56 protein-coding genes (2 of these 56 running past the window's edge) are annotated in these 55,479 nt (G+C 68.9%); 12 read left to right on the top strand and 44 right to left on the bottom strand.

From position 1 onward, the window contains the following. The 5 genes from purH to sucC form a co-directional block, all read right to left on the bottom strand. On the bottom strand, nucleotides 1-1,401 hold the 5' portion of the coding sequence (gene purH, locus ELQ92_RS06460; RefSeq protein WP_128498187.1) for a bifunctional phosphoribosylaminoimidazolecarboxamide formyltransferase/IMP cyclohydrolase. The gene continues 201 nt to the left of window position 1, outside the view; 1,401 of the gene's 1,602 nt are visible here — the first part of the coding sequence; it begins with the start codon at nucleotides 1,399-1,401; the stop codon falls past the left edge of the window. A gap of 14 nt (nucleotides 1,402-1,415) precedes the next feature. Further along, nucleotides 1,416-1,997, bottom strand: a complete 582-nt coding sequence (gene purN / locus ELQ92_RS06455; RefSeq protein WP_128498186.1) for a phosphoribosylglycinamide formyltransferase — start codon at nucleotides 1,995-1,997, stop codon at nucleotides 1,416-1,418. A 40-nt stretch (nucleotides 1,998-2,037) separates the two neighbouring features. Then, nucleotides 2,038-3,267 carry a cell division protein PerM gene (locus tag ELQ92_RS06450; protein ID WP_128498185.1) on the bottom strand — a complete coding sequence of 410 codons (1,230 nt, stop codon included), beginning with the start codon at nucleotides 3,265-3,267 and terminating at the stop codon, nucleotides 2,038-2,040. 141 nt (nucleotides 3,268-3,408) lie between these two features. After that, entirely contained in the window at nucleotides 3,409-4,296 is an 888-nt protein-coding gene (sucD, locus tag ELQ92_RS06445; RefSeq protein WP_128498184.1) for a succinate--CoA ligase subunit alpha, read from the bottom strand. Between the two features lie 33 nt (nucleotides 4,297-4,329). Then, nucleotides 4,330-5,493, bottom strand: coding sequence for an ADP-forming succinate--CoA ligase subunit beta (gene sucC, locus ELQ92_RS06440; protein WP_128498183.1), 1,164 nt, complete (start codon nucleotides 5,491-5,493; stop codon nucleotides 4,330-4,332). Between the two features lie 170 nt (nucleotides 5,494-5,663). On the opposite strand from sucC, the gene ELQ92_RS06435 reads away from it, so the two are divergent. Beyond that, complete coding sequence (locus ELQ92_RS06435; protein WP_128498182.1) at nucleotides 5,664-6,455, top strand: oxygenase MpaB family protein; 792 nt, start codon at nucleotides 5,664-5,666, stop codon at nucleotides 6,453-6,455. 44 nt (nucleotides 6,456-6,499) lie between these two features. Here ELQ92_RS06435 and ELQ92_RS06430 read toward each other — a convergent pair whose 3' ends face one another. Together ELQ92_RS06430 and ELQ92_RS06425 are read right to left on the bottom strand one after the other, a co-directional pair. Beyond that, nucleotides 6,500-8,956 (bottom strand): ATP-dependent helicase, encoded by a 2,457-nt coding sequence (locus tag ELQ92_RS06430; protein WP_128498181.1) that lies wholly within the window; start codon nucleotides 8,954-8,956, stop codon nucleotides 6,500-6,502. A 61-nt stretch (nucleotides 8,957-9,017) separates the two neighbouring features. Then, entirely contained in the window at nucleotides 9,018-10,049 is a 1,032-nt protein-coding gene (locus tag ELQ92_RS06425; protein ID WP_128498180.1) for a glycerophosphodiester phosphodiesterase family protein, read from the bottom strand. 197 nt (nucleotides 10,050-10,246) lie between these two features. Between ELQ92_RS06425 and ELQ92_RS06420 the strand changes: the two genes are divergently transcribed. Further along, nucleotides 10,247-11,050 (top strand): Bax inhibitor-1/YccA family protein, encoded by an 804-nt coding sequence (locus ELQ92_RS06420; protein ID WP_128498179.1) that lies wholly within the window; start codon nucleotides 10,247-10,249, stop codon nucleotides 11,048-11,050. A gap of 107 nt (nucleotides 11,051-11,157) precedes the next feature. Here the strand turns inward: ELQ92_RS06420 and guaA are convergent, their stop codons facing one another. Genes guaA through ELQ92_RS06395 form a run of 5 tightly spaced genes read right to left on the bottom strand, consistent with a single transcriptional unit; the run spans nucleotide 11,158 to nucleotide 15,956 of the window. Continuing rightward, nucleotides 11,158-12,744 carry a glutamine-hydrolyzing GMP synthase gene (gene guaA, locus ELQ92_RS06415; RefSeq protein WP_128498178.1) on the bottom strand — a complete coding sequence of 529 codons (1,587 nt, stop codon included), beginning with the start codon at nucleotides 12,742-12,744 and terminating at the stop codon, nucleotides 11,158-11,160. Continuing rightward, a complete protein-coding gene (locus tag ELQ92_RS06410; RefSeq protein ID WP_128498177.1) occupies nucleotides 12,741-13,184 on the bottom strand; it encodes a DUF3817 domain-containing protein in 444 nt (147 codons plus the stop codon). Before ELQ92_RS06410 ends, guaA begins: the two co-directional genes overlap by 4 nt. Nucleotides 13,185-13,219: 35 nt before the next feature. After that, nucleotides 13,220-14,068, bottom strand: a complete 849-nt coding sequence (locus tag ELQ92_RS06405) for an SURF1 family protein (protein ID WP_128498176.1) — start codon at nucleotides 14,066-14,068, stop codon at nucleotides 13,220-13,222. Further along, a complete protein-coding gene (locus tag ELQ92_RS06400) occupies nucleotides 14,061-15,425 on the bottom strand; it encodes a cation:proton antiporter (protein WP_128498175.1) in 1,365 nt (454 codons plus the stop codon). The genes ELQ92_RS06405 and ELQ92_RS06400 overlap by 8 nt, the downstream gene beginning before the upstream one ends. A 3-nt stretch (nucleotides 15,426-15,428) precedes the next feature. Next, nucleotides 15,429-15,956 (bottom strand): cation:proton antiporter regulatory subunit, encoded by a 528-nt coding sequence (locus ELQ92_RS06395; protein WP_128498174.1) that lies wholly within the window; start codon nucleotides 15,954-15,956, stop codon nucleotides 15,429-15,431. Between the two features lie 269 nt (nucleotides 15,957-16,225). Between ELQ92_RS06395 and ELQ92_RS06390 the strand changes: the two genes are divergently transcribed. Then, entirely contained in the window at nucleotides 16,226-17,173 is a 948-nt protein-coding gene (locus tag ELQ92_RS06390) for a hypothetical protein (RefSeq protein WP_128498173.1), read from the top strand. 34 nt (nucleotides 17,174-17,207) lie between these two features. On the opposite strand, the gene ELQ92_RS06385 is transcribed toward ELQ92_RS06390, so the two are convergent. The 3 genes from ELQ92_RS06385 to guaB form a co-directional block, all read right to left on the bottom strand. Continuing rightward, nucleotides 17,208-18,938 carry a glycerol-3-phosphate dehydrogenase/oxidase gene (locus ELQ92_RS06385; protein WP_128498172.1) on the bottom strand — a complete coding sequence of 577 codons (1,731 nt, stop codon included), beginning with the start codon at nucleotides 18,936-18,938 and terminating at the stop codon, nucleotides 17,208-17,210. Between the two features lie 49 nt (nucleotides 18,939-18,987). Further along, nucleotides 18,988-20,106 (bottom strand): GuaB3 family IMP dehydrogenase-related protein, encoded by a 1,119-nt coding sequence (locus ELQ92_RS06380; protein ID WP_128498529.1) that lies wholly within the window; start codon nucleotides 20,104-20,106, stop codon nucleotides 18,988-18,990. Between the two features lie 109 nt (nucleotides 20,107-20,215). Further along, on the bottom strand, nucleotides 20,216-21,715 hold the full coding sequence (gene guaB, locus ELQ92_RS06375; protein ID WP_128498171.1) for an IMP dehydrogenase: 1,500 nt from the start codon (nucleotides 21,713-21,715) through the stop codon (nucleotides 20,216-20,218). A 280-nt stretch (nucleotides 21,716-21,995) separates the two neighbouring features. On the opposite strand from guaB, the gene ELQ92_RS06370 reads away from it, so the two are divergent. From ELQ92_RS06370 to ELQ92_RS06355, 4 genes are read left to right on the top strand one after another with little or no spacing between them, the layout of a single operon-like run. Beyond that, on the top strand, nucleotides 21,996-23,276 hold the full coding sequence (locus tag ELQ92_RS06370; protein ID WP_243694905.1) for a branched-chain amino acid ABC transporter permease: 1,281 nt from the start codon (nucleotides 21,996-21,998) through the stop codon (nucleotides 23,274-23,276). 10 nt (nucleotides 23,277-23,286) lie between these two features. Further along, nucleotides 23,287-24,267 (top strand): branched-chain amino acid ABC transporter permease, encoded by a 981-nt coding sequence (locus ELQ92_RS06365; protein ID WP_128498169.1) that lies wholly within the window; start codon nucleotides 23,287-23,289, stop codon nucleotides 24,265-24,267. Between the two features lie 34 nt (nucleotides 24,268-24,301). Further along, entirely contained in the window at nucleotides 24,302-25,222 is a 921-nt protein-coding gene (locus tag ELQ92_RS06360; RefSeq protein WP_128498528.1) for an ABC transporter ATP-binding protein, read from the top strand. Then, nucleotides 25,219-25,998, top strand: coding sequence for an ABC transporter ATP-binding protein (locus ELQ92_RS06355; protein WP_128498168.1), 780 nt, complete (start codon nucleotides 25,219-25,221; stop codon nucleotides 25,996-25,998). The genes ELQ92_RS06360 and ELQ92_RS06355 overlap by 4 nt, the downstream gene beginning before the upstream one ends. 295 nt (nucleotides 25,999-26,293) lie before the next feature. On the opposite strand, the gene ELQ92_RS06350 is transcribed toward ELQ92_RS06355, so the two are convergent. The 3 genes from ELQ92_RS06350 to groES all read right to left on the bottom strand — a co-directional run bounded on the left by ELQ92_RS06350 (nucleotide 26,294) and on the right by groES (nucleotide 29,219). Next, nucleotides 26,294-27,646: an ABC transporter substrate-binding protein gene (locus tag ELQ92_RS06350; protein ID WP_128498167.1), complete on the bottom strand. Its 1,353-nt coding sequence runs from the start codon at nucleotides 27,644-27,646 to the stop codon at nucleotides 26,294-26,296. A gap of 177 nt (nucleotides 27,647-27,823) precedes the next feature. Beyond that, nucleotides 27,824-28,729: an EamA family transporter RarD gene (rarD, locus tag ELQ92_RS06345; protein ID WP_128498527.1), complete on the bottom strand. Its 906-nt coding sequence runs from the start codon at nucleotides 28,727-28,729 to the stop codon at nucleotides 27,824-27,826. 193 nt (nucleotides 28,730-28,922) lie between these two features. After that, nucleotides 28,923-29,219 (bottom strand): co-chaperone GroES, encoded by a 297-nt coding sequence (gene groES / locus ELQ92_RS06340; RefSeq protein WP_128495409.1) that lies wholly within the window; start codon nucleotides 29,217-29,219, stop codon nucleotides 28,923-28,925. 133 nt (nucleotides 29,220-29,352) lie between these two features. Here groES and ELQ92_RS06335 point away from each other — a divergent pair, with 133 nt between their 5' ends. Next, nucleotides 29,353-30,537 (top strand): class I SAM-dependent methyltransferase, encoded by a 1,185-nt coding sequence (locus ELQ92_RS06335; RefSeq protein ID WP_128498166.1) that lies wholly within the window; start codon nucleotides 29,353-29,355, stop codon nucleotides 30,535-30,537. 35 nt (nucleotides 30,538-30,572) lie between these two features. On the opposite strand, the gene ELQ92_RS06330 is transcribed toward ELQ92_RS06335, so the two are convergent. The 8 genes from ELQ92_RS06330 to glmS form a co-directional block, all read right to left on the bottom strand. Further along, nucleotides 30,573-30,992 carry a hypothetical protein gene (locus tag ELQ92_RS06330; protein WP_128498165.1) on the bottom strand — a complete coding sequence of 140 codons (420 nt, stop codon included), beginning with the start codon at nucleotides 30,990-30,992 and terminating at the stop codon, nucleotides 30,573-30,575. 61 nt (nucleotides 30,993-31,053) lie between these two features. Next, complete coding sequence (gene tsaD, locus ELQ92_RS06325; RefSeq protein ID WP_128498164.1) at nucleotides 31,054-32,112, bottom strand: tRNA (adenosine(37)-N6)-threonylcarbamoyltransferase complex transferase subunit TsaD; 1,059 nt, start codon at nucleotides 32,110-32,112, stop codon at nucleotides 31,054-31,056. After that, complete coding sequence (gene rimI / locus ELQ92_RS06320) at nucleotides 32,109-32,603, bottom strand: ribosomal protein S18-alanine N-acetyltransferase (RefSeq protein WP_243694904.1); 495 nt, start codon at nucleotides 32,601-32,603, stop codon at nucleotides 32,109-32,111. The genes tsaD and rimI overlap by 4 nt, the downstream gene beginning before the upstream one ends. After that, nucleotides 32,600-33,214 carry a tRNA (adenosine(37)-N6)-threonylcarbamoyltransferase complex dimerization subunit type 1 TsaB gene (gene tsaB, locus ELQ92_RS06315; RefSeq protein WP_128498162.1) on the bottom strand — a complete coding sequence of 205 codons (615 nt, stop codon included), beginning with the start codon at nucleotides 33,212-33,214 and terminating at the stop codon, nucleotides 32,600-32,602. Before tsaB ends, rimI begins: the two co-directional genes overlap by 4 nt. 10 nt (nucleotides 33,215-33,224) lie before the next feature. Then, complete coding sequence (gene tsaE, locus ELQ92_RS06310) at nucleotides 33,225-33,722, bottom strand: tRNA (adenosine(37)-N6)-threonylcarbamoyltransferase complex ATPase subunit type 1 TsaE (RefSeq protein WP_128498161.1); 498 nt, start codon at nucleotides 33,720-33,722, stop codon at nucleotides 33,225-33,227. Beyond that, nucleotides 33,719-34,834, bottom strand: coding sequence for an alanine racemase (gene alr, locus ELQ92_RS06305; RefSeq protein WP_128498160.1), 1,116 nt, complete (start codon nucleotides 34,832-34,834; stop codon nucleotides 33,719-33,721). Before alr ends, tsaE begins: the two co-directional genes overlap by 4 nt. After that, complete coding sequence (locus ELQ92_RS06300; protein ID WP_128498159.1) at nucleotides 34,831-35,193, bottom strand: holo-ACP synthase; 363 nt, start codon at nucleotides 35,191-35,193, stop codon at nucleotides 34,831-34,833. The genes alr and ELQ92_RS06300 overlap by 4 nt, the downstream gene beginning before the upstream one ends. A 24-nt stretch (nucleotides 35,194-35,217) precedes the next feature. Beyond that, on the bottom strand, nucleotides 35,218-37,068 hold the full coding sequence (gene glmS / locus ELQ92_RS06295; protein ID WP_128498158.1) for a glutamine--fructose-6-phosphate transaminase (isomerizing): 1,851 nt from the start codon (nucleotides 37,066-37,068) through the stop codon (nucleotides 35,218-35,220). Nucleotides 37,069-37,101: 33 nt separating this feature from the next. Here glmS and coaA point away from each other — a divergent pair, with 33 nt between their 5' ends. Further along, complete coding sequence (gene coaA / locus ELQ92_RS06290) at nucleotides 37,102-38,049, top strand: type I pantothenate kinase (RefSeq protein ID WP_128498157.1); 948 nt, start codon at nucleotides 37,102-37,104, stop codon at nucleotides 38,047-38,049. A 26-nt stretch (nucleotides 38,050-38,075) separates the two neighbouring features. Here the strand turns inward: coaA and ELQ92_RS06285 are convergent, their stop codons facing one another. The 6 genes from ELQ92_RS06285 to ELQ92_RS16705 form a co-directional block, all read right to left on the bottom strand. Next, a complete protein-coding gene (locus ELQ92_RS06285) occupies nucleotides 38,076-39,650 on the bottom strand; it encodes a serine hydrolase (protein WP_128498156.1) in 1,575 nt (524 codons plus the stop codon). Between the two features lie 137 nt (nucleotides 39,651-39,787). After that, nucleotides 39,788-41,152 carry a phosphoglucosamine mutase gene (gene glmM, locus ELQ92_RS06280; protein WP_128498155.1) on the bottom strand — a complete coding sequence of 455 codons (1,365 nt, stop codon included), beginning with the start codon at nucleotides 41,150-41,152 and terminating at the stop codon, nucleotides 39,788-39,790. Between the two features lie 23 nt (nucleotides 41,153-41,175). Continuing rightward, a complete protein-coding gene (rpsI, locus tag ELQ92_RS06275) occupies nucleotides 41,176-41,661 on the bottom strand; it encodes a 30S ribosomal protein S9 (protein WP_128498154.1) in 486 nt (161 codons plus the stop codon). A 32-nt stretch (nucleotides 41,662-41,693) separates the two neighbouring features. Beyond that, nucleotides 41,694-42,140 (bottom strand): 50S ribosomal protein L13, encoded by a 447-nt coding sequence (rplM, locus tag ELQ92_RS06270; protein ID WP_128495423.1) that lies wholly within the window; start codon nucleotides 42,138-42,140, stop codon nucleotides 41,694-41,696. A 133-nt stretch (nucleotides 42,141-42,273) separates the two neighbouring features. Beyond that, complete coding sequence (locus ELQ92_RS06265) at nucleotides 42,274-43,182, bottom strand: tRNA pseudouridine synthase A (RefSeq protein WP_128498153.1); 909 nt, start codon at nucleotides 43,180-43,182, stop codon at nucleotides 42,274-42,276. A 10-nt stretch (nucleotides 43,183-43,192) separates the two neighbouring features. Next, nucleotides 43,193-43,315 carry a hypothetical protein gene (locus ELQ92_RS16705; RefSeq protein WP_279432155.1) on the bottom strand — a complete coding sequence of 41 codons (123 nt, stop codon included), beginning with the start codon at nucleotides 43,313-43,315 and terminating at the stop codon, nucleotides 43,193-43,195. A gap of 191 nt (nucleotides 43,316-43,506) precedes the next feature. On the opposite strand from ELQ92_RS16705, the gene ELQ92_RS06260 reads away from it, so the two are divergent. Further along, nucleotides 43,507-43,998, top strand: coding sequence for a hypothetical protein (locus ELQ92_RS06260; RefSeq protein WP_128498152.1), 492 nt, complete (start codon nucleotides 43,507-43,509; stop codon nucleotides 43,996-43,998). After that, on the top strand, nucleotides 43,995-46,031 hold the full coding sequence (gene mdoH, locus ELQ92_RS06255) for a glucans biosynthesis glucosyltransferase MdoH (RefSeq protein WP_128498151.1): 2,037 nt from the start codon (nucleotides 43,995-43,997) through the stop codon (nucleotides 46,029-46,031). The genes ELQ92_RS06260 and mdoH overlap by 4 nt, the downstream gene beginning before the upstream one ends. Nucleotides 46,032-46,143: 112 nt before the next feature. On the opposite strand, the gene rplQ is transcribed toward mdoH, so the two are convergent. The 12 genes from rplQ to ELQ92_RS06195 all read right to left on the bottom strand — a co-directional run bounded on the left by rplQ (nucleotide 46,144) and on the right by ELQ92_RS06195 (nucleotide 55,043). Then, a complete protein-coding gene (gene rplQ, locus ELQ92_RS06250; RefSeq protein ID WP_128498150.1) occupies nucleotides 46,144-46,710 on the bottom strand; it encodes a 50S ribosomal protein L17 in 567 nt (188 codons plus the stop codon). Nucleotides 46,711-46,750: 40 nt separating this feature from the next. Next, a complete protein-coding gene (locus tag ELQ92_RS06245) occupies nucleotides 46,751-47,740 on the bottom strand; it encodes a DNA-directed RNA polymerase subunit alpha (RefSeq protein WP_128495428.1) in 990 nt (329 codons plus the stop codon). A 119-nt stretch (nucleotides 47,741-47,859) separates the two neighbouring features. Then, a complete protein-coding gene (gene rpsK / locus ELQ92_RS06240) occupies nucleotides 47,860-48,258 on the bottom strand; it encodes a 30S ribosomal protein S11 (RefSeq protein ID WP_128495429.1) in 399 nt (132 codons plus the stop codon). A gap of 34 nt (nucleotides 48,259-48,292) precedes the next feature. Next, complete coding sequence (gene rpsM / locus ELQ92_RS06235; RefSeq protein WP_128495430.1) at nucleotides 48,293-48,667, bottom strand: 30S ribosomal protein S13; 375 nt, start codon at nucleotides 48,665-48,667, stop codon at nucleotides 48,293-48,295. A gap of 182 nt (nucleotides 48,668-48,849) precedes the next feature. Next, on the bottom strand, nucleotides 48,850-48,963 hold the full coding sequence (gene rpmJ, locus ELQ92_RS06230; protein WP_018191946.1) for a 50S ribosomal protein L36: 114 nt from the start codon (nucleotides 48,961-48,963) through the stop codon (nucleotides 48,850-48,852). A gap of 65 nt (nucleotides 48,964-49,028) precedes the next feature. Further along, nucleotides 49,029-49,250 carry a translation initiation factor IF-1 gene (gene infA, locus ELQ92_RS06225; RefSeq protein WP_106561966.1) on the bottom strand — a complete coding sequence of 74 codons (222 nt, stop codon included), beginning with the start codon at nucleotides 49,248-49,250 and terminating at the stop codon, nucleotides 49,029-49,031. Between the two features lie 238 nt (nucleotides 49,251-49,488). After that, nucleotides 49,489-50,622 (bottom strand): mannitol-1-phosphate 5-dehydrogenase, encoded by a 1,134-nt coding sequence (locus tag ELQ92_RS06220; RefSeq protein ID WP_128498149.1) that lies wholly within the window; start codon nucleotides 50,620-50,622, stop codon nucleotides 49,489-49,491. Further along, a complete protein-coding gene (locus ELQ92_RS06215) occupies nucleotides 50,619-51,059 on the bottom strand; it encodes a PTS mannitol transporter subunit IIA (protein ID WP_128498148.1) in 441 nt (146 codons plus the stop codon). The genes ELQ92_RS06220 and ELQ92_RS06215 overlap by 4 nt, the downstream gene beginning before the upstream one ends. Next, nucleotides 51,056-52,657: a PTS mannitol transporter subunit IIBC gene (locus tag ELQ92_RS06210; RefSeq protein WP_128498147.1), complete on the bottom strand. Its 1,602-nt coding sequence runs from the start codon at nucleotides 52,655-52,657 to the stop codon at nucleotides 51,056-51,058. Before ELQ92_RS06210 ends, ELQ92_RS06215 begins: the two co-directional genes overlap by 4 nt. 3 nt (nucleotides 52,658-52,660) lie before the next feature. Then, the gene (ptsP, locus tag ELQ92_RS06205; RefSeq protein WP_128498146.1) at nucleotides 52,661-54,328 is read right to left on the bottom strand and encodes a phosphoenolpyruvate--protein phosphotransferase; all 1,668 of its coding nucleotides are present in this window, start codon (nucleotides 54,326-54,328) and stop codon (nucleotides 52,661-52,663) included. 45 nt (nucleotides 54,329-54,373) lie between these two features. Continuing rightward, on the bottom strand, nucleotides 54,374-54,643 hold the full coding sequence (locus tag ELQ92_RS06200) for an HPr family phosphocarrier protein (RefSeq protein ID WP_128495435.1): 270 nt from the start codon (nucleotides 54,641-54,643) through the stop codon (nucleotides 54,374-54,376). 82 nt (nucleotides 54,644-54,725) lie between these two features. Next, a complete protein-coding gene (locus ELQ92_RS06195) occupies nucleotides 54,726-55,043 on the bottom strand; it encodes a PTS sugar transporter subunit IIB (RefSeq protein WP_128498145.1) in 318 nt (105 codons plus the stop codon). Between the two features lie 220 nt (nucleotides 55,044-55,263). Between ELQ92_RS06195 and ELQ92_RS06190 the strand changes: the two genes are divergently transcribed. Continuing rightward, nucleotides 55,264-55,479: the beginning of a BglG family transcription antiterminator gene (locus ELQ92_RS06190; RefSeq protein ID WP_128498144.1), read on the top strand. 1,713 nt of this gene lie beyond the right edge of the window; 216 of the gene's 1,929 nt are visible here — the first part of the coding sequence; it begins with the start codon at nucleotides 55,264-55,266; the stop codon falls past the right edge of the window.

The raw sequence follows: 55,479 nt of genomic DNA, 5'->3' as shown, positions 1-55,479 counted from the left end.
GCGGGACACGGCGAGGTGGCAGGAGTCGACCCGGTTCACCTGCCCCATCCCGACGCCGACGGACGCGCCGCCCGACGCGAGCAGGATCGCGTTCGACTTCACGGAGCGGCAGGCCTTCCAGGCGAAGGCCAGGTCGGCGAGCGTGTCCGCGTCGGCCGCATCGCCGGAGACGAGCTCCCAGCCAGACGTCAGCGCCTCGAGGTCGGCCTCGGAGAAGCGATCGGCCTCCTGCACGAGCATGCCGCCGGAGATCTGCTTCGACTCGAGCGGTTCGAGTTCGAAGGACTCGGGGAGCTGCAGGATACGCAGGTTCTTCTTCGTCCGGAGGACGTCGAGGGCGGCCTCGTCGAACGCCGGCGCGACGATGACCTCCGTGAAGATCTCCTTCACGGTCTCGGCCATCCCGAGTGTCACCGTCCGGTTCGCCGCGATCACACCACCGAAGGCGGACACGGGGTCGCACTCGTGCGCACGACGGTGCGCCGACGCGATGGCGTCGGGCGCCTTGGGGTTGGCCACGGCGATCCCGCATGGATTCGCGTGCTTGATGATCGCGACGGCGGGCTCGGCGAAGTCGAAGGCGGCCCGCACGGCCGCGTCGGCGTCGACGTAGTTGTTGTAGCTCATCTCCTTGCCGTGCAACTGCGTCGCCTGAGCGATGCCCTGGCCGCCGGAGCGCAGGTAGATGGCGGCCTCCTGGTGGGAGTTCTCGCCGTAGCGCAGCACGTTGCCGAGTTCGGCCTGGATCGTGAGCGACGCGCCGAAGCCCTCGGAAGCGTCGGTGAACCATCCGGCCACCGCGGTGTCGTAGGCGGCGGTGTGGGCGAAGGCCCTCGCCGCGAGTTCACGCCGCTCCGCGAGCGTCGTGCCCTTGCGTTCGCGGATCGAGGCGATGAGGTCCGAGTAGGCGTCGGGTGACACGACGATCGCGACGTTCGGGTGGTTCTTCGCGGCGGCCCGCACCATCGCCGGTCCCCCGATGTCGATCTGCTCGACGATGTCGTCGCTCGGCGCGCCGCTGGCGACCGTCTCCGTGAACGGGTACAGGTTCACGACGACGAGCTCGAAGGGCTCGATCGAGAGCTCCGCGAGCTGCTCCTCGTGCGACTCGAGGCGCAGATCGGCGAGGAGGCCCGCGTGCACGCTCGGGTGCAGCGTCTTCACGCGACCGTCGAGCGACTCGGGGAAGCCCGTGACGGTCGCGACGTCGGTCACGGAGTGACCCGCTTCGCGGATCGTCGCGGCGGTCGAGCCCGTCGAGACGATCTCGACGCCGGCATCGGCGAGCGCCTGTGCGAGGTCGAGCAGCCCCGTCTTGTCGCTCACGGAGATGAGTGCACGCTTCACCTCGACGAAGTCGCGGTCGCGGTAGAGGCTCGAGTCGTGGCGGGGGCCGGCCATGCTGGTGCTCCTTGTTAGAGGGCCTCGAGGTCGAGGCCGTTGGCGATGTCGATGACCGTCTGCACGAGCAGGCGCCGTTCGACGGGTTTGATGCGTTCGTGGAGGGCGCTCTCGTCGTCACTCGGGAGGACCGGCACCCGCTCCTGCACGATGATCGGGCCGTCGTCGACGCCGTCGGCGACGACGATGATCGAGGCGCCGCTCTCGGGGGCACCGGCGGCGATCGCGTCGCGGACGGCGTGCGCACCCGGGAACTCGGGGAGATAAGCGGGGTGCGTGTTGATGAGCCGCGGAGACAGCGCGGACACGACCCGGTGCGGCAGGAGCCTCATGAGTCCCGAGAGCACCACGAGGTCGGGCTGCCACTCCCGGACCCGCTCGAGCAGCGCATCGCCCCACTCGTCCCGGCTGCCGAAGTCCGCATACGGCACGGTGAAGGTCGGGACGCCGAACTCCTCGGCGTGGGCGAGTCCGTCGGCATCACGATCCGCGCCGACCGCGACGATGCGCGCCGGGAAGCCCTCGTCGGCTTGCGCCTCGAGAAGGGCACGGAGGTTTGACCCACCTCCGGAGATGAGGACAACGAGCGACAGCACCCCGCAATCCTAGCGGGGTGACCGAGGCGCCCTGCCCCGCTCAGTCCTCGGCGGCACCGTACCGGCCCGACGCCATGCCGACGAGCGCGGCGATTCCCGTCGTCGCGAGAGTCGCGAGGGCCACCCCGAGCGGCGCGGGCCCGACCTCCTGGAGCCGCTCGGGGCCGATGGCGCCCGCCGATGCGAACGCGAGCAGTCCCATGAGCACACTCGCGACGAGGGCGATACCGACGGCCGTCAGGGCGAGGGACCCGACGAGGCCGCGTGTTCCCACCGCGCGCACGACGGCGGGCCTCACGGCGGCGGCGCCGAGGAACCCCACGAGGACGGGGATGATCAACCCGAGGAAGCCGAGCGGCAGGTCGCCCGTCGGGATCGCTCCGAGAACGGGGATCCCGGGAACCGGGCCCAAGAGCGTCGCCGCGGGAGAGACACTCGTTCCGACTCCGATCGCGAAACCCGGGCCGAGGAGCCACGACGCACACCACACGACGAGATTCGGCAGATAGGCGAGTTGGGCGATCGTCACCGCGATGCCGCCGGTGACGCCGACGCCGGAGCTCTCGTAGAGTCCCACGATCGTGCCGAACGAGGCGACGAGGACGATCGCGACGGTGACCGCCGCGACTCCGACGATGCCGGCGGCCACGATCGCGCCGCCCCGCAGGGAGGCCGCGATGATCCCGCGGCCGCGTGCACCGAGTCGGTCGGTGAGATGCTCGACCGCCGCCGCCGCACGTCCGCCCAGTGGCTCGTCGCCGCGGCGCAGTCGAGCGCCGATGAGCCCGACGCCGAGCCCGACGAGGTAGACGAGGGCCGGCGAGCCGATGCCCCCGAGGAGCGACGGGCTGACGACGTCCTGTCGGGCGGTCGCGGTCACGATCGCCGAGAGGACGAGGACCGTGGCGGTCGCCGCGACGACGCCGGTGATCCAGAGTCCGGAGTCGGCCGCTCGACCGCCGGTCCGGGCACCCAGCAGCACGGTGACGAGGCCGACGCCGAGCGGGGCGAGCGAGACGGTGAACGGCTCCCCCGCCTCGAGGACTCCGAGTCGGGCCACCGTCACCGGGTCGAGAGCGACCGTGAGGTCCGCTCCGTGACCGAGCAGCCAGACGTCGACGGCCGCGCGCCAGAAGACCGACCAATCGAGGGCGAAGCCGTACTGGACTGCCCAAAGTAGCGTCAGCGGGACGAGGGCGATCGCGATCCCGATCGCGACGACGATGAACGCCTCGAGGGCGGCGAGCAGCGCGACGGTCGTACGATTCATAGCTCGGCGAGCCTACCCGGAGATGCCGCGCCGGACGGTCCGCCGCCCCGACGAGTAAGACCGTCTCGCCTCAGCCGGCGACGAGCGACGCCCCCGACCGGAGGAATCCGGTCGGGGGCGCCGACGACTGCTGGTCCGGGATCAGAGCCCGGCGACGATCTCCCGCATGAGCGAGGCCGCCTCGGACGGCGTCTTGCCGACCTTGACTCCAGCGGCTTCGAGAGCCTCCTTCTTGGCCTGCGCGGTGCCGGCCGAGCCCGAGACGATGGCGCCGGCGTGGCCCATGGTCTTGCCCTCCGGCGCGGTGAAGCCCGCGACGTAGCCGACGACCGGCTTCGTGACGTTCGCCTTGATGAAGTCGGCGGCGCGCTCCTCGGCGTCTCCGCCGATCTCGCCGATCATGACGATGGCCTTCGTCTCGGGATCCGCCTCGAACGCGGCGAGCGCGTCGATGTGCGTCGTGCCGATGATGGGGTCGCCACCGATTCCGATCGCCGTCGAGAAACCGATCTCGCGCAGCTCGTACATCATCTGGTACGTGAGCGTCCCCGACTTCGAGACGAGCCCGATGGGGCCCTTCCCCGCGATCGTCGCGGGCGTGATGCCCACGAGCGACTCGCCGGGCGTGATGATGCCGGGGCAGTTCGGGCCGATGATGCGCGTCGTGTTGCCCTTGCTCTGCGCGTACGCCCACAGCTCGGCCGAGTCCCCCACGGGGATGCCCTCGGTGATGATGACGAGCAGCGGGATGCCGGCGTCGATGGCCTCGATGGCCGCGTCCTTCGCGAACGCCGGGGGGACGAACGCGATCGACACGTCGGCGCCCGTCTGCTCCATGGCCTCGACGACGGTGCCGAAGACCGGGAGGTCGACGTCGCCGTGGCTCACGGTGGTGCCGGCCTTGCGCGCATTCACGCCGCCGACGATCTGGGTCCCGGCCTTGAGCATGAGGGCGGTGTGCTTGGTGCCTTCGCCGCCCGTGATGCCCTGGACGATGACCTTGGAGTCCTTGTTGAGGAAGATCGACATGTTCTTCTGATTCCTTCTGTGGTGGTCGTCCGGTTACGCGTTGGCCAGTTCGGCGGCCTTGTCGGCGCCTTCGTCCATCGTGGCGGCGAGCGTCACGAGCGGGTGGTTCGCCTCGCGCAGGATGCGGCGGCCCTCCTCGACGTTGTTGCCGTCGAGGCGGACGACGAGGGGCTTGGTCGCTCCGTCCCCGATGATCTCGAGCGCCTTCACGATGCCGTTCGCGACGGCATCACACGCGGTGATCCCGCCGAAGACGTTGACGAAGACGCTCTTGACCTGTTCGTCGCCGAGGATGACGTCGAGACCGGCGGCCATGACCTCGGCCGACGCTCCGCCGCCGATGTCGAGGAAGTTCGCGGGCTTGACCCCGCCGTGCGCCTCACCGGCGTAGGCGACGACGTCGAGCGTCGACATGACGAGTCCGGCGCCGTTGCCGATGATGCCGACCTGGCCGTCGAGCTTGACGTAGTTGAGATCGTTCTCCTTGGCCTTGAGCTCGAGGGGGTCCTCCGCGGCCGTGTCCTTCAGCTCGTCGTGCTCGGGGTGACGGAACGCGGCGTTCTCGTCGAGCGAGACCTTCCCGTCGAGCGCGATGATGTCGCCGTCCTCGGTCAGGACGAGCGGGTTCACCTCGACGAGGGTCGCGTCCTCGCCCGTGTACACGGCGTAGAGCCTCACGAAGACGTCCGCGACCTTGTCGACGAGTTCCGCCGGGAAGTTCGCGGCGACCGCGATCTCCCGGGCCTTCGACTCGTCGATGCCCGTGATCGGGTCGACCTGGATCCGTGCGAGCGCCTCGGGCTTCTCGACGGCGAGTTGCTCGATCTCCATACCGCCCTCGACGCTCGTGAGCGACAGGTAGGAGCGGTTGGCCCGGTCGAGCAGCACGGAGAAGTAGAACTCCTGCGCGATGCGCGCGCCCGCCGCGACCATGACGGTGCGGACGGTGTGGCCCTTGATGTCGAGGCCGAGGATGGCCTTCGCGGCCTCTTCGGCCTCGTCCGGGTTCTTCACGACCTTGACTCCGCCGGCCTTGCCTCGACCGCCGACCTTGACCTGCGCCTTGACGACGACGACGCCTCCGAGCTTCTCGGCCGCGGCGCGCACCTCCTCGGGTGTCGTCGCGACGATGCCCGGGAGTACCGGCACCTCGTACTTCTCGAAAAGATCTCGGGCCTGGTACTCGTAGAGGTCCACGTGATGTTCCTATCCGCGTCGATGCAATTGTGGTCGTGACCGTGCGGCAGTCCCTCGCACCGGGTCGCGATCCGGGGAAAAAGCCGCGTCCCACTCTACTCCGCCGGAACGAGCGCTCCCGTCGGAGCGCTCGAGGGTTGCGCACACCCTCCCGTCCGTATCGTTGAGGGATGAGGCGCGTGGCGGGGATCAGGGACATCGCGGCGGAGGCCATCATCGTGGCCGCCGGCGGACGCGCGATCCTCCTGCAACTGGCCGAGCCCGCCGTCGCCCGCGGTGTCGCGCGTCACAGTGACTTCGTCGCCGCGCCGCTCCGACGCCTCGCCGGCACGCTCGACTACATCTACCTCGTCGTCTACGGGACCACCGAGGAGCGCGACGCCGCGCGCCGCCACGTCGAGAAAGCACACGCGCCGGTCCGCTCGAGCGAGGGCGAACCGCTCCCGTACGCGGCCGACGATCCGGGGCTGCAGCTCTGGGTGGCCGCGACGCTCTACGACTCGGCGATGGTGATGCACGACCTCGTGCTGCGCCCGCTCGATCCCGACGAGGCGGAACGCGTCTACCGGGAGTACGCGGTGCTCGGCACCGCCCTCGGCATGCCGGGAGAACTGTGGCCGGCCACGAGGGCCGAGTTTCGCGCCTGGTGGGACGAGCGCCTGGCCGCGCTGACCGTGAGCGACGAGGCCCGCCGCGTCGCCCACGACCTCCTGCATCCGCGGGCCCCCGGCGCCCCCTTCTGGCTGCGCGGCGTCATGCCGCTCGCGCGCCTCGTGACGGCGGGCCTCCTCGACGACCGCCTCCGCTCGGCCTTCGACCTTCCGTGGGGCCCGATCCGGCGGCGACTCTTCCGCGCGGTGCTCACGATCGCTCGAGTGGCGTGGCCGATGCTTCCGACCGGGCTGCGTCACGCTCCGGCAGTCGCCTCCCTCCGGCGCCGTCGTTCACGGTGCGCCGCCTGACCGGTCTCACCGCACGCCGCGGCCGTGATTCGAGGCGCGAGGGATCAGAGCTTCTCGATGGGAGCGATCTTGATGAGGAGCTTCTTCTGGCCGGCGGCGTCGAACGCGACGTGCGCGACGCGCTTCGTGCCCTCGCCCGTCACCGCGAGCACACGCCCCTCTCCGAAATCGGTGTGCCGGATCCGGTCGCCCGCCGCGAGTTCCAGATCGCCGTTGTCCCTCACCGTGCCCGTGACGGCGTTCGGCCACACCTTCTTCTCCGCCCGGGGAAGCGCGAAGCCGCCGTCGCGGTCGTTGTTCGGACCCTTCCAGCCCCGCGGCCCGTTCAGGGCCCCCTGCCCGTAGCCTCCACGGGAGCGCGCCGCCCCGGGCGACTGGCGCCACTCGATGAGCTCGTCCGGGACCTCCTGAAGGAAGCGGCTCGGCATCGCGACCGCGGTCTCGCCGAACTGCGCGCGCGACATCGCGAGCGAGATGTGCAGCTTCTTCCGAGCGCGCGTGATGCCGACGTAGAACAGCCGGCGCTCTTCCGCGGGACCGCCGGGCTCGTTCGCCGACATCTTGTGCGGGAGCAGCTCCTCCTCGACACCGGTGAGGAAGACCGCGTCGAACTCGAGTCCCTTCGCCGTGTGCAGCGTCATGAGCGACACCGTTCCCGACGAGTCGTCGAGTTCGTCCGCCGCCGCCACGAGCGACACCTCGGTGAGGAAGTCGATGAGGGTCCCGTCGGGGTTGTTCCGCTCGTACTCCTTCGTCACGGCGACGAGCTCCTCGATGTTCTCGGCGCGCGCCTCGTCTTGCGGGTCACGGCTCATCCGGAGGGCATCGACGAGGCCGCTCTTCGTGACGAGCAGCGTGAGGACGTCGCTCACCTTGCCCTCGGCGGCGAGCGCCGACGCCTCGTCGAGGAGGTCGCTCAGGGTGCGGATCGCTCCCGCGACCTTCGGTCCGAATCCGAGCGTGCCGGACTCGCGGAGGGCCTCCCGCAGCGACGTCTCCGCGTTGTCGGCGAAGCTCTGCAGCTGGGTCTCGGTCGCGGGACCGATGCCGCGCTTCGGTGTGTTGAGGATGCGGCGGATGGCGAGGGCGTCCGCCGGGTTCACGACGGCCGTGAGGTACGCCATCGCGTCCTTGATCTCGGCGCGCTCATAGAACTTCGTGCCGCCCATCACGCGATACGGCAGCGCCGAGCGGATGAAGATCTCCTCGAGCGCTCGCGTCTGCGCGTTCGTGCGGTAGAACACCGCCATCTGGCTGTACGGCATGCCCTCGCGGTGCAGCTTCTCGATCTCGTCGGCGACGAACTGCGCCTCGTCGTGCCCGGAATATCCGGTGTAGCCGACGATCTTGTCCCCGTCGCCGACGGACGTCCACAGCTTCTTGTCCTTCCGATCGAAGTTGTGGGAGATGACGGCGTTGGCCGCCGACAGGATGTTCTGGGTCGATCGGTAGTTCTGCTCGAGGAGGATCACCGTCGCCCCGGGGAAGTCGCGCTCGAACTCGACGATGTTGCGGATGTCGGCGCCGCGGAAGGCGTAGATCGACTGGTCCGAGTCGCCGACGACCGTGAGGGAGGCCCCCTCGATGCTCCCGTCGCCGGTGCGGACGGGCGTGTCGAAACCCGCGCGCGCGACGACATCCGCGGGTACCGGGCGCGTGAGCTCGCGAATGAGGGAGTACTGCGCGTGGTTCGTGTCCTGGTACTCGTCGACGAGCACGTGGCGGAACCGTCTCTGATAGAGCGCGGCGATGTGCGGGAACGCCCGGAAGAGGAACACCGTCTGGCTGATGAGGTCGTCGAAGTCGAATGCGTTCGCCGACGTGAGCTCTCGGGTGTAGCGCCGGAAGATCTCGAGGAACGCGACCTCGTTGGGGTCGTTCACGTTCATGTTGCGCGCGAAGGAGTCGACGTCGCCGAGTTCGTTCTTGAGCTTCGAGATGCGCGCCCCGGCATTGCCGGGCGTGAAGCCGAGCACGTCGGCGTCGAGCTCCTTGATGATGCGCTTCAGAAGCACTCGGGTGTCGGCGGAGTCGTAGATGGTGAACCCGGCCTTGAACCCGAAGTTCTCCGCCTCCCGCCGGAGGATGCGTACACACGCCGAGTGGAACGTCGAGATCCACATGCCGTCGGCCGCTCGTCCGACGAGGTGGCCGACGCGCTCGCGCATCTCGGCGGCCGCCTTGTTCGTGAACGTGATCGCGAGGATCTGGCTGGGGAACGCCTCGCCGGATCGGAGGAGCCCCGCGATGCGCCGCGTGAGAACGCTCGTCTTTCCGGAACCCGCGCCGGCCACGATGAGCAGGGCCGGGCCGCGGTACTCGACGGCCTCGCGCTGCTGAGGGTTCAGGCCGTCGAGGAGAGGATCGCCGCCGTCTCCGCCGTAGCCGCCGCCGACCTGGAGCGGTGTCGACGGATCGACGATCAGCGGCGTCGACGATTCGCGCCCTCGCTCAGAGTCGCGGGAGGAAGGGGTCTGGGCGGGAGAGGAGCTGCTCGACATGTCGATTCCAGTCTACCGGCGGGGTCCGACACTCCCCCCGTCCCGTGCACGCCCCGTCATGTCAGGGGCGACGACCCGCGAGCGCGTCGCGAGCGGCGACGCCGAGGTCCGGATGGTCGAGGAAGACGCCGTCGATCCCCGTGCGCAGCACGAGCTCGAACTCCGACTGCCAGTCACCGAACGCGTCGGCCGTGCCGCGCCGGAAGTTCGCGGCCAGGAAGCGGTTCTCGGGGCGGAGCGTCCAGGAGTACGCCCGGAGGCCACGAGCGTGCAGTCGCGACACGAGGTCCGTCGTGCCGTTGGCGATCCCGTCGTCGTCGAGCGCGAGGACGAGAGCCTTGTCGGCGCTGACCCCGTCCACGAGGCCGGCGAGGGCGTCGAGGCCGGCGTCCGTCAGCTCGTCGGCGTAGCTCCTCGCGGTGGCGCCGTCGCGCGCGACGAGATCGGCCGCGGCCCCGGAGCGCTCGACCAGGTAGACGTACTCGGCGGACAGGCCCCGGCCGGCGAGCCGCGAGAGCACCGTCTTCTCGAAGCTCTCCACGATGAGTTCGGGACGGGCGCCCCATCCGAGGCGCCTCAACTCGGCATCGACGAGTTCGTCGAGGGGAAGGCCCACGCCGTCGAAGTACGTGGCGTGCTTGAGTTCGACGGTCATCCCGAGTTCCCGGCTCTGCGAGTCGGAGGCCTCGTCGACGATCTCCACGAGGTCACGCAGCCGGAGGATCCCCTGCCGCCCGTCGAAGGAGGCCGACGACGGCCGGACACCGGGGATGCGCTCTCGCACGGTGAGCGTGCCGAGCTCCTCCCATGTGAAGTCCTCCGTGAACCATCCCGTGAGCTCCGCGTCGTCGACCCTCTTGGTCGTGCGCAGATGGGCGAACTCCGGGCGCTCGGCGACGTCGGTCGTACCGGAGATCTCATTCTCATGCCGCAAGACGAGCTCGCCATCCTTCGTCGCGACGACATCCGGCTCGACGGAGTCGGCACCGAGCGCGAAGGCGAGTTCGTAGCTCGACCTGCTGTGCTCCGGGCGGTACCCGGGAGCACCGCGGTGGCCGATGACGAGGGGGTTCTCTCGAGGGGCTGCCGGCATGCTCCCCACACTAACGAGTCACCCTCGCGAGGCCGCGTGCGAACCGGTAGCCCGCCTCCGCTCGAACCCCGTCGAGGCCCGGAATGGCGCGGGAATCGGAAGCGGTCTCCCAGCGTTGTGGGATAGCGTGGACGCATCGCTCCCGCACAGGAAGCGCCGCATCCCAGCCGCACCGACTGAGAGTAGGACCTACAGCAATGGCTTCCAACAACCCCGCCTTTAGAAACAACGCGTTCCAGGGGGGTCAGGCTGCGACGCTGAACCACGCGCAGCAAGGCCTCAGCGCCGAGGAACTCGTCCAGATGTACAACCGCCCGGCGGCCGGCTCCACGCAGACCGACCGGATGACGGTCGAGGACACCATCGCCAAGACGGGCATCTCGTTCGGTGTTCTCCTCGTCACCGCCGTCGTCGGCTGGATCTTCCCGGCACTCGCGATCCCCGCGGCGATCGTGGGCTTCGTGCTCGCCCTCGTCAACATCTTCAAGCGCGAGCCGTCACCCGCGCTCATCCTGTCGTACGCGGGCGCCCAGGGCCTCTTCGTCGGCGGTATCTCGAGCATCTTCGAGCTGCAGTGGCCCGGCATCGTGAGCCAGGCCGTCATCGCGACCCTCGTCGTCGTCGGTGTGACCCTGGCGCTCTTCGCGAGCGGCAAGATCCGCGCCTCGAAGCGGGCGACGAAGATCTTCCTCATCGCGATGGTGGGCTACGCCGTCTTCTCGCTCGTCAACGTGGGTCTCGTCATGTTCGGCGCGATCGACAGCCCCTTCGGTCTCCGCAGCGAGGTCGAGATCATGGGCATCCCGCTCGGTCTCATCCTCGGAGTCTTCGTGGTCCTCATGGCCGCGTACTCGCTCGTGCTCGACTTCGACATGATCCAGCAGGGCGTGCGCAACCGCGCTCCCCGCAAGTACGGCTGGACCGGCGCCTTCGGCATCATGGTCACTGTCATCTGGCTCTACATGGAGCTGCTGCGCATGTTCGCGATCGCTCGCGACTGACGCGTCGTCACCGCACACACGAAGGGCCGGGAGATCCTCTCCCGGCCCTTCGTGTTGTGCTCCCGCGCTCCGTGTCCGGCACAGCCCGAATCAGGCGCGGGGCGGGATCACTCCCACTCGATCGTTCCCGGGGGCTTCGACGTGACGTCGAGCACGACGCGGTTGACGCCGTCGACCTCGTTCGTGATGCGGTTCGAGATGCGCGCGAGCACGTCGTACGGCAGTCGCGTCCAGTCGGCGGTCATCGCGTCTTCGGACGAGACGGGACGCAGCACGATCGGGTGGCCGTAGGTGCGACCGTCGCCCTGGACGCCGACCGAGCGGACGTCGGCGAGCAGGACGACCGGGCACTGCCAGATCTCGGTGTCGAGTCCCGCGGCCGTGAGTTCGGCGCGGACGATGGCGTCCGCCTCCCGAAGCAGGTCGAGGCGCTCCTGCGTCACCTCGCCGACGATGCGGATGCCGAGTCCCGGGCCTGGGAAGGGCTGACGGCCGACGATGACCTCCGGCAGGCCGAGCTCGCGCCCGATCGCGCGCACCTCGTCCTTGAAGAGGGTGCGCAGCGGCTCGACGAGCTCGAACTGCAGGTCCTCGGGAAGGCCGCCGACGTTGTGGTGGCTCTTGATGTTGGCCGTCCCCGCGCCCCCGCCGGACTCGACGACGTCGGGGTACAGCGTCCCCTGCACGAGAAAGCCGATCGGGTCGCCGTCCTCCTCGACGGACTCGGCGATGAGGTCGGCTTGCGCCTTCTCGAACGTGCGGATGAACTCCCGCCCGATGATCTTGCGCTTCTGCTCCGGGTCGCTCACTCCCGCGAGCGCCGAGAGGAACTGTTCGCGCGCGTCGATCGTCACGAGGCGAACGCCCGTCGACGCGACGAAGTCCTCCTCCACCTGGCGACGCTCGTCGCGGCGCAGAAGGCCGTGGTCGACGAACACGCACACGAGTTGGTCGCCCACGGCCTCGTGCACGAGCGCCGCGGCGACGGCGGAGTCGACGCCGCCGGACAGGCCGCAGAGGACCTTGCCCGTGCCGACCTGGGCACGGATCCGCTCGACCTGATCGGCGATCACGTTGCCGGGGTTCCAGTCGGGGTCGATCCCGGCACCCCGGTGCAGGAAGTTCTCGATGACGCGCTGCCCGTACGCCGAGTGCTTCACCTCGGGGTGCCACTGCACGCCGTAGAGGCGGCGTTCGTCGTTCGCGAAGGCAGCGACGGGGGTCGAGGCGGTCGATGCGAGGACGGTGAAGCCGTCCGGCGCGGCGGCCACGGAGTCGCCATGGCTCATCCACACCGTCTGGTCGACAGGCTGGTCGTGGAGGAGCGTGCCCCCCTCGATCGCGACGTTCGCGTCGGTCGAGCCGTACTCCCGAGCGCCCGTGCGGGCGACGGTCCCGCCGAGGGCCGTGGCCATGACCTGGAAGCCGTAGCAGATGCCGAGCGTCGGCACGCCGAGGTCGAAGACCGCGGGGTCGAGCGACGGGGCACCGTCCTCGTACACGCTCGACGGGCCGCCGGACAGGACGATTCCGACGGGGTTCCGCTCGGCGATCTCCTCCGCGGAGATCGAGTGCGGCACGATCTCGGAGTAGACGCCGGCCTCGCGCACTCGGCGCGCGATGAGCTGGGCGTACTGAGCGCCGAAATCGACGACGAGAACGGGCCGCGGGCCCTCGGGAAGGTGGTCGGTCATGCTGTCGTGGCCTCCACTGACGGGGTCGACGCCGCGGATCGGCGTTCGAGGTACGAGGTGACCTCGCGCCCGATCCGGGCCTCGAGGAAGAAGGAGAGCAGCGGGACGATGCCGCCCGCGGCGATGAGCAGGAACTTCCAGAACGGCCAGCGCATGAGCGACCAGAGCCGGAAATCGCTGAAGAGGTAGACCACGTAGAACCAACCGTGGGCGATGAGGATGCCGGTCGACAGGTTGACGGCGACGGCCGTCTCCCGGGGGACGAAAGCGAGGAAGCCGTAGGGTCCGGCGAGTTCGAGCTCGTAGCCGAGGCCGTACTTGACGATCATCTCGAGGCACAGGAGCAGGAGCATGACGCCCGTGATGATCGACGCGACCGTGTAGAAGCGAAGCGCGCCGCGGACGCGCGGCAGATCGCTTTCGCGTGGTTCGAGGGGCATGCTGCCAGTTTAGTCGCCCCCGACCGCGAGGCCCGTCACGAGGAGGACTCAGCGAGCGTCGACTCGGCGAGCACCTTCTCCTCGGCCTCGCGCTCCCACGCGTCGCGGCCGAGGCGGTACCAGAAGTAGACGGCGAAGCCCGCGAAGACGACCCACTCGAGGGCGTAGAACACGTTCAGCCAGTTGAGCGTCGTCTGCGCCTCGGGTCGTGGGGAGAAGATCGACTCGAGTCCGTTCGGGGCAGCCGCAGAGATGAGATTCACGCCGTAGATGTCGGGAGAGGCGGTCTCGCGCCAGATGTTGACGAGAGCCGCTTCCGACAGCGTCGTCATCGTGAAGGGATCCGCGGCGTCCTCATCGGGCAGCTCCGGCGCCTCCGAGTCGACGATGCGCCCCGTGAGGGTGACGACGCCCGTCGGCGCGCCGCCCGCGTTCCATTCCTCGGTGACTCGCCTCGCCGTCCCCTCCTCGGCGCTCCAGCCGAGAGCGACGGCGAGAGAGGGACCGTCGGCGTCCGCACCCGTCGCGAGGTGGCCTGCGACCCACCAGCCCGTGCGTCCGTCGTTCACTCGGTCGGAGATCACGAGGAAGTCGCCCGGCACCCACTGGCCGGTGGCGTCGACGAGCCGACCGACGTCGTCGGTGCGGATCGGCTCGCCGGGTCGCACGACGTCCTCGACCGGAGTCGGGCTCTCGTCGACGCCGATGGACAACCCGGGATCGTTCGAGTCCACCGCGCGGGAGAGCTGCCACTGCCCGAGGGCCGCGAAGGCCGCGGCGATGACGAGCGCGAGCGCGAGGAGAGCAAGCCACCGCGGGCGCACGAGCGTCCGCCACAGGGGCGCCTCCGGGACGACCCGGTCGTCCGTCGCCGCGTCAACCATTCGCGTGCCCGTCCCGTTCTCGCCCGTCGCGATCGTCGAGGTCTCCCGCCATGGCCGCTTCGACGAGGGCGATGTCCTCCGCCGACATCGCGTCTCCTCGAGGTGTCCGTCGAGCAGGCTCCCCCGCTCCGAGGAGCGACGCGCGACGACGCCGACGACGCCGACGACGCGACGGGAGCAGCAACTCCCCGATGCGCTCGGACTGCGCTGCGAGCATGGGACCGCCGATCGACAGGATCAGGACATAGAGCCCCGCGAACGGCTGGATGCGTTCGTCCAGTCCCGCCGAGAGCGAGAGCGTCGCGAGGATGAGCGCGAACTCTCCCCGGTTCTGAAGGATGACCGTCGTGTTGATGCCCTCCTGCGCCCCGAGACCGTTGAGTCTCGCGACCACCTGTCCCGCGATGATGTTGAGCACGACGGTCATGAGCACCGCGCCGAGGACGGGGACGAGGACGCCGCCGAACGCCGAGGCGTCGAGGGCGAGTCCGAAGTTGAGGAAGAAGAATGCGCCGAAGACGTCACGCAGCGGCACGGCGATCGTCTCGATCCGGTTGCGGAAACGCGTGGCACCGAGGACGAGACCGATGAGGAATGCACCGATGGCGTCGGTCACGCCGAGGAGCTCGCCGATGCCTCCGAAGAGGACGGCGAGCCCGAAGAACAGGATCGTGAACAGCTCGTCGTCCTTCGTGCGCATGAGCCGCGAGACGATCCGCCCGCCGAAGCGGGCGAGCGCGAACATCACGACGATGAAGGTGAAGGACAGCGCGAGGCGTCCGACGACCGGCCAGAGTTCGGTCTCGCCCGAGAGCACGACACCGACGATGGCGAGGTAGATCGCGATGAACACGTCCTCGACGACGGTGATGCCGAGGATCATGGGCGTCTCGCGATTCGTGAGGCGGCCGAGCTCGATGAGGAGCTTCGTCACGATGGCGCTCGAGGACGTGGCGGTGATGCCCGCGATGATGAGCGCCTCCGGAGTTCCCCACCCGACGAGGAAACCGAACCCCAGGCCGACCGCCATGTTGACGAGGATGTACGTCCCGCCGGAGACGAGCAGCTTGCCGGCGTTTCCGAAGAACTCGTCCTGATCGAATTCGAGCCCGAGGTTGAACAGCAGGAGGACGAGCCCCATGACCGCGATGAGGCCGATGTAGTCGCCGTCGAGGTCGAGGGGGAACCACCCGGTGTAGGGGGACGCGAGCAGACCGACGAGCATGTAGACGGGGATGGCCGGGAGGCCGATGAGCTTCCCGAGTCGACCGAGCCCCCAGGCGAGGACGAACAGGAGCCCGACGACGACCATGTCGGCGCCGAAGTGCGATCCCTCGACGGCGGCGGCAAGCGGCATGCGCTAGTTCCCGGGCGACACGTCGACGGGGGCCTTCTTCGCCTCTCCCGTGCGGAAGAACGAGAACGCCTTCGCCACCTTCTCGGGACTGCCGGCCACGACGAGGATGTCGCCGGGGAAGACACGGAAGTCCGCCGCGGGTGCCGGGTTCGTCGACTCGCCGCGGACGACCGCGACGACCGTCAGGCCGATGATGCCGTGCTCAGCGGGATCGCCGAGGGGCTGCCCCGCGATGTGGTCCTCGTAGTCGACCGTGAACCAGTCGATCGAGAGCCCCGGGAGCTGATCGAGCGCCGTCAGCGACTCGGTGATCCGCGTTCCGCCGAGGAGTTCGGCGAGGGTGTGCGCCTCGTCCTCCGAGAGCCGGAGCGATACCTTCGTGGCGTCGGAGCCGTCCTCATCGTCCGAGAAGGTGATGAGGTCGCTGTGACCGGAACGATGGGCGATGACTCCGACCTTGCCGCCGTCGTCGGTGATGAAGGAGTGCAGGACACCGACACCGGGGAGCTTGACCCTCCGAACGTCGACCATCGCACCACTCCTTCTCTCGAGTGAGTCCAGCCTACCCGCCCGCCGCCGCCGCCCGTCCGCCGCGCCGCCTCACGCCGTACGCCGCGCGCGAACTCCCCCACAGAGCTACACCCGCACGAGGGCGCCACATACAACGAGCGCCCTCACTACCAAGGAGGTGCCCTCGCAGCGAATGCGAACCCGTCGTTCACACCGTCACCGGCACGCCATCCACACCCATCTCCGCCGACTCATGACACGCCGGCGACGAGCACCGCCATCCTCCCGGCATGCCATCACTCTTCGAATCACCGCACATCCCCTTCGAGCTGTCCTCCTCACGACGCACGGGTGGCCGCGCGCGGCCGACCGACACGAGACTCGACCTGCAGCGCGTACGTCGCGGCGTGTACATTCCGACGAGCGACTGGGCAGCGATGGGTCATGATGAGCGCTATCGCGCCTTCATACACGCGACTCTCGCCTGCTCTCCCACGACACCGACTCTCAGCCACTACTCGGCGGCCGCGATGAGACGCCTCCCGATCGTGGGCGGTTGGCCCGAGACCGTCCACACCGTCGTCTCCGAACGTGGCGGCGGGCGATCGAGCGGCGTCTACACGCGCCACCGCACATCCCACCCGCCGGAGGTCGACGTGATCGACGGTGTCCGCTGCACGAGTCTCGAGCGGACGATCGTCGACGTCGCGCGGACCGGTTCCCGCGCATCCGCACTGTCCATGGCGGATCACGCCGTGCGACTCGGCCACACGACCACCGACCGCCTGCTCGAGGAGGATCGTCGACTCGGAACCGGTCGCGGTTCGCACCAGTCGCGGGCACTGCTCGCTATCGTCGCCCCCGACGCCGCGAACGGCGGAGAATCGTTCGTCCGCCTGCTCCTTCACGATGCCGGGTTCGTCGCTCCGACCCTTCAACATCGCATCGACGACAGCGACGGACTCGTCGGGTACGTCGACTTCGCCTGGTTGGACGCCGGGATCGTCCTCGAGTTCGACGGCTTCCGGAAATATGCGACTCTCGAGTACACCGGTGGCAGCCCTGAGGACGTGGTCTGGCGCGAGAAGCGCCGCGAGGACCGCCTCAGAGCCGTGGGGCTCCGCGTCGTGCGCGCGACCTGGGACGATCTCACCGGGCCCGCTCCTCGGCTCCTCGACCTCGTCAGTCGCGCAGGAGCTCCCCGACGGCGCCTGGGCGGCAACGAGGGCGCCCGGTAGACCTGGCGCCCTCGTGCGGGTGTAGCTCTTTGGGTTATTCGGTGACGGAGGCGATGTCCGGGGCCTCGAGGCGGACGCGATCCGCTGCGGCATCGTCCGGCTGCTCCTGCGAGAGGCGCTCGGCGGCGACGCGCTTGAGGTAGTTCTGCACTTCGCTCTCCGTGCGCTCCTCGTCCCAGCCGAGCACCTCGGCCATGAGGCCCGCCGCCACGGGTGCCGCGGAGACGCCTCGGTCCCACGCCTCGATCGAGATACGCGTCCGTCGAGCCAGCACGTCCTCGAGGTGGAGCGCACCCTCGTGCGAGGCCGCGTAGACGACCTCCGCCTGGATGTAGTCGTCGGCGCCCGGCAGCGGCTCCGCGAGCTCCGGCCGCGACCTCACGAGGTCGAGCAGTTCGTCGGTCAGCACGCCGTAGCGGTTGAGGAGGTGCTCGATACGGACCTTGTGCACGCCGAATGCCCGCGCGATCTTGCCGCGCTTGTTCCACGCTGCCTGGTAACCCTCGGCTCCGAGGAGCGCGATGTCCTGCGTCGTCGACGGCGGGATCTTCCCGTCCAGGGCGTCGGCGGCAGCGTCGATCGCGTCCTTCGCCATGACCCGGTAGGTCGTCCACTTCCCGCCGGCGACGACGACGAGCCCCGGGACCGAGTGCGTCACGATGTGCTCACGCGAGAGCTTCGAGGTCTGATCGCTCTCACCGGCGAGCAGAGGCCGCAGCCCCGCGTACACACCCTCGACGTCCTCCCTCGTGAGCGGGACGGCGAGCACCTGGTTGACGTGCTCGAGGATGTAGTCGATGTCCGCCGCCGTCGCTGCCGGGTGCGCCTTGTCGAGGTTCCAGTCGGTGTCCGTCGTCCCGATGATCCAATGGCGACCCCACGGGATGACGAAGAGCACGCTCTTCTCCGTGCGCAGGATCATCCCCATCGTGGACTGGAAGCGATCCCGCGGCACGAGCAAGTGCACACCCTTCGACGCACGCACCTTGAACTGGCCGCGCTCGCCGACCATCGCCTGGGTGTCATCCGTCCACACGCCGGTCGCGTTCACGACCTGCTTCGCCCGGATCTCGAAGCGCTCCCCCGACTGCAGATCGTGCGCCTCGACTCCGACGACGCGCTGGCCGACCTTCACGAAACCCTCCACTCGCACGCGGCTCGCGACGTGCGCGCCGTAGAACGATGCCGTGCGGGCGAGCGAGGACACGTAGCGGGCGTCGTCCACCTGGGCGTCGTAATACGTGAGCCCCCCGGTGAAGGCATTCGCGGCGAGCGACGGGATCGAGCGCTGGATCTGGCGCTTCGTCAGGTGGCGGTGGTGCGGGACACCGGGCGGGCGGCCGCCGGAGTAGCTGAAGATGTCGTAAAGGAACATGCCGGCACCGATGTAGAAGCGCTCCCACACGGGCTTCGTGAGCGGGTAGAGGAAGCGCACGGGCTTGACGAGGTGGGGTGCGATCCGCTGCAGGAGGAGACCGCGCTCGATGAGCGCTTCGCGCACGAGACCGAAGTCCAGTTGCTCGAGGTAACGGATTCCGCCGTGGACGAGCTTCGACGACCGGCTCGACGTGCCGCTGGCCCAGTCCCGGGCCTCGAGGAGCCCCGTCGAGAGACCGCGCGTGACGGCGTCGAGCGCGGCACCCGTGCCCACGATCCCGCCACCGACGACGAGAATGTCGAGCTCTTTGGACTTCAGAGCCTCGATCGCCGCGGCTCGCTCCTCCGGACCGATCTTGTTGGACCGGGATACAGAATTCTGGGCCATCATCGCCTCCAGGCGTGCTCGTCGGGAGCCTCTCGGCTCCATTTCGACGCTACTGCACGGGGTAGGGGGCGACAACCACCTCCACGCGCTGGAACTCTTTGAGATCGCTGTACCCGGTGGTGGCCATCGAGCGGCGGAGCGCGCCCACCAGGTTGGCGCTCCCCTCGGCCGTCGTCGCGGGTCCGTAGAGCACCTCTTCGAGCGAACCGACCTGCTCGACGGGCACGCGTCGCCCGCGCGGCAGCTGGGAGTGATACGCCTCGGTCCCCCAGTGGAACCCTCCGCCGGGCGCGTCGGTCGCGCGAGCCAGCGTCGTGCCGAGCATGACGGCGTCGGCTCCACACGCGATCGCCTTGACGATGTCTCCGGCCGAACCGAGTCCCCCGTCGGCGATGACGTGGACGTACCGCCCGCCCGACTCGTCCATGTAGTCGCGACGAGCCCCCGCGACGTCTGCGACGGCGGTGGCCATGGGCGCGTGGATTCCGAGGCTCGCACGCGTGGTCGATGCCGCGCCGCCGCCGAAGCCGACGAGTACGCCCGCCGCTCCCGTGCGCATGAGGTGCAGCGCCGCCGTGTAGGTCGCCGCGCCGCCGACGATGACGGGCACGTCGAGCTCGTAGATGAATTTCTTGAGGTTGAGCGGCTCCTGGTTCTTCGACACGTGCTCGGCCGAGACGGTCGTGCCACGGATGACGAAGAGGTCGACGCCGGCCTCGACGACGGTGCGGTACAGCTCCTGCGTGCGCTGCGGCGACAGCGCTCCCGCGACGGTCACCCCCGCCTCACGGATCTCGGCGATGCGCTGCGTCACGAGTTCGGGACGGATGGGAGCGGCGTACAGCTCCTGCATGCGCGCCGTCGCACGATCGGCGGGAAGAGAGCGGATCTCCGCGAGCACCGGCTCCGGGTCCTCGAATCGCGTCCAGACGCCCTCGAGGTCGAGCACCCCGAGCCCACCCAGCTGGCCGATCATGATCGCCGTCTGCGGGGACACGACGGAATCCATCGGCGCAGCGATGATCGGCGTCGCGAACTGGTAGGCGTCGATGCTCCACGTGACCGACACGTCCTCGGGGTCGCGCGTGCGCCGGGACGGCACGATCGCGATGTCGTCGAACGAGTATGCCCGGCGGGCGCGCTTGGCGCGGCCGATCTCAACTTCCATGCTCACCACCCCAGCCTATCGGCGTGTGCCGACACGAACGGGATCGGGCTCGCCCGCTGTGTGCGGACGAGCCCGATGGAGGAGGTGCTCGAGTCGAACGGCGGGACACCTAACGGCGGTAGTTCGGGGCCTCCACCACGATCTGGACGTCGTGCGGGTGCGACTCCTTGAGACCCGCAGCGGTGATCCGGACGAACTTGCCGCGCTGCTTGAGCTCCTCGATGGTGCGCGCGCCGACGTAGAACATCGACTGGCGGAGCCCTCCGATGAGCTGGTAGGCGACGGCCGAGAGCGGCCCGCGGTACGGGACCTGACCCTCGATCCCCTCGGGGATGAGTTTGTCGTCGCTCGGCACGTCCGCCTGGAAGTAGCGGTCCTTCGAGTAGGAGGTGCGCTCGCCGCGCGTCTGCATCGCTCCGAGCGACCCCATGCCGCGGTAGTTCTTGAACTGCTTGCCGTTGACGAAGACGAGGTCGCCGGGGCTTTCGTCGCATCCCGCGAGGAGCGACCCGAGCATGACCGTCTCCGCACCCGCGACCATGGCCTTCGCGATGTCGCCGGAGTACTGGAGGCCACCGTCGGCGATGACCGGGACGTCGTACTCGCGAGCCGCGAGGTACGCCTCGTAGACGGCGGTGACCTGCGGGACGCCGACGCCCGCCACCACGCGTGTCGTGCAGATGGAGCCGGGGCCGACGCCGACCTTGATCGCGTCCGCTCCCGCTTCCGCGATCGCCCGTGCACCCTCCCGGGTCGCGACGTTGCCGCCGATGACGTCGACACCGGCGAACGCCGGGTCGGACTTGAGCCGACGGATGAGGTCGATGACCCCGGCGGAGTCACCGTTCGCGGTGTCGACGACGAGGACGTCCACACCCGCGTCGAGGAGGGCCTGCGCCCGCTGCCAGGCGTCGCCGAAGAAGCCGATCGCGGCGCCGACCCGCAGACGGCCGTTCTCGTCCTTCGTCGCGAAGGGGTACTTCTCGCTCTTGTCGAAGTCCTTGACCGTGATGAGCCCCTTGAGCTTCCCCGCCGCGTCGACGAGCGGGAGCTTCTCGATGCGGTGCTGGGCGAGAAGCGCGACGGCGTCCTCCGGACTGATGCCGACGGGCCCGGTGATGAGGCCGTCGCTCGTCATGACGTCGGAGACCTTCGTCGTCGACTTCTCGAAACCCGCGACGAACCGCATGTCGCGGTTCGTGACGATGCCGACGAGAGTTCCGTCGGGGTTGACGACGGGCAGGCCGGAGACGCGGAACTGTCCGCACAGCGCGTCGACCTCGGCCACGGTCGCATCGGGGGTCGTCGTGACCGGGTTGGTGATCATGCCCGACTCGCTGCGCTTGACGCGGTCGACCATCTCAGCCTGATCGGTGATCGAGAGGTTGCGGTGGATGATGCCGATGCCGCCTTCACGCGCCATCGCGATGGCCATGCGCGCTTCGGTCACCGTGTCCATCGCGCTCGAGAGGATCGGCGTCGCGACTCGGATGCGCTTCGTGAGGCGCGACGACGTGTCCGCCTCGCTCGGGATGACGTCGGTGTGCGCCGGAAGCAGCATGACGTCGTCGTAGGTGAGTCCGATAAAGCCGAAGGGGTCGGTGTCCATTGGCGCCTCTCAGTGTGCGATGTTCCCGCGGTCCTGCGGGCGCAGTCGTCGGGCCCGGCCGGTTTGTTCCATCTTAAAGCTCGATGCACGCCCGGCTATTCCCACAGTGCATAATTACGGCACGCCTTTCGACAACGGCGCGAAACATGACCGTCATGTAGAGGACGTAGCCTCAAGCACCGTCACATGGCACTGGACGAGGCACCGGCGACAACGCCGTCGCCCTCTTGGAGGTAAATCCTTGCACGCAGCTAGAACAACGGGATCCGTCCCGCGGCCCGTGGCCCTTGTCCTCGCGACGCTCTTCGCGGCTCTCGCGCTCCTCGGAATCGGGACGTCGGCCGCGTCGGCGTCGACCGACCCGAGTGAGGAACCGTCGGGCCCCGTCCTCACCATCGGAGGAGTCCTCCGCGACGGCGACGACCCCGTCGAGGGCGTCGACATCGACGTCGAGGGTGGCGGGTTCTCCGACACGGCGACGTCCGACGAGAACGGCCGCTGGAGCGTCGAGGTTCCCGAGAAGGGCGATTACACGGTCACCCTCGACACGGACACGCTCCCCGCCGGGATCGAACTCCGCGATCCCGACCGCACGACCGCCGACGTGTCCGCGGACGAGTGGCAGACGAGCAGCATCTCCCGCCTCTTCCCCCTGGGAGAGGACACCCGACAGACCTCGGGGTTCTTCGACCTCTTCATGCAGCGATTGGTCTCGGGCCTCAACTTCGGGCTGCTGGTCGCCCTCGCGGCGATCGGCATCACCCTCATCTTCGGCACCACGGGCCTCAACAACTTCGCGCACGGCGAGCTCGTGACCTTCGGCGGCATCCTCGCCTGGGTCTTCGCCGTCCTCCTCGGACTCAACATCTTCATCGCGATCCCCATCGTGGTCATCCTCGGAGCGGCGTTCGGGTACGTGCACGACACGGTCCTCTGGCGGCCGCTGCGCAAGAAGGGCGTGAAGCTCGTCCAGGCGATGATCGTGAGCATCGGTCTCGCCCTGCTCCTGCGCTACTTCTACCTCTTCAACGTCGGCGGCGACACGAAGACGATGAACGTCGGGCTCTCCGACGCCGTCGTCCTCGGGCCGGTGCGCATCACGACGGGATCGATTCTCAGCATGGTGCTGTCTGTCGTCGTGCTCGTGGCCGTCGCGCTCTTCCTCACGCGGACGCGCATCGGCAAGGCGACCCGCGCGGTGTCGGACAACGCGGCACTCGCGGCGGCGTCGGGAATCGACGTCGACCGCATCATCCGCATCGTCTGGGTCATTGCCGGCGGTCTCGCCGCTCTCGCCGGCGTCATGCTCGCCCTCTACCGCCAGGTCTCGTGGGACATGGGCTTCCAGGTCCTGCTCCTGATGTTCGCGGCGGTGACCCTCGGCGGTCTCGGCTCGGCGTATGGAGCGCTCGTCGGCTCGATCGTCGTCGGTCTCTTCGTCGAGCTGTCCACGCTCGTCATCCCCGCAGACCTCAAGTACGCGGCCGCGCTCATCGTCTTGATCTTCGTTCTGCTGCTGCGCCCTCAGGGCATTCTCGGCCGCCGCGAGCGGATCGGCTAGGAAGGAAATCATGGACTGGGGAAACATTCTCGGCAACGCCGTCGGCGAGCTCATCAGCCCGACCACCGCGGCCTACGCCCTCGCCGCCATCGGCCTCGGCGTGCACTTCGGCTACACCGGCCTGCTGAACTTCGGTCAAGCGGCCTTCATGCTCATCGGGGCGTACGGCTTCGCGATCCCGACCATCGAGTTCGGCGCGCCACTGCCGGTCGCGATCCTGTGTGCGCTCATCGCGTCCGTCCTGTTCGCGCTGTTCCTCGGGATCCCGACGCTGAGATTGCGGGCGGACTACCTGGCCATCGTGACGATCGCCGCCGCTGAGGTCGTCCGGTACATCGTGACGACGACCGGACTGACGGAGGTCACCGGAGCGGCGAACGGATTGAGCGGGTTCAAGGGCACCTTCGCCGCGAGCAACCCGCTCCCGGACGGCACCTACGGCTTCGGACCGTTCACCTACAACTCCTACGACTGGTGGGTGCGCATCGTCGGCTGGGGCCTCGTGATCCTCGCGAGCGTCCTCGTCTTCCTGCTCATGCGCAGCCCGTGGGGCCGCATCGTGAAGGGCATCCGCGAGGACGAGGACGCCGTGCGCAGTCTCGGCAAGAACGTCTTCTCGTACAAGATGCAGGCGCTCGTCATGGGTGGAGTCATGGGGTCGATCGCCGGCATCATCTTCATCCTCCCCCGCGCGGTCCAGCCCGCGAACTACACGACGGGCCTGACGTTCTTCATCTGGACGATCATGCTCCTCGGCGGAGCTGCCACGATCTTCGGTCCCATCATCGGCGCGATGATCTTCTGGGTCGTCCTCTCCCTCACCCAGGGCGTGCTCTACGGCGCCATCGAGTCCGGATTCCTCGGATTCCTGTCCACGACGCAAGCGGGCCAGATCCGCTTCATGCTCGTGGGACTGGCCCTCATGCTGCTCGTGATCTTCAGGCCACAGGGCATCTTCGGCAACAAGAAGGAGCTGAGCTTCAGTGTCTAGCGACAACGCCGCGGGTGGAACGACGGCGCCCGCCATCCCCTCGACCCACCCGCTCGTGACGGGCACCGTCGGCCCCGGTTGCGCGAAGGTCGATCCGATCGTCGTCGCCGACGGCGTCTCCCGGACCTTCGGCGGCCTCACCGCCGTCGATGTCGCGCACCTCGAGATCCCGCGCGGGAAGATCACGGCACTCATCGGCCCGAACGGCGCCGGTAAGACGACGATGTTCAACCTCCTCACCGGCTTCGACAAGCCCAACACCGGGACGTGGAACTTCAACGGCCGCTCCCTCGCGGGAGTGCCCGCGTTCAAGGTCGCGCGTGCCGGCATGGTGCGGACGTTCCAGCTCACGAAGTCGCTCGGCCGCCTGACGGTGCTGCAGAACATGCTGCTCGGAGCGACGAAGCAGCCCGGTGAGAACATCTTCACGGCTCTCGTGCGTCCGCTGTGGAAGTCGCGGGAGGCCGAGATCACGATCAAGGCCGACGAGCTGCTCGCACGGTTCAAGCTCGACGCGAAGCGCGAGGACTACGCCGCATCGCTCTCGGGCGGTCAGCGCAAGCTCCTCGAGATGGCACGCGCGCTCATGAGTGATCCGGAGCTCATCATGCTCGACGAGCCCATGGCGGGTGTGAACCCGGCTCTGACGCAATCGCTCCTCGGTCACATCAAGAACCTGAAGTCGGACGGTACGTCCGTCCTGTTCGTCGAGCACGACATGCACATGGTGACGCACATCTCCGACTGGGTCATCGTCATGGCCGAGGGCAAGGTCGTGGCCGAAGGCCCGCCGGAGACGGTGATGAAGGACCCCGCCGTGATCGACGCGTATCTCGGCGCTCACCACGACACGGATCTCGGCGACCTCACGGGCGGCCCCAACCTTGTCGAGGATGCCCGGGCCGCGGCCGAAGAGGTCCACGAGCACAAGCACCACAAGGAGGACAAGTCATGAGCGACGCGAGCATCCAGGCGGCCGGTACCGCGACGGCCGAGCGTCCCGAGGCGGTCCTCCGCACCGAGGATCTCGTCGGCGGTTACCTCCCGGGCGTCAACATCCTGAACGGCTGCTCGATCGACGCCTACCCCGGCGAGCTCATCGGCATCATCGGTCCGAACGGCGCCGGCAAGTCCACGCTCCTCAAGGCGATCTTCGGCCAGGTGAACATCCGCGGCGGAAAGGTCACGCTCAAGGGCGAGGACATCACGGGGCTCAAGGCGAACAAGCTCGTCGCGAAGGGCGTCGGCATGGTCCCGCAGAACAACAACGTCTTCCCGACGCTCACGATCGAGGAGAACCTCGAGATGGGGCTCTTCCTCAAGCCCTCGCTCTTCGCCGAGCGGTTCGAGTTCGTCGCGACGTTGTTCCCGGAGCTCGGCTCGCGCCGCAAGCAGCGGGCGGGTTCCCTGTCGGGTGGCGAGCGGCAGATGGTGGCCATGGGCCGAGCGCTCATGATCGACCCGTCCGTGCTCCTGCTCGACGAACCGTCGGCCGGACTCTCCCCCGTCCGCCAGGACGAGACGTTCCTGCGCGTCCACCAGATCAACCGTGCCGGCGTCTCGGTCATCATGGTGGAGCAGAACGCGCGGCGCTGCCTGCAGATCTGCGACCGGGCGTACGTCCTCGACCAGGGGCGGGACGCCTACACGGGCACCGGGAAGGAGCTCGCTCAGGACCCGAAGGTCATCGAGCTCTACCTCGGGACGCTCGCGGCGGATCAGGGGCACTAGAACGCGACTGATCCCACCCACGAGGAAGGCCCCCGGACAGTTGCCCGGGGGCCTTCCTCGTGCGTGCACGACGTCGTGGAGCGCGTCCTGAGGGACGCAGTCGGCGCATCGATGACGCCATGATGAGCCGGTGCGCGCCGTCGCAGCACGCCCACCTCGCCCCTCCACGGCCCTCGCCAGGCATCCTGACACCCGACGAGCACACAACTCGGATACCGCCCGGCGGTGCTCCTTGGCGACACGAACGGGGCGCCGGATCCGAAGATCCGACGCCCCGTCGTGGAGGTGCGGCGACTTAGCCGAGCGAGCCGAACTCGCTCGTCACGGGGGCGTAGGTGTTGCCCTCGCCGTACTGGTAGATGCCGATGTAGGCCTCGGTCGGGTCACCGTTCTCGTCGAACGTGATCGGACCGGAGACACCGTCGTAGTCGATGTCCGTGCCGTCGGCGAGGAGCGTGGCGCACGCGTCGAACGATTCGCACTTCTCGCCCTCGGTGGAGACGGCCTGCAGCTGGCTCTGGATGCCGGGGCCCGAAGCGTCGTCCGCGGCGATCGCGGCGAGAGCCATGAGCATGACGGCGTCGTAGGACTCCGCAGCGTAGCTGTAGTCGGTCAGGTCGGAGTTGATGCCGAGGAGGCGCGACTTGAAGTCGTCGTTCGCGAGAACGCCGGGGAGGGTGCCCTGAGCACAGTTGAGCGTGCCTTCGTCGAAGTCGGCCGAATAGTCGGCGAGGTTGCCGTCGACGAAGTAGACGTCCTCACCCGGGAAGCCCTGGGTGCCGACGAGCTCGGGGATGATGACCTTCGTCTGATCGAACGCGATGAGCGCGATGGCGTCGGGGTCCTCGGCCATGACCGCGTCGATCTGCGAGCTGAACTGGCTGTCACCCTCGTTGAAGGCCTCTTCCGCGACGATCGTGCCGCCCGCTGCCTCGACGGCCGTCTTCACGTTCTCGGCGAGGCCGGTACCGTACGCATCGTTGAGGTAGAGGAGACCGATGTTGGTCGCGCCGTCGTCGACCATGAGGTTGCCGAGCACGCGCCCCTGGAGGACGTCGGACGGCGCGGTGCGCCAGTAGTAGCCGCCGTCGTCGTAGGTCGTGAAGTCGGGCGAGGTGTTCGCCGGCGAGATCTGGACGACCTGAGCGCCCGTGACCTGGTCGATGAAGGTGAACGAGACGCCGGAGGACGCGGCGCCGACGATGCCGGACACGCCCTGGCTGAGCAGGTCGGTCGCGGACTGCGTCGCGATGTCCGTTGTGGTGTCACCCGAGTCGCGGTGAATGACGGCGGCGTTTCCGCCGAGCACACCGGTCTCGGACGCGTTGATGTCCGCGATGGCGAGGTCGACGCCTGCGATCTCGGGCGGGCCGAGGAACGCGAGGGTTCCCGTCGTGGGCAGGATCGAGCCGAGGGTCAGGGTCGTCTCGCGATCCTGAGCTGCGGTGATCTCCGCGGGCTCGAGCTCCGTCGTGGTCTCGGCGGCTTCGGGTCCACATGCCGTCGTGCTCGCGTCGGGCTCTTCCTCGTCGGTCCCTCCGCCGGATGCCGAACAGGCGGTCAGCAGCAGCGTGCCGATACCGACCGTGGCGATACCGACGCCGACGCGCCGGCGGAGTGAACGCGAGGGGCTCGCGAATGCGCTCATGGTGCTCCTTCAATTACCTCAAATAGAGAAGATCGCGGCAGCAGGGTCTACCGACGCGTGCAGCCAAAGCTAATGGCGGGTAGAACCAGAAACAATACGGTGCTGTTACGGCCATGTAACGCGACCGAATCGTTACATTCCGTGGTTCCGAGCCGGCGCAGCCACGGAATCCGTCGATCAGCGCGAGACGGCGCCGGGAGAACGGGACGCTCGTGTGGCCATCACGAGGTCGAGGACGAGCACCACGAGCGCGAACCAGACGAGGGCGAAGCCGATCCAGCGCTCGACGGGCATCGCCTCCTGTTGGACGACGACACCGACGATGAACTGGAGCACCGGAGCAAGGAACTGAACGAGGCCCATCGTGACGAGCGGGAGCCGCCTCGACGCTGCGGCGAAGAAGAGGAGCGGGACGGCGGTGATGACGCCGGAGAGGACGATGAGCAGCACGTGCCACGGTCCGGCCGCACCGAACGTCACGCCCGTCGTCAGGGACACGATCACGAGCCCGACGATCGCCAGCGGGATGAGCGAGAAGCTCTCGATCGTGAGGCCCGACAGTGCGTCGACGCTGCCCCCGACGCGCTTCTTGATGTATCCGTAGAGCGAGAAGGACGTGGCGAGGATGAGCGCGATCCAGGGGATGTCGCCGTACCCGACGGCGAGGACCACGACCGCGACGAGTGCGATCCCCACCGCGAGCCACTGCGCGCGCCTGAGCCGCTCCCGAAGGAGCACCACCCCGATGACGACCGTGAAGATCGGGTTGATGAAATAGCCGAGCGCCGCATCGACGACGTGTCCCGTGAGGGCGCCGAGCACGTAGGTCTGCCAATTGACGAAGATCAGCAGCGAAGCGACCACCATGACCGCCATGGTGCGGCCGTCGCGGAGGACCGCACCAAGTCGCGACCACGAGCGCGTCACCGTGAGGAGCGCGAGACAGAAGACGAGAGAGAAGACGATCCGCCACGCGACCACCTCGATGGGCCCAGCCGGGACGAGCGCGAGGAAGAAGAGCGGGAGGAGACCCCAGAGGACGTAGGCCGACGCCGCATAGGCGAGTCCGCCGCTCGACCCCACTCCCGGCCCGTCGACGCGGGACGAGGACCGCCTCGCCGCCGTCCCACCCTCTGCCGTCACCGTCTGATCCTACCGGGGGCAGCGATTCCTCCCTCGACCGACGACCGTTGGAGACCGCCGGGGCGAGCCGACGGGAAAACGAGACGGGCCCGTCCGACCGGAGTCGAACGGGCCCGTCAGGCCGAGGGGAGCGTCAGCGGACGACGACCGCGAGGACGTCGCGAGCCGACAGGACGAGGAACTCGTCGCCGCCGAACTTGACCTCGGTTCCGCCGTACTTCGAGTAGAGCACCCGGTCGCCGACGGCGACGTCGAGGGGGACGCGGTTGCCGTTGTCGTCGATGCGGCCGGGGCCGACGGCGACGACTTCACCCTCCTGGGGCTTCTCCTTGGCGGTGTCCGGGATGACCAGACCGGAAGCAGTCACCTGCTCCGCTTCGACCTGCTGGATGACGATGCGATCCTCGAGCGGCTTGATGGAGACCGACACGGTTGACCTCTTTCTTGTGCGAAGACTGAAGTTAGCACCCTCACCACGAGAGTGCTAACGCCAGTCTACGGATGCGTTGGCACTCGTGCAACGTGAGTGCCAACATGCGCTCCCCCGCTGGTAGCGTGGCGGGATGGACAGGGCGGAACTCGTTGAACTGCTCACGCCTGAGGGCCTCACCCTGCTGGACTCGGTGTCCTTCACGCAGCCGATGGACATCCTTACAACGGTCTCCCGCCTCCGCGCCGAGGGACACTCCGCCGGACTCGTCGCCGCCGTCCTCGGACAGGCCCGGCTCCGGTCGAAGGCCCGCCGGAAGTTCGGGCCGTTCGCCGATCGCATGCTCTTCACGCCCGCCGGCCTCGAGCAGGCCACCCGGCTGCGGGTGGCCGCGCTGCACGCGGGTCGATACGCCTCGGCCGGCCTGCGCTCCGTCATCGATCTCGGATGCGGGATCGGCGGCGACGCCCTCGCGCTCGCGAGTCTCGACCTCGCCGTCACGGCCGTCGAGATCGACGAGGTCACCGCTGCCATCGCGAGCTACAACCTCGCCCCCTTCCCCTCCTCCACCGTCCGGCACGCCGACGCCGGAGACGTCGACATCTCCGGCTTCGACGCGGTCTTCGCGGATCCAGCCCGGCGCACCGCCGGCCATGCCGAGACGTCCCGTCTCACGGATCCCGACGACTACTCACCGTCGCTCGCCCGGCTGTGGGAGCACGCGGAGCGCCTCCCGGTCGGTGTCAAGCTCGGGCCGGGCTTCGACCGTTCGCGTCTCCCCACGGATGCCGAAGCGCAGTGGGTGAGCGTCGACGGCGAGGTGGTCGAGCTCGGCGTCTGGACGGGGTCCCTTGCGCGCGACGGCGTGCGACGTTCGGCGCTCGTCGTGTCGGACGACGGCACGAACGAGCTCTCGGCCGGCGCCGACAGTGAGGACGAATCCGTGAGGCGCCTCGGCGAGTACCTCTACGAGCCGGACGGCTCGGTCATCCGCGCACGGCTGATCGGCGATCTCGGCCGTCGCATCGGCGCCGGCATGGTGAGCGACCGCATCGCGTATCTCACGTCGGACACCCTCGTCACGACGCCGTTCGCGTCGGTGTTCCGGGTCGTCGCCGACCTCCCACTCGATGAGAAGACGGTCAAGCGCGAGCTCAGGACGCGGAAGGTCGGGGTCCTCGAGGTCAAGAAGCGCGGGGCGGACATCGATCCCGCCGTCTTCCGCAAACGCATGGCACTCTCGGGGCCCAACGCTGCGACGGTCGTCCTCACGCGCGTCGCGGGCCGCCACCGTGCCCTGCTCGCCGAACGCGTCTGACGGTCGGAGACCGGATCGCGCGCTCGCGCGGTCCCCTACGCGAGGAGCGAGACGAGGCTGTACGCGAGCCAGCCGACGGACGAGAGTCCACTCACCGCTGCGAGCACGATGGACCACGTCGCGAGCGTTCGCGACGGGCCCGGTCCCCGTCGACCGCGGAGGGCGAGGACGAGCCCCGCGATCGACAAAGGGAAGCCCCACCCGATGGCGAGCCCGACGAGGGCTCCGACGATCGAGAGCACGAACGCCGCGATCGCGGTCCGGCTCGCTGATCGGCGATGCGGAGTGAAAGGCACCGTCCCGGCGGCGGGCCAGCCCGCCGCCGGATCCCCGAACGTGCCGCGTCCATTCGCCGCGTGGGGCGGGCCGGGCGCGAAGCCGGGTTCGGACGGCGCCGCGAAGGACGGAGCGTCGGACGGCGGCTGCTCGGACGAGGGGAAGCGGGGATCGCTCATGACGTCCTCCTGTCGATCGATGTCGGCCCAACCGAGTGGGCCGCGTCGCCTTCTCGCCGTGTCACGGCACCTGGATGTCGGTGACCGGGAGCGTCGAGTCGGCCGCGGCGAGCAGGGAGGAGGGCGCGTGACCCGCTCGGATCCGCTCGGCGGCCAGTACGGCGATCATCGCACCGTTGTCCGTGCAGAGACCGAGTGGAGGGATCCGGAGCTCGACGCCCGCCTCGGCGGCGCGCGCGGCCGCCACCTCGCGCAGCCGGCGGTTCGCGACTACTCCCCCGCCGAGCAGGAGCCGGGGTACGCCCGTGTCGCGGCAGGCGGCCAGCGCCTTCGTGATGAGCACGTCGACGACCGCTTCCCGGAAGGACGCGGCGACATCGTCGACCGGGACCGGCTCGCCGTCGGCCTCGCGCTTCTCGACCCACCGCGCCACGGCGGTCTTGAGCCCCGAGAACGAGAAGTCGTAGCGATGGCGCTCGAGGTCCTTCGGGGCCGTGAGCCCGCGCGGGAAGCGGATCGCGGTGGGATCGCCCGTCGCGGCGGCCCGATCGATCTCGGGTCCCCCCGGATACGGCAGACCGAGGACGCGTGCGACCTTGTCGAACGCTTCGCCCGCCGCGTCGTCGATGGTCTCGCCGAGCAGCTCGACGTCGTCGACGAGGTCGCGCACGAGGAGGAGCGACGTGTGGCCTCCCGATACGAGGAGCGCCACGGTCGGGTACTCGATCCGCCCGGAGTCGACCGTCAGGAGATCGGCACCGACGTGTCCGACGAGGTGGTTCACGGCATACAGCGGTTTGCCGAGCCCTACGGCGAGCGCCTTCGCCGCTCCCACGCCGACCATGAGCGCTCCCGCGAGGCCGGGGCCGATCGTGACGGCGACGGCGTCGAGATCCTCGAGCTCGATGCCTGCCTCAGCGACGGCCGCGTCGATCGTGGGGACGAGCGCTTCGAGGTGTGCTCGCGCCGCGACCTCCGGCACGACGCCGCCGTAGCGGGCGTGCTCGTCCATCGAGGAGGCGATCCGGTTCGACAGCAGCCGTCGACCATGGACGATGCCGATGCCGGTCTCGTCGCAGCTCGTCTCGATGCCGAGGACGAGAGGTGCGTTTGCGGTCATGACGCTCCCACCGGGCCGACGGCCGAGGCCGATGCGTCCTCGAACTCGAGTCGCATCACGATCGCGTCGACGTCGTCCGGCTGGTAGTAGTGCGGCCGGATCCCGATGTCGACGAATCCGAGGTCCGCGTAGAGGGCATGCGCGGCCGGGTTGTCCTCGCGGACCTCGAGGAACACGCGCCGGGCGCCGGCGAGACGCGCGGCTCCGATGAGCTCCGCCATGACGGCGCGGCCGAGGCCGGCGCGCCGGAACGACGGGGCGACAGCGATCGTCTGGATGTCCGCGTCCTCCGACCCGCTCGGCGCGAGGACCCCTCCGTAGCCCACGACGCCCTCGACGTCGTCGGTCACCGCGACGTAACTCGTGTGCGCGCTCGCGAGTTCGGCCTCCATCTGCTCGCGCGACCACGCATCGCTCAGGAAGGTCTCCTCCTCGAGAGCGAGGATGGCGTCCAGGTCCGCCGACGTCGCCGGCCGCAGCGAGACCGTCACGGCGTCACCCGCTTGCGCGTTGATAGCGTGACGTCGGGGGCGCGGAGGTAGATCACGTCGTCCGTCTCGTGGTGCCGCGCGCCGGTGAGCGTCAGTGCCGCGAGCCGGGCCACGAGTGCCGCCGGGACCTCCGCCGCGTCGAGCCTCTCGGCATCGACGACGTCGAATCCCTCACGCGCCGCGAGCTCGGGTCCGCTCACGCGCACGGGTCCGCTCGCGTCGACGCCGGAATACCTGGACCAGGCCACCTCCCGGCGCCGCGCGTCGGTCACCACGACGAGGTCGCCATCGACCGGTCGATCGAGGCGCGCCGCCGCGATCGCGTCATGGCTCACGACGGGAACGACGGGAACGCGGCGAGCGACACCGAAGGCGCGGGCCGCCGCGATGCCGATACGGAGGCCCGTGAAGGGACCGGGCCCCATTCCGCTCGCGACGGCTGTCACGTCGGCCCGGTCCGCGTTTGCCTCGCGGAGTACCGCCCCGATGAGGTCGCCGATCACCTCGGCGTGCGAGAGGTGGCCGGCTTCGGAGCGCTCGCTCAGGAGCCGTCCCGTCGCGTCGGAGAGCGCGACGGACGTCCCGATGGACGAGTCGATCGCGAGAATCACGCCTGCCAGCCTACCCGCGTGGAACCGACGAGCCGCCGCTCACGACGACCACGCGCGGCTCGTCCCGGACCTCGTCCTCGTCGCGGACGTCCCCCGGCTCCGCGGAACCGGATCCCCCGGTCGGTCGCGTGATCTCGATGTCGATCCACTCCGCGACGACGGTGGCCACGACCGCTCGCCCCCACTCGACGACGACGACCGACCGTTCCAGGTCGAGATCGAGGTCGTCGAACTCCCGGGCGTCCCCGAGCCGGTACGCATCGACATGGACGAGTGGAGGACCACCGACGAGGCTCGGGTGGGTACGCGCGATCACGAACGTCGGAGACTGGACGGGGCCCCGCACGCCCAGCCCCTCCCCGATGCCTCGGGTCAGCGTCGTCTTGCCCGCGCCGAGCGGCCCCGTGAGGACGACGACGTCTCCTGCCGAGAGACGCGATCCGAACTCGACCCCGAGCGCGTGCATGTCCTCGGACGTCGCGACGACGTGGCGAGCGGGGTCGATCATCGTTCCCCCGTGTACGTGCGCCGCACCCGCCGGCCGATGCGCGTGACGATGTCGTAGTCGATCGTGGCCGCGTGCTCCGCCCACTCCGTTGCCGACGGCACGCCCGTCGCAGGGTCGCCGAAGACCACGACCTCGTCACCGACCTCGACGGGCGCCTCCCCCACGTCGACGACGAACTGGTCCATGGCGATCCGACCGGCCACTCGGTGGCGGACACCGCGGATCGAGACCTCGCCGAGCGACGAGGCCTGACGCGGGATCCCGTCGGCGTAACCGAGCGGCACGAGGGCGAGCCTCGACCGGTCGTGGGTGCGGTACTGGTAGCCGTACGACACGCCCGATCCGGCGTCGACGGTCTTGAGTGCGGCGACCCGCGAGACGAGCCGCATCGCGGGTCGGATCCCGAGGTCGCCGGGGGTGACCCCCGGCACCGGGGAGAAGCCGTACATCCCGATCCCGAGTCGGATCGTGTCGAAGCGGGACTCGGGCACCGCCACAGCGGCCGCTGTCGCCGCGGCGTGCACCATCCGGGGGCTCAGCCCGCGCGACCGGACGAGCGCAAGCGCCTCGTCGAAGAACTCGACCGCCGCCCGGTCGTCAGCGTCCGACGTGTTCGAGAGGTGCGTGAAGCACCCGTCGAGCACGACGACTCCCGCCTCGACGGCGACGACGAGGGCGTCGACGACCTCGACCCACTCGGACCGCGCGACACCGTTCCGGCTGAGTCCTGTGTCGAACTTCACATGCACGAGCGCGGGACGACCGGGATCTGCGACCGCCGCGACGCGCTCGAGCTCGCGAGTGCTCGACACGCCGAGTCGGACGTCCGCGTCGAGAGCGGCTCGGAAGTCCGCGTCCGGGTCGTGCAGCCAGCTGAGCACGGGGGCCGCGATCCCCGCGGCGCGCAGTTCGAGCGCCTCCGAGATGTCGGCCGTTCCGAGCATCTCGGCACCGCCCCGTAGCGCGGCACGGGCGACCGGGACGGCGCCGTGACCGTACCCGTCGGCCTTGACGACGCCGATGACGCGCGGACCTCCCGCGCGTGCGCGGAGCGCGGCGACGTTGGACGCGACCACGTCGAGATCGACGACGGCCTCGCGGAAACCGCTCATGATGCTCCCCTCGACTCCGCGACGACGTAGGCGACGGCGATTCCCGCATCGTGCGTCATCGAGAGGTGCAGCGCGTCGATGCCGCGTTCGGCGACGACGCGCGCCGTCGAGCCCGAGAGGGCGAACGACGGCGCCCCGCCCGTGCCCGGGACGACCGCGATGTCGATCCACACGAGACCCTCGGCCGAGCCGAGCGCCTTCATGAGCGCCTCCTTCGCCGCGAACCGCGCCGCGAGCGAGCGGAGCGGAAGGCTCCGTTCGCTCTGGGCGAACAAGCGATCACGCAACCGCGGAGTGCGTGCGACCGCGCGCTCGAAGCGCGCGAGGTCCACGACATCCACTCCGATTCCGACGATCACGGGGACACCTCCGCCAGGGAACGGCTACTCGACCGTCACGGACTTGGCGAGGTTGCGCGGCTGGTCGACGTCGAGCCCCTTCGCCGACGCGAGGGCCATTGCGAACACCTGCAGCGGGACGACGCTCAAAAGCGGCTCGAAGAGCGGCCCCGCGAGCGGGATCCGGATGACCTCGTCGGCCGAGGGCAGAACGGCGACGTCGCCTTCCTCCGCGATCGCGATGATGCGGGCTCCGCGCGCACGGATCTCCTCGATGTTCGAGACGACCTTGGAGTGGATCGTCTGCGCACCGCGAGGGCTCGGGACGACGACGAAGACGGGCTGGCCCGGCTCGATGAGCGCGATCGGGCCGTGCTTGAGCTCACCGGCGGCGAAGCCCTCCGCGTGGATGTACGCGAGCTCTTTGAGCTTCAGAGCACCCTCCATCGCGATCGGGAAGCCGACGTGGCGACCGAGGAAGAGCACGGCGCGGGTGTCGGCCATCCAGTGGGCGAGCTGCTCGATCGTGTCGTTGTTCTCCAGCACAGCGGCGATCTTGTCCGGGATCGCCTGCAGTTCGGCGGCCTGCTCGGCGATGACCTCGGCGCTGAGCGCGCCACGGACACGGGCGACGTGCAGCGCGAGCAGGTACAGCGCGGTGATCTGCGCGACGAAGGCCTTCGTCGATGCGACGGCGACCTCAGGGCCCGCGTGCGTGTAGACGACGGCGTCGGACTCCCGCGGGATCGTCGCCCCTTGCGTGTTGCAGATGGAGACGGTGCGCGCTCCCGACTCACGGGCGAACTTCACGGCCATGAGCGTGTCCATGGTCTCGCCGGACTGGCTGATGGAGATGACGAGCGTCCGTGGCGTGATGACCGGCTCGCGGTACCGGAACTCGTGACTCAACTCGACGTCGACGGGCACCTTCGCCCACTTCTCGATCGCGTACTTGCCGACCGCTCCCGCGTAGGACGCCGTGCCACACGCGATCACGACGATGCGGTCGATGTCGAGGAACAGTTCGTCGAGGCCGTCGAGCTCGGGGATCGTCACCGTGCCGCGGTCGTCGACGCGGCCGAGGATGGTCTTCGCGACGGCCTCGGGCTCCTCGCTGATCTCCTTCGCCATGAAGCTCGACCAGCCGCCCTTCTCGGCGGCGGACGCGTCCCAGCTGACCTCGAAGGGCTCCGCCTCGACGGGCGTGCCCGAGAAGTCGGTGATCTCGACGGCCGAGGGCGTGATCGCGACCATCTGGTCCTGCCCGATGGCGAGGGCGCGTCGCGTGTGCTCGACGAATGCGGCGACGTCCGAACCGAGGAAGTTCTCGCCGTCGCCGAGACCGATGACGAGCGGGGAGTTGCGGCGCGCGCCGACGACGAGGCCCGGCTCGTCCTGGTGGACGGCGAGGAGCGTGAAGGCGCCCTCGAAACGGCCGACGACCCGTCGGAACGCTGCGCGCAGGTCGCCCGTCGCCCGGTACTCGCGACCGAGGAGCACCGCGGCAACCTCCGTGTCCGTCTCGCTGCGGAACGTCTCGCCCTGTTCGACGAGCTCAGCCTTGATGGCCGCGAAGTTCTCGATGATGCCGTTGTGGATGAGAGCGAGTCGGCCGTCGTCGCCGAGGTGGGGGTGCGCGTTCGCATCGGTCGGTCCGCCGTGCGTCGCCCACCGGGTGTGCCCGATACCGGTGTGACTCTCAGGAAGGTTGCCGGCGGCGAGATCTCCGCTCAGGACGGCGAGCTTGCCCGCGCGTTTGCGCGTGTGCAGCGCACCCTGCCCGTCGATGACCGCGACGCCGGCGGAGTCGTAGCCCCGGTATTCAAGACGCCCGAGACCGCCCATGAGCACATCGATGCTGTCGAGCGGACCGACGTAACCCACGATTCCACACATGCTCTCCACCCTACCCGCAGTAGATTCGGTTGCATGCCCGACGCGAGCGCCGCCACCCACTCCCAGACGACCCCTTTCGACGAGATCGATCGCGCCGACTGGGCCCGCCTCGCTCCCGGCGCCGTGTCACCCCTCACCGACGCCGAGATCGTGCAGCTCCGCGGCATCGGCGATCGACTCGACATGCGCGAGGTGGCCGAGGTCTACCTTCCGCTCAGCAGGCTCCTCAGCCTCTACGCTCGGTCGGCGAAGCGGCTCCACGACGAGCGGACGGCGTTCCTCGGTGAGGACAACGTCCGGACACCCTTCGTCATCGGGGTCGCCGGTTCTGTCGCCGTGGGCAAGTCCACCGTGTCGCGGCTGCTCCGCGAGCTCATGTCGCGCTGGCCGGACACGCCGCATGTCGAACTCGTGACGACGGATGGCTTCCTCTACCCCAACGCGGAACTCGAGCGGCGCGGGATCATGAGCCGGAAGGGATTCCCGGAGTCCTACGACCGGCGCGCGCTCCTGCGCTTCGTCACGGAGGTCAAGAGCGGCGCCGCCGAGGTGCGCGCGCCCTTCTACTCCCACCTCGTCTACGACATCATGCCGACCGCGAGCGTCGTCGTCCGGCGGCCCGACGTCCTGATCGTCGAGGGACTCAACGTGCTCCAGCCGCCCCTGACGGGTCAGATGAGCGTGTCGGACCTCTTCGACTTCAGCATCTACGTCGACGCGCGGACCACCGACATCGCGTCATGGTTCGAGGAGCGCTTCATGGCGCTGAAGCGCGGCGCGTTCACGAATCCCCATTCGTACTTCCAGGTCTTCTCCGACCTCGACGACGAGCAAGCGCGCGAGCGGGCGCGCTACTTCTGGACCACCGTCAACGAGCCGAACCTCGTCGAGAACATCCGGCCGACGCGCGCCCGGGCGAAACTCGTGCTCGTGAAGGACTCCGATCACACGGTGCGGAAGGTCCTCCTCCGGAAGATCTGAGGGAGGAGGACGCTCCGCGCGGCGGCTCAGCCCCAGCGGCTCCTCAGGTTGGTGAACGGGATCCACCCGGTGCGCCCGTTCACCTTCACGTAGTACCACGCGCGCTGACTGTTGATGACCTCGACCTTTGCGCCGGCCGCGATCATCGCGGTCGTCGTCCCACCGGGTGAGGACTTGATCGCCGTCCGCGAGCTCGTCTTCATCTGCGCGGCCGGATAGGTCACCGTCGGCGTCGACGACGGGTACCCCTGCAGGTGGAGGAAGACGGTCTTCGAGATCTCCTTGATCGCCGTCTTCGTCGCGTTCCGCTGCCCCATGACGGTGAGGACATAGGTGCTCTTCGGTCCGTAGACGATTCCCACGTCGAGCTGCACCATTCCGGAGGAGAGCCACAGCTCGCCGGGCTTCGATGCCGAGTCCACACCCGCGGGCAGTCCGGACGCGAGCCGCGTGCGCCACACCTGCTGCTTCATGAGACCGGTCAGGTACGAGGTGTTCGCTCTGCTCAGCAGCTGCCCGCGCTCGAGTCGCGACAGGAGCAGGGCCAGGTCGTTGGCCGTCGAGGTCTTGTTCCAGCCCGAGGAGTTCGTCGAGCTGCGGAACTCGGTGCCGGGGTACCCCTCGTTCGCGAGCTTCGTGTTGAGTTTGGTACGACCGATGTGGGCGAGCAGGTCACGCGCGCAGTAGTTGTCCGACACCTCGATGAGGGCGCGGAGGCAATCGCGGACGGACGTCCCCGATGACAATCTCGTGCTGAAGCTCAAGCGGCCGGTGTCGATGTTGTCGAGCGCCGCGTAGGCGATGAAGAGCTTGCTCGTGCTCGCCGGCTCGCGCTCCGACCCGCCGTACACGGAAACGCTCCGCTGCGCGCCGTTGAGCTCGCGCACCGCGATCGTGTACTTTTCACCGTGCTCCGAAAGCCGCGTCTTGAGCTTCGAGAGGAGGAGCGCCTCGTCGGTGACCCCACGCATGACGTACTTCGACTGATCGGTGGTCGTCGTCTTCGAGGTGTAGCCCTCTCGTGTTCCCGTGACCTTCGCGCTCAACCGCTTCCCGACGAGATTCGCTCCGATCTTGAGCGCGCGCGATGTCGCCTTCGCGATGGCCTTGCCGTCCGCGAACCATTGGAAGGAGACGGTCGTCGGCGTCGGCGTCCAGTACCCGGCCGACACCTGCACCGTCGAGCCGTCCCGGAACGTCCCCTGGAGAACCGGCTTGGGCGCCTGGAACTCGACCGCTTGGGTTCCCGGGGGCACCTGGGCCGGTCCGACGTCGGACGGCTCCGACGGCTTCTCGCCTCCCGGAACGGGTGACGACGGGTCCTCCGGGGCCGGGGTCACCGACGGCTCCGGCGTCTCCTCGGGACGGGGCGGCTCGGAGGGCCCAGGCGTCTCCGTCGGGACGGCCGGATCCGTCGGAGCCTGCGGGTCCGTCGGGACGGCCGGATCCGTCGGCTCCGGCGCCTCCGTCGGGTCGACGGTCCCGGCGCTCCGGACGTCGGCACTCAGCGCTGAGACGCCCGACGCGACCGCGGGCCCGTCCATCGGCACGAGGCCGCTCAGGATGACGGCGGCAGCGACGGCTGCGATGGCGGCTCTCACACGACGATGTTCCACGGGGCTCCCTCATACCGATGGACCCCCGCCTCGAACGAGGGCATGAGAGGAATATACCCGGACGGCGTCCACCACCCGACGATGCGGCCGCGGGCCGACCGCCCCACCGGAGCGACCTGGGCTCAGACGGCCAGTCGTGTCCGGACGATGTCGGCGAGAGCGTGGGCGTGCCGATCCGCCGTGGCCTGGTCCGCAGCCTCCACCATCACACGCACGAGCGGCTCGGTGCCGCTCGGCCGGAGGAGCACGCGGCCGGTGCCGCCCAGCTCGGCCTCGACACCACGCACGGCGTCGGCGAGGACCTCGTCGGACTCGAGCGCCGATCGGTCGACCCCGCTGACGTTGACGAGGATCTGCGGGTACACGGTCATGACCGACGCGAGGTCGGCGAGGGAGCGGCCCGTCCGCGCCATCTCGGCGAGCACGTGCAGCCCCGTGAGGATGCCATCGCCCGTGGTGGCGTAGCGGCTCATGACGACGTGACCGGACTGCTCCCCGCCGAGGGAGAAACCGCCGTCGCTCATCGCGCCGAGAACATAGCGATCGCCGACGCGCGTCTCGACCATGGAGATGCCGTTCTCGGCCATCGCGATCTTGAGTCCGAGGTTGCTCATGACCGTCGCGACGAGCGTGTCGGAGGCGAGCACACCTCGGCGCTTCATGGACACCGCGAGGATCGCCATGATCTGGTCGCCGTCGATGACCCGACCCGATGCGTCGACCGCGAGGCATCGATCGGCGTCGCCGTCGTGGGCGATGCCGACGTCGGCGCCGAGTTCGACGACCGTCCGCGCCAGCAGGTCGAGGTGCGTCGAGCCGACACCCTCGTTGATGTTCATGCCGTCCGGCTCGTTGCCGATGACGGTGACCTGGGCACCGGCGTCGCGGAAGGTCTCCGGCGAGACCCCGGATGCCGCACCGTTCGCGCAATCGAGCACGACGTGTATCCCGTCGAGGCGCTGCTTCTCGAGGCTGCCGAGCAAGTGGACGACGTACCGGTCCTCCGCGTCGGCGAACCGACGGATGCGACCGACGTCGCCTCCCGTGGGCATGAGGATGTCGCGCTCGAGGTACGACTCGATGCGCTCCTCGACGACGTCGGGGAGCTTGGTACCGCCTCGCGCGAAGATCTTGATGCCGTTGTCGGGCGCGGGGTTGTGCGATGCCGAGATCATGACGCCGAAGTCAGCACCGATGTCCTGGATCAGGAACGCGGCTGCCGGCGTCGGTAGAACACCGGCGTCGAGGACGTCGACACCGGAGCTCGCGAGTCCTGCGGCGACTGCCGCGGAGAGGAACTCGCCGGAGATGCGGGGGTCGCGGGCGAGAACCGCGACGGGCCGCCTACCGGCGGCCCGTCGGGCTTCAGCACTGCGTCCCTTGCCGAGGACGACGGCCGTGGCCTGGGCGAGACCCAACGCCAGATCGGCGGTGAGGTCGGTGTTCGCCAGGCCGCGGACGCCGTCCGTACCGAACAGACGTGCCACGAGTTGTGGTCCGCTCTCGCGCTTTAGCGCTTCGAGAACTGCGAGGCCTTACGGGCCTTCTTGAGACCCGCCTTCTTGCGCTCGATCACGCGCGCGTCGCGCGTCAGGAAGCCGGCAGCCTTGAGCGTCGGGCGGTTGTTCTCACGGTCGATCTCGTTGAGCGCACGGGCGATCGCGAGGCGAAGCGCTCCGGCCTGACCGGAGGGGCCACCACCCGAGATGCGCGCGATGACGTCGTAGCTGCCCAGGAGGTCGAGGACCTTGAACGGGTCGTTGATGAGCTGCTGGTGAAGCTTGTTCGGGAAGTACTCGGCGAGCTCGCGGCCGTTGACGGTCGCGGTGCCCGAACCGGGGACGATGCGCACGCGGGCGATCGCCTGCTTGCGACGGCCGACGGCCGCGCCGGGGACGTTGAGGACGGGGCGCGGGGCCGCCGTGTTCTCGCTCGCGGGCGTCTCGGTCGAGAAGCTGTCGGGGGTCTGGTCGAGGGAATCGATGATCTGAGCCACGGTGTGGAATCCTTTGTCGTTTTCGGCGGCGCTTACTGCGCGACCTGGCCGAGGGTGTACGTCTTGGGCTGCTGCGCAGCGTGGGGGTGCTCGCTGCCGGTGTACACCTTCAGCTTGCGGAGCTGGGCGCGACCGATCGAGTTCTTCGGGAGCATGCCACGGATCGCCTTCTCGACGGCGCGGACGGGGTTCTTCTCGAGGAGCTCTGCGTACGTGACGGAGCTGAGGCCGCCCGGGTAGCCCGAGTGGCGGTAGGCCTTCTTCTGGAGGGCCTTCGAGCCCGTGAGGGCGACCTTGTCGGCGTTCACGATGATGACGAAGTCACCCGTGTCGACGTGGGGGGCGAAGATCGGCTTGTGCTTGCCGCGCAGGAGGGTGGCGGCGTGGCTCGCGAGACGGCCGAGGACGATGTCCTCGGCGTCGATGACGACCCAGTCGCGCTGGATCTCCGCGGGCTTGGGGGTGAATGTGCGCGTCACAGTAGTGCTGCTTTCTTATCGGAGTTGGTCGATCGTGAATCCCGCTCCGTTGGGAGTTCTCGACGAGAACGCCGCAGGTGGAGGGCTCAACTTCGAGTGAGCGTCTCAGATGGACGCACACCAAGGGTCAACTCTAGTCGATGCCGTCCTCATCGGCAAGCTCGCGCTCCAGCGTGCGGCGCGCCCGCGTGAGCTCGGCGCGAGCGGCGAGCTGGTCGTCCGGCGGGTAGGCGACCTCCACGAATGTGAGCCCCCGTGCCGGCATGACCGCGAACCGTCCGACCCGCGCGGCGTCGTCACGGAGCCGCATGACCTCGGAGATCGTCATGCGCCCTCCGCCGACGGCGATGCAGGCGCCGACGATCGACCTCACCATGCTGTGACAGAACGCATCGGCCCTCACTCGCGCCTTCAGCACACCGTCGTCGTCTCGGTGCCAGTCGAAATCGAGCAGGGTGCGGATCGTCGTCGCCCCCTCTCTCGGCTTGCAATAGGCCCCGAAATCGTGGAGACCGAGCAGCGCGGCCGCGGCTTCCCGCATGGCGTCGAGATCGAGCGTCGCGGGGACCCACGCCGTGAAGGCCCGCTCGAGCGGGTTCCGCCCGGTGACGTAGTCCGCCACGCGGTACTCGTACCGCCGCCACAACGCACCGAAGCGGGCGTCGAACCCCGCGGGCGCGAGCGAGGCGCGCGAGACCACGACATCGGAGTACGGACCGAGGATCCCGTTGATGCGTCGCCCGAGGGCCGAACCGGGGTCCGTCGTCGCCCCACGATTGCGTCCGAGCCGTCGCGAGCGATCGACGTCGAGATCGAGGTGCGCCACCTGACCGACGGCGTGGACGCCGGCGTCGGTGCGCCCGGCGACGACAAGGCTCGACGCCGTCCCGAAGCCCCCGAACGACTGGTCGATCGCCGCTTCGAGCACGCCCTGGACGGTGCGGAGTCCCGGCTGCCTCGACCAGCCGGAGAACCTCGAGCCGTCGTAGGCGATGTCGAGCCGATAACGCGTGAGCGACGCGTCGCCCTCCCCTGCCGTCATTCCGCCGCCCTCACCGGTCGGCGACGAATGCGAGTGATGGCGTCGCCGCGGTGGAGCCGATTCCGGCGTGGACGGGGACGGAGCGCGTCGTCGGCGCACCGATGCGCTCAGACACGGGTACGGCGGCGGGCATGTCTCGAGCCTAGGACACCGCGGTCGTCTCGTCCGTCGTCCACGACGCCCCCACCCGTCGTCCACAGCCGAGTTATCCACAGCCCTATCCGCCAAAACATGAGGATTACTACGCTTTTCAAGCCGGCCGTGTCCGGCACCGCTCGACGGCGCGCGGAGGACTCGTCATCGTCAGGTACCAGGGGGAACCACATGATCCGACACACCACGGACGCGCGCGTCTCCGGCGCGGGGGACGCGTCCTCCGCCACCGGGTTCGAGGCGTCCCGTCTCCACCTCGAGGACTTCGTCCGCGGCCTCGGCTACCCCGCCGACCGCGTGGACGAGGTCATCGTCCGCCTCCGCCGAGAGCGCGGTGCGATGTCCGTCGAGGACGCGGCGGCTCATCTGAGCGACTGGGTCACGTCCGTCCATCGATCCCATCACGGGTTCCATCGCGACGTGACGATCGAGGAGGCGCGAACCGCCTTCGTCATCAGCGGCGCCGCGATGTGGAGTGCGGACACACTCTTCACCGAACCGGATTCGCTGCCGGCAGCGCACCGCGCCGCCCTCGCCGCCGGTTCCTCGTCGGTCGTGCCCGTCGAGCGTCCCCTCCCCATGCCGGCGCAAGACCTGGCGGGTCCGCGACGGCGGCGGGCGGAACCGACGATCCGGCGGGTCAGCTGGGTCCCGACACGATGAGCGGTCGACACGCGACCACCGCGATCGCCTTCCAGCACCCCGACGCGCCCTCGGGCGCAGCGCGCGCCATCGTGCTCACCGGGACGGCGATCACGACTCTCGCCGGGACATCGGGGGCGTGGTGGGCGCTCGTGCCCGGCGGCCTGAACGCCGCGGAGTTCGCGCAGCTGATGCTCTTCGGTGTCTGCTTCGCGTGGATCGCCTTCGCGTTCTGGACGGCGGTCGTCGGATATCGACGGCTCGTCGCGCATGGTCCCGTCTCGGGGCTGCGCGGACCGGTCGGTGCGGCGGATACGCAAGCGATCACGAGTCGCGTCGCTCTCGTCGTCCCCATGCGGAACGAGGATCCGCATGCCGTCTTCGCCAATATCAGAGCCATCGGTGAGTCGATCGGCCGCAGTCGGCATCCCGAGCTCATCGACTTCTTCATCCTGAGCGACACCGTCGATCCCGACATCCAGGTCGCCGAGGAGATCGCCTGGACGGAACTGCGCGGCCATCTGGCCTCCGTCTGCCAGGTCTTCTACCGTCGCCGCACGGACAACACCGGCAAGAAGGCCGGGAATCTCGCGGAGTTCTGCCGCCGCTGGGGAGCCGGCTACGAGTACTTCATCGTCCTCGACGCCGACAGTCTCATGGAGGCCGACACCATCATCATGATGACGCGGATCATGGAGTTGAACCGGGGCGTCGGTATCCTCCAGGCGCCGCCGACGTCCATCGACGGGTCGACCCGCTTCGCCCGACTCCAACAATTCGCGGGGTTCGCGTACGGCACGGTCGTGACGGCGGGGATGTCCGCATGGCAACGCGGCGACTCCAACTACTGGGGACACAACGCCATCATCCGCACAGCCGCTTTCGCCCGATACTGCGGGCTCCCCGTCCTCAGCGGCACCGGACCGTTCTCGGGCGAGATCCTGAGCCACGACTTCGTCGAGGCCGCCCTGATGCGTCGGGCGGGTTATGAGGTCTGGATGCTCCCGGAACTCGCCGGAAGCTACGAGCGCCTGCCACCGACCCTCCTCGACTACGCCCAGCGTGATCGTCGGTGGGCCGCCGGCAACCTGCAGCATCTGCGACTTCTGACCACGGCCGGGCTCCACCCCCTGAGCAGGCTCCACCTCTTCATGGGGGCGGCGTCCTACCTCATGTCACCCGTCTGGCTGCTCTTCATCCTCGCCGGGGTAGTCTCCGCCCTGATCGACTCGACGAGCGCCGGGCATCGCGCAGTCGACCCCCTCGCGGCGATCATCGTGTTCGCCGCTTCGTCGGCACTCGTGTTCGCACCCCGCGCTCTCGGGATCATCGTGATCCTGCGCGACCGCGACACGCGACGGGCACTCGGGGGCGGAGGTGCCGTGCTCCTCAGCGGCCTCGTCGAGATCGTGGTCTCGGCCGCGATGGCTCCGGTCACGATGGTCATGCAGACGACCTCACTTGTCGGCATCCTGAGTGGCGCGACGGTGACGTGGGGAGTGCAACGCCGAGACGGCGGACGGCCGAGCCGCATCGCCCTCCTGCGCGTCCACGCACCGCATGTTGTGCTGGGTCTCGCGCTCCTCGCCACGGCGCTCCTCGTTCCGGGATCCGCGTTCTGGCTCGCCGCGATGATCGCCTCATTGCTCGCGGCACCTCTCCTGACCGCGTGGTCGTCCGGAACCGACGCACCGTCGTCCCTCCTGGGTCGGCTCGTCCGCGTCCCCGAGGAGGTCGCACCGCCCCGCGTGGTCACTCGCGCGGACGAACTCGCCGGAGCTCAGGCTCCCCTCGTCGTCGACGGGCTGCGGCGCGTTCTGACGGACGGACGTGCCCATTCCGTCCATCTCGCAGTGCTCGAGACCGCGGCGACCCGTCCGGCCCCGGTTCCCGAGCGTGTGGCGCGGCTCGTGCGAGAGGGCGCGTGGGCCAGTATCGACCCCCGCGATCGAGCACTCGCGCTCGCGTCCCCCGATTTCCTCGCGACGTACCGTCGGCTGCCCGTCCGCCTCGACCGCGCCTCCCACGGCACCCCGGCGCCCGTCCACCACTGACCCGCATCTCGCGGCGCCGACCGTCTCCACGTCGGCACCGACCGTTCGTCCGTCGTTCACGACGAAGGCCCCCGGAGCAATGCTCCGGGGGCCTTCGTCATGAACGGTTCGACTACTTCGAGTCGGACTCCGATGCGGCCTCAGCCGATTCCTCGGCCTCGGTCGACTCGGCGGTCGCGGTCGCGGTCTCGTCGGAGACCGTGGGCTCCTCGACCGACTCGGTCTCCTCGACCTCGTCGGGCTCGACGGCCGCGGTCTCCTCGACCGGCGCCGCAGCAGCAGGCGCCGCGGTGTTCTTCGAACGCTTGACCTTCGGCGTGACGGGCTCGAGGACGAGCTCGATCACGGCCATCGGGGCGTTGTCGCCCTTTCGGAAGCCGATCTTCGTGATGCGGGTGTAGCCGCCCTCACGCTCGGCGACGAGAGGCGCGATCTGCGTGAACAGCTCGTGCACGACCGACTTGTCACCGATGGTGCCGAGGACACGACGACGGGCATGCAGGTCGCCGCGCTTCGCGAACGTGATCAGACGCTCGGCGACGGGGCGGAGGCGCTTGGCCTTCGTCTCCGTCGTCGTGATGCGCTTGTGCGTGAAGAGGGCGGCCGCGAGGTTCGCGAGCATGAGGCGCTCGTGGGCGGGACCGCCTCCGAGACGGGGACCCTTGGTTGGCGTAGGCATTGGTGTATTACTCCTGTGTCAGTGGGAAAGCCGGCGGGACCTAGTTGGTCTCTTCTTCGAAGCCCGAGTAGAAGTGGGCTCCGTCGAAACCAGGGACCGAGTCCTTGAGGGAGAGGCCCATCTCGGTGAGCTTGTCGCGCACCTCGTCCACCGACTTCTGACCGAAGTTGCGGATGTTCATGAGCTGGTTCTCGGACAGCGCCACGAGCTCGGACACCGTGTTGATGCCCTCACGCTTGAGGCAGTTGTACGAGCGGACCGAGAGGTCGAGGTCTTCGATCGGGATCGAGAGCTCGCTCGAGAGCACGGCGTCGACCGGCGCCGGGCCGATCTCGATGCCCTCTGCAGCGGTGTTGAGCTCACGAGCGAGACCGAACAGCTCGACGAGCGTCTTGCCGGCCGACGCGATCGCGTCACGCGGCGTGATCGCCTGCTTCGTCTCGACGTCGACCACGAGACGGTCGAAGTCGGTGCGCTCACCGGCACGCGTCGCCTCGACGCGGTAGGTGACCTTGAGCACGGGCGAGTAGATCGAGTCGATCGGGATCTGGCCGGCCTCGGAGAACTCGTTGCGGTTCTGCGTCGCCGACACGTAGCCACGGCCACGCTCGATCGTGAGCTCGAGCTCGAACTTCGCCTTGTCGTTGAGCGTCGCGATGACGAGGTCCGGGTTGTGGATCTCCACACCGGCGGGCGCCGAGATGTCGGCGGCCGTCACGGCACCGTCACCCGTCTTTCGCAGGTACGCCGTGATGGGCTCGTCGTGCTCGCTCGAGACGACGAGTCCCTTGATGTTCAGGATGATCTCGGTGACGTCTTCCTTCACACCGGGGATCGTGCTGAACTCGTGGAGGACGCCGTCGATACGGATGCTCGTGACCGCTGCGCCGGGAATCGACGAGAGCAGGGTCCGGCGGAGGGAGTTGCCGAGCGTGTATCCGAAGCCGGGCTCGAGCGGCTCGATGATGAACCGGCTACGGAACTCGGAGATGTTCTCCTCGGAGAGCGTAGGGCGCTGTGCGATGAGCACTGTTGATTCCTTTCGGCCAAGCGTCCGCTATATGACGCTTGCGTTGGTGAGGTATTGAGTTGTCTTCGGCCGTGCAGCGGGCCCGCCGACGGATCGGCGGGCCCGGAACGCGGGTGGACTCAGACGCGGCGGCGCTTGGGCGGGCGGCACCCGTTGTGCGCCTGAGGCGTGACGTCGTTGATCGAACCGACCTCGAGGCCGGCCGACTGCAGCGAACGGATCGCGGTCTCGCGACCCGATCCCGGTCCCTTGACGAAGACGTCGACCTTCTTCATGCCGTTCTCCTGCGCCTTGCGGGCGGCCGACTCGGCCGCGAGGCCGGCGGCGAACGGGGTCGACTTGCGCGAACCCTTGAATCCGACGTCTCCACCCGAGGCCCAGGCGATGACCGCGCCGGACGGGTCGGTGATCGAGACGATCGTGTTGTTGAACGTCGACTTGATGTGGGCCTGGCCCACGGCGATGTTCTTCTTTTCCTTCTTGCGCGGCTTACGAGCTGCCGTCTTCGGTGTTGCCATGTCTACTCCCTGGAATCCTGGTGGCGGGCGCTGGTTAGCGCGCCTTCTTCTTGCCGGCGACGGTGCGCTTCGGGCCCTTACGGGTACGAGCGTTCGTCTTGGTGCGCTGACCGTGCACGGGGAGGCCACGGCGGTGGCGGATGCCCTGGTACGAACCGATCTCGACCTTGCGGCGGATGTCGGCCTGCACCTCGCGGCGCAGGTCACCCTCAACCTTGTAGTTGCCCTCGATGTAATCGCGGAGGGCGACCAACTGGTCGTCGGTGAGGTCCTTCACGCGGATGTCTCCGCTGATTCCGGTGTCGGCGAGGGTCTTGAGGGCCCTCGTGCGTCCGACTCCGTAGATGTACGTCAGTGCGACTTCCACGCGCTTGTCGCGGGGAATGTCTACGCCGGCGAGACGTGCCATTGTGGCTCTCCTAGGAGTGTGTGGAGGTGTGGAGCGATTCCGGTGCCAGGGCCTCCGACCCTGGGTGTCCCCCGCTCCCCGGCCTGCTGGCCGATGGAACGGGATCGGGAATCGCTGTTTCCGGTGTTCAATTGTGAGTGTGCGTGGCCCGAACGGATCTGGCGATCACGCGGCTCCGGGGCTCAGCCCTGGCGCTGCTTGTGACGCGGGTTCTCGCAGATGACCATGACGCGTCCGTTGCGACGGATGACCTTGCACTTGTCGCAGATGCGCTTGACGCTGGGGTTGACCTTCATCGTGTTTCCTCGTTCTCGCTGTCCTCGTACCGGGAGAGATCCCGGCCGTTACTTACAGCGCGGACTTACTTGTAGCGATAGACGATTCGACCACGGGTGAGGTCGTAGGGCGTGAGCTCCACGATCACGCGGTCCTCCGGGAGGATGCGGATGTAGTGCTGTCGCATCTTCCCCGAGATGTGGGCGAGGACCTTGTGGCCGTTCGTCAGCTCCACGCGGAACATCGCGTTGGGCAGCGCTTCGACCACCGAGCCTTCGATCTCGATGACACCGTCTTTCTTGGCCATAGCCTCACTGTCGTTACTGTCGCTGGGGGTAGGTCCGCACTGGTCGTGCGGGTGATGGTCGGTGCCGTGCAGCTCGTCGACTGATGGGCCGGACGATGGCACAAGGCACCAAAGGGATATCTTATGCTATCGGGCGCGATTCCGCCACTCGGGGCGCGGGTCCGGCCCCCGGACGGCCGACGGCCCGGTCCCCTCGTGGTCGAGGGGACCGGGCCGTGTCCGGAGGGGCCGTCGGAGCTCAGTGCGACGCGACGACCGCCACGACGTGCGGCGTGAGCGGGTGGTCGGCCGGGAGGCCCGTCACGCGCTCGACGAACGCCGCGGGATCGAGGTCCCGGAGCAGCTGCTGCAGCTCCACGCTCTCCGGATCCTCGGCCACGTCGAATCGGAGCGCGGCTCCGACCGCCTCGACGAGGTCGTCGGTGAGCATCCCCCGCTCGGCGAGCTGGGCCGCCGGACCGATGAACCGCTCCTCGCGCGAGAGCTTCCGCAGCGGCTGCCTCCCGACGCGGACGACTGTGTCGGGGAGGGCGTCGTTCGCGAAGCGCGCGAGGATCTTTTCACGGTACGCGTCCTGCTCGGCCGGGTCGAGTTCGTGCTTCGCGACGAGCAGTGCCGACGTCTCGCGGAGGACCCGCTCGACGAGGCCGCGCACCTCGGGATCGGCGAACGCCTCGGCGATGCGCTCGTGACCCGCGACGAACCCCGCGTACGCGGCCGTCGCATGCCCCGTGTTGACCGTGAAGAGCTTCCGCTCGATGTACGGGCCGAGGGCGTCGACGAAGTGCGCTCCCGGGATGTCCGGACGCTCTCCCCCGAACGGCGTCGCCTCGATGACCCACTCGCAGAAGGTCTCCACGGTGACGTCGATGCCGGCCGCCGGGTCCTGCCCGGGGACGATGCGGTCGACCGCCGTGTTGGCGAACACCGCTCGCTCGTCGACGGCGACCGCGTCGCCGGCCGCCGATCGGATCTCCCCCGCGAGGATGTCCGTCGCGGAGATCGCGTTCTCGCACGCCATCACGGCGAGGCGGGGCCGACCGCCCTCACGGGCGGCCAGACCCGTCGCGATCACGGGAGCCACGAAGCGGAGGACGTTCGGTCCCACCGCCGTCGTCACGACGTCGGCTGTCGCGATCTCCCGCACGAGGGACTCCTCGTCCCTCGCGCTGTTGATCGCACGGAACCCCGTGACGGTCTTGGTGCGGCCGCCGGCCCCCACTTCATGGACGTCGTAGGAGTCGGCGGCCGAGATCGCCTCGATGAGGTCGGCGTTCACATCGGCGAAGACGACCTCGTAGCCGGCCTCGTGGAGAAGGAGCCCGATGAAACCGCGTCCGATGTTGCCGGCGCCGAAGTGAACGGCCTTCATTCTGCGTTGACCTCCTCGAGGAGCGCGTACAACTCGTCCGCGTCCGTGGCGTTCACGAGCTTCGCGACCTCGTCCTCGTCCGAGAAGACGATCGCGATCTTCGACAGGATGCCGAGGTGCTCGTCCCCGACGCCGGCGATGCCGACGGCGAAGCGCACCTCCTCGCCGTCCCAGTCGATCGGTGCCGGATAACGGACGAACGAGAGCGCCGACGTCTTGATGGCGTCCTTCGACTCGTTCGTGCCGTGCGGGATCGCGAGCAGATTGCCCATGTAGGTGGACACGCTCTTCTCGCGCTCGAGCATGGCGTCGACGTAGCTCGCGTCGACGGCCCCCGAGGAGACGAGCAAGGCGCCCGCCTCCCGGATCGCCTCGTCCTTCGTCGTGGCGGAGCCCTCCGCCACGACGTTCGCGCGGGTCAGGATGTCGTCGCTCATTCGGCCGACCGTCCCTGGTGCTGGACCTGCTCGACGACCTCGTCGTACTTCGGCGAGTTCATGAAGTTGTCGACCGAGACGTGCTGCGAGTTCGGCGACTTCTCCCGCGCGCGGTCCGTGAGGTCCTTGTGCGTGATGACGAGGTCCGCGTCGCCCGTGAGGTTGGCGATGGCCTGGTTGGTGACGGTGACGCCCTCGACGCCGGCCTTCTTGAGCTTGTTGCGGAGGACCGATGCACCCATGGCGCTCGACCCCATGCCCGCGTCGCACGCGAAGACGATGTTGTGCACGTCGGTCACCGTCGCCGTCGCCGTGGCCGCCGAGCCCGTCGATGCCGACGCCCCCGCGGCAGCACCGGCGGCGCCGCCGGCGAGACCGCCGAGGACGGTGCTCTCCTTGCCCTTGTTGGCGTTGGTCTTCGCGATCGCGTCGTTCAGGTCTCCCGCGTTCTCTGCCTCGAGGTCACGCTTCCGGCTCGAACGGAGGATGACCGCTGCGACGAGGAACGACACCGCTGCCGACAGGATGACCGACAGGATGACGCCGATGAAGCTGTCGTTCGCCGTCTGGAGGAGGATCGCGAAGATGCTGCCTGGGGAGGCCGGAGCGCGCAGGCCGCTCTGGAAGAGCGCGTTCGTCGCGACACCCGTCGCACCGCCGGCGATGACGGCGAGGACGAGCATCGGCTTCATGAGCACGTACGGGAAGTAGATCTCGTGGATGCCGCCGAAGAAGTGGATGATGATCGCGCCGGGAGCGCTCGCGCGGGCCATCCCGATGCCGAAGATCGAGAAGGCGAGCAGGATGCCGAGGCCGGGGCCGGGGTTCGATTCGATGATGAAGAGGATCGACTTACCGGTCTCCTGCGCCTGCTGCGTTCCGAGCGGCGTGAAGACACCGTGGTTGATGGCGTTGTTGAGGAACAGGATCTTACCCGGCTCGACGAGGATGCTGACGAGCGGGAGCAGTCCGAGACCAACGAGCCAGTCGACCGCGGTCTCGAGCGCGTTGCTCAGCGCCTGGACGACCGGTGCGATGCCGAAGAAGCCGGCGATCGCGAGGAGGGCGCCGAGGATTCCGGCCGAGAAGTTGTTCACGAGCATCTCGAAACCGGCCTTGATCTTGCCGTCCCAGATCGAGTCCACCTTCTTCATGAGCCACGCGGCGAGCGGGCCCATGATCATGGCACCGATGAACATCGGGATGGTCGAGCCGACGATGACGCCGACCGTCGCGATCGAGGCGACCACACCACCACGCTCACCGTAGATCATGCGTCCACCGGTGTTCGCGATGAGCAGCGGGAGGAGGTAGGTGATCATCGGGCTGACGAGTCCCACGTACTGGGGGAAGGTCGTACCGTCCTCCGTCTGAGCGAGAGCCGTCGCGGCGCCCTGCCAGCCGATGAGGTCCGCGTTGCCGAAACCGCCGAGGATGCCGTTCGGCAACCAGCCGGTCGCGATGAAGAACGCGGTGATGAGGCCCCAGGCGATGAATGCCGCGATGTTCGGCATCACCATCCCGGAGAGGAACGTGCCGAAGCGCTGGACGGCGACGCGAGCGCCGGCCGGCTTCGACGTGGTGGACGTCGTTGTCATTTCTCAGTTCTCCTTGCGGGATGCGACCGCGGCGGTGACCGCGGCCCGGGCTTCGGCCGCACCCGAGGCGGCCAGGGCGATGTCGGCGAAGCGGCGCGCTTCGTCGAGGGTGTAACGGGACAGCGATGCGCGCACGTCCGCGAGGGCGGACGGCGACATCGACAGGGTGGTGGCTCCGAGACCGACGAGGACGACGGCGAGGAGCGGGTCCGCCGCGGCCTCACCGCAGATCCCGACGGGCTTGCCGGCTCGGGCGCCGGCGGCCCCGACCTCTCCGACGAGGCGGAGGACGGCGGGGTGCCACGGGTCCTGGAACGCCGCGACGGAACCGAGCAGTCGGTCGGCCGCGAGCGTGTACTGGGTCAGGTCGTTCGTGCCGATCGAGGCGAAGTCCGCCTCGGCCATGACCTTGTCGGCGAGCAGGGCGATCGAGGGGACCTCGACCATCACGCCGACCGTCTTGAGGCCCAGTTCCTTCGCGAGCGTCACGAAGTACGTCGTCTCCTCGACGGTCGAGACCATCGGCGCCATGACCCAGAGGTCCGCCGAGGTGACCTTGTCGGCCTCGGCGAGCGCCGTGAGCTGCTCCCTCAGGATGTCCTCGCTCACGCGGAGGGCGCGGAGGCCGCGCAGCCCGAGGGCTGGATTCTCCTCGTGGGCGTCGTTGAGGAATTCGAGCGGCTTGTCGGCACCGGCGTCGAGCAGGCGCACGACGACCTTCTTGCCGGGGAACGCCTCGAGCAGCTCGATGTAGTGCGCGCGCTGCTCGTCGATCGTCGGCGCGCTCCCGCCGGCGTCGAGGAAGAGGAATTCCGTCCGGAAGAGTCCGACGCCCTCGGCTCCCCCGTCGGCAGCGGCCTTCGCGGCCTTCGACGAGCCGAGGTTCGCGAGGAGAGGGATGGCCGTGCCGTCCGCGAGCGCTCCCGGCGTGGCGGGCGCGTCGACGAGGGCCGCCCGCTCGGCGATGCGCGTGCGAGCGGCGGTGACCTCCTCCTCGGTCGGCTCGGAGACGACCGCGCCGACGGCGGCGTCGACCACGACGGTCTCCCCGTCCGTCAGCGACAGGGCGTCGAGGACACCGACGACGGCGACGATCGACTTCTCACGAGCGAGGATCGCCGTGTGCGACGTCGGTCCGCCGTCGCTCGTGACGAGTGCGAGGACCTTGTCGAGGTCGAGGAGTGCGGTGTCGGCAGGAGCGAGGTCGCGGGCGACGAGCACGAAGGGCTCGTCGCGCTCGGGCACACCGGGCGCCGGGACGCCGAGGAGGTCGGCGATCACGCGCTGGGCGACGTCGTCGAGATCGGCGGCGCGCTCACCGAGGTATCCGCCCATCGCCGCGAGCTGGTCGCGGAACGCGGCGAACGCCTCGGAGACCGCCCGCTCGGCCGTCTTGCCCTGGCCGAGCAGGTCGTCGATGGAGTCGGCGAGTGTGGGGTCCTCCGCCATCATCGCCTGAGCCTCGAGGACGTCACGCGCGGTACCACCGGCCTTGGCCCCCCGCTCCTCGAGCGCTCGGGCCACGCGGCCGAGCGACTCGAGCGTCCGCGTCTTCTCGGCCTCGACGCCGAGGGTGCTCGGCACGTCCGCCGGCGTGGCGAGCGGCTCGGGCATTCGCGCGACGGGTCCCGTCGCGACGCCTTGCCCGATTCCGGTTCCGGTCATACGCATGAACGGCCTCCTCTTCCGTCGGATGCGGCGAGCGTCATCGTGCGCTCACGCCTGGTCGTGGTCGGTGACGAGCAGCTCGGTGAGTTCGTCGAGCGTCGCGTCGGCGCCGTCGCCCTCCGAGGAGAGCGTGACGTAGTCGCCGAACTCGACGCCGAGGGAGATGACGCCGAGGATGCTCGCGGCGTTGACGGCCTTGCCGTCGCCCTTGGCGATCGTGACGGGGTTGGGCGCCGCAGCGGCCGCCTGCGTGAACAGCTTGGCCGGACGGGCGTGCAGTCCGTGCGACGATCCAATGCGAACGGTGCGTGTAACCATGGGGAACTCCTCAGCCGCCGCCTGATGTCTGCTCCGTCATGCCCGGTCGTTCCCAGCCCCGCGAGGGGGAACCGGCCGGCCGTCATGATCCCACCCCGGCGGCGTCGAGGGCGGTCTGGAGCGCGAGGGAGCCGTCGGCGGATGCGACGGCCGATTCGGGAAGCACGGCGATGGCGATGCGGTCGTCGACGGAGCGGACGATCGCCTGCACGGCATCGAGCCGGTCGGCGAGGTGAGGCCCGACGAGGACGAGGGCGACGCCCGCGAGCGAGGAGGCGAGCAATTCGAGCGATCCGGCACGGGCCGTGATGTCGAGTCCCCGGGAGGCCGCCGATCGGCGCAGCCGTAGGGCGATGAACGTCGAGGACGCACCCGCACCACATACGACGAGGATCTCCATCGATCCGCCCCTGCGCTTTCTCTTCGTGGAACTCGCGGGCTGACACGCCCACGCAACCAGAAGTCTCGTCCGGGCCGGACGCCGACGCCACCACGGAATCTTCCGCGGGGGCGGAAAGGTGGGCCGGTGCACCGCGCTCATGCGCCCCGACGCCCGTCGGAGATGATTGACTCGACGGGTGCACGGATGCGTGTCCGTCCGAGAAGTGTGAGGAGCGCCCGTGACCCGCGACAGGCAGGACCGGATCCTCGCGCACCTCGCGCGTGCGTCCGGCACCGTCACGGCCTCGGAGCTCGCCGACACCCTCGGGGTGACGCCGCGGAGTGTCAGGACCTACCTCTCGCGCTTGCGATCGCGACCGGGCGCGCAGGACCTCGTCGTCTCGGGACCCACCGGGTACCGCCTCGACGAGGAGGCGTACGCCCGATTCCGCAGC

The sequence above is a fragment of the Labedella populi genome (assembly GCF_004078655.1).
GTDB classification, from domain to species: Bacteria; Actinomycetota; Actinomycetes; order Actinomycetales; family Microbacteriaceae; genus Labedella; species Labedella populi.
This window is presented reverse-complemented; position numbering and strand designations above follow the sequence as displayed.

Excerpts from the sequence above, each read along its gene's own strand:
- mdoH (WP_128498151.1), top strand. The coding sequence starts at position 43,995 with ATGAGCGGTCGACACGCGACCACCGCGATCGCCTTCCAGCACCCCGAC.
- ELQ92_RS06355 (WP_128498168.1), top strand. The coding sequence starts at position 25,219 with ATGAGCGACGCGAGCATCCAGGCGGCCGGTACCGCGACGGCCGAGCGT.
- ELQ92_RS06350 (WP_128498167.1), bottom strand. The coding sequence starts at position 27,646 with ATGAGCGCATTCGCGAGCCCCTCGCGTTCACTCCGCCGGCGCGTCGGC.
- ELQ92_RS06265 (WP_128498153.1), bottom strand. The coding sequence starts at position 43,182 with ATGACGGCAGGGGAGGGCGACGCGTCGCTCACGCGTTATCGGCTCGAC.
- ELQ92_RS06410 (WP_128498177.1), bottom strand. The coding sequence starts at position 13,184 with ATGCCCCTCGAACCACGCGAAAGCGATCTGCCGCGCGTCCGCGGCGCG.
- ELQ92_RS06385 (WP_128498172.1), bottom strand. The coding sequence starts at position 18,938 with ATGGCCCAGAATTCTGTATCCCGGTCCAACAAGATCGGTCCGGAGGAG.
- ELQ92_RS06430 (WP_128498181.1), bottom strand. The coding sequence starts at position 8,956 with ATGTCGAGCAGCTCCTCTCCCGCCCAGACCCCTTCCTCCCGCGACTCT.
- alr (WP_128498160.1), bottom strand. The coding sequence starts at position 34,834 with ATGAGCGGTTTCCGCGAGGCCGTCGTCGATCTCGACGTGGTCGCGTCC.
- ELQ92_RS06200 (WP_128495435.1), bottom strand. The coding sequence starts at position 54,643 with ATGGTTACACGCACCGTTCGCATTGGATCGTCGCACGGACTGCACGCC.
- rpsM (WP_128495430.1), bottom strand. The coding sequence starts at position 48,667 with ATGGCACGTCTCGCCGGCGTAGACATTCCCCGCGACAAGCGCGTGGAA.
- ELQ92_RS06220 (WP_128498149.1), bottom strand. The coding sequence starts at position 50,622 with ATGAAGGCCGTTCACTTCGGCGCCGGCAACATCGGACGCGGTTTCATC.
- tsaD (WP_128498164.1), bottom strand. The coding sequence starts at position 32,112 with ATGACCGCAAACGCACCTCTCGTCCTCGGCATCGAGACGAGCTGCGAC.
- ELQ92_RS06215 (WP_128498148.1), bottom strand. The coding sequence starts at position 51,059 with ATGAGCGACGACATCCTGACCCGCGCGAACGTCGTGGCGGAGGGCTCC.
- glmS (WP_128498158.1), bottom strand. The coding sequence starts at position 37,068 with ATGTGTGGAATCGTGGGTTACGTCGGTCCGCTCGACAGCATCGATGTG.
- ELQ92_RS06365 (WP_128498169.1), top strand. The coding sequence starts at position 23,287 with ATGGACTGGGGAAACATTCTCGGCAACGCCGTCGGCGAGCTCATCAGC.
- ELQ92_RS06335 (WP_128498166.1), top strand. The coding sequence starts at position 29,353 with ATGGACAGGGCGGAACTCGTTGAACTGCTCACGCCTGAGGGCCTCACC.
- ELQ92_RS06420 (WP_128498179.1), top strand. The coding sequence starts at position 10,247 with ATGGCTTCCAACAACCCCGCCTTTAGAAACAACGCGTTCCAGGGGGGT.
- ELQ92_RS06195 (WP_128498145.1), bottom strand. The coding sequence starts at position 55,043 with ATGGAGATCCTCGTCGTATGTGGTGCGGGTGCGTCCTCGACGTTCATC.
- infA (WP_106561966.1), bottom strand. The coding sequence starts at position 49,250 with ATGGCCAAGAAAGACGGTGTCATCGAGATCGAAGGCTCGGTGGTCGAA.
- ELQ92_RS06395 (WP_128498174.1), bottom strand. The coding sequence starts at position 15,956 with ATGGTCGACGTTCGGAGGGTCAAGCTCCCCGGTGTCGGTGTCCTGCAC.
- ELQ92_RS06450 (WP_128498185.1), bottom strand. The coding sequence starts at position 3,267 with ATGAATCGTACGACCGTCGCGCTGCTCGCCGCCCTCGAGGCGTTCATC.
- coaA (WP_128498157.1), top strand. The coding sequence starts at position 37,102 with ATGCCCGACGCGAGCGCCGCCACCCACTCCCAGACGACCCCTTTCGAC.
- guaA (WP_128498178.1), bottom strand. The coding sequence starts at position 12,744 with ATGACCGACCACCTTCCCGAGGGCCCGCGGCCCGTTCTCGTCGTCGAT.
- ELQ92_RS06435 (WP_128498182.1), top strand. The coding sequence starts at position 5,664 with ATGAGGCGCGTGGCGGGGATCAGGGACATCGCGGCGGAGGCCATCATC.
- rpsK (WP_128495429.1), bottom strand. The coding sequence starts at position 48,258 with ATGGCAACACCGAAGACGGCAGCTCGTAAGCCGCGCAAGAAGGAAAAG.
- ELQ92_RS06400 (WP_128498175.1), bottom strand. The coding sequence starts at position 15,425 with ATGCCGCTTGCCGCCGCCGTCGAGGGATCGCACTTCGGCGCCGACATG.
- guaB (WP_128498171.1), bottom strand. The coding sequence starts at position 21,715 with ATGGACACCGACCCCTTCGGCTTTATCGGACTCACCTACGACGACGTC.
- ptsP (WP_128498146.1), bottom strand. The coding sequence starts at position 54,328 with ATGCGTATGACCGGAACCGGAATCGGGCAAGGCGTCGCGACGGGACCC.
- ELQ92_RS06260 (WP_128498152.1), top strand. The coding sequence starts at position 43,507 with ATGATCCGACACACCACGGACGCGCGCGTCTCCGGCGCGGGGGACGCG.
- ELQ92_RS06380 (WP_128498529.1), bottom strand. The coding sequence starts at position 20,106 with ATGGAAGTTGAGATCGGCCGCGCCAAGCGCGCCCGCCGGGCATACTCG.
- ELQ92_RS06210 (WP_128498147.1), bottom strand. The coding sequence starts at position 52,657 with ATGACAACGACGTCCACCACGTCGAAGCCGGCCGGCGCTCGCGTCGCC.
- rpmJ (WP_018191946.1), bottom strand. The coding sequence starts at position 48,963 with ATGAAGGTCAACCCCAGCGTCAAGCGCATCTGCGACAAGTGCAAGGTC.
- sucD (WP_128498184.1), bottom strand. The coding sequence starts at position 4,296 with ATGTCGATCTTCCTCAACAAGGACTCCAAGGTCATCGTCCAGGGCATC.
- ELQ92_RS06405 (WP_128498176.1), bottom strand. The coding sequence starts at position 14,068 with ATGGTTGACGCGGCGACGGACGACCGGGTCGTCCCGGAGGCGCCCCTG.
- ELQ92_RS16705 (WP_279432155.1), bottom strand. The coding sequence starts at position 43,315 with ATGCCCGCCGCCGTACCCGTGTCTGAGCGCATCGGTGCGCCGACGACG.
- ELQ92_RS06425 (WP_128498180.1), bottom strand. The coding sequence starts at position 10,049 with ATGCCGGCAGCCCCTCGAGAGAACCCCCTCGTCATCGGCCACCGCGGT.
- ELQ92_RS06390 (WP_128498173.1), top strand. The coding sequence starts at position 16,226 with ATGCCATCACTCTTCGAATCACCGCACATCCCCTTCGAGCTGTCCTCC.
- rplQ (WP_128498150.1), bottom strand. The coding sequence starts at position 46,710 with ATGCCTACGCCAACCAAGGGTCCCCGTCTCGGAGGCGGTCCCGCCCAC.
- ELQ92_RS06330 (WP_128498165.1), bottom strand. The coding sequence starts at position 30,992 with ATGAGCGATCCCCGCTTCCCCTCGTCCGAGCAGCCGCCGTCCGACGCT.
- tsaE (WP_128498161.1), bottom strand. The coding sequence starts at position 33,722 with ATGATCGACCCCGCTCGCCACGTCGTCGCGACGTCCGAGGACATGCAC.